Source organism: Nonomuraea sp. SBT364 (assembly GCF_001083785.1).
Taxonomy (GTDB): Bacteria; Actinomycetota; Actinomycetes; order Streptosporangiales; family Streptosporangiaceae; genus Nonomuraea.
In genome coordinates this window covers 231629-289299 of record NZ_LAVL01000001.1, presented here as the reverse complement: position 1 = coordinate 289299, position 57671 = coordinate 231629, and the positions used below count along the sequence as shown (strand labels likewise).

General features: G+C 68.4%; 49 protein-coding genes, 3 tRNA genes and 3 pseudogenes (1 of these 55 cut by a window edge). 19 read left to right on the top strand and 36 right to left on the bottom strand.

Going from position 1 to position 57671, the window contains the following annotated elements:
* The 7 genes in view from ADY59_RS01385 to ADY59_RS01355 are tightly spaced (at most 57 nt apart) and all read right to left on the bottom strand, a layout consistent with a single transcriptional unit that may run on beyond the window.
* Positions 1-260, bottom strand: the beginning of a protein-coding gene (locus ADY59_RS01385) for a carbohydrate ABC transporter permease (protein WP_049556579.1). The gene continues 550 nt to the left of window position 1, outside the view; 260 of the gene's 810 nt are visible here — the first part of the coding sequence; its start codon is at positions 258-260; its stop codon lies beyond the left edge, outside the window.
* Complete coding sequence (locus ADY59_RS01380) at positions 257-1099, bottom strand: carbohydrate ABC transporter permease (RefSeq protein ID WP_049556577.1); 843 nt, start codon at positions 1097-1099, stop codon at positions 257-259. Before ADY59_RS01380 ends, ADY59_RS01385 begins: the two co-directional genes overlap by 4 nt.
* Complete coding sequence (locus ADY59_RS01375; RefSeq protein ID WP_049556689.1) at positions 1096-2346, bottom strand: ABC transporter substrate-binding protein; 1251 nt, start codon at positions 2344-2346, stop codon at positions 1096-1098. The genes ADY59_RS01380 and ADY59_RS01375 overlap by 4 nt, the downstream gene beginning before the upstream one ends.
* Positions 2347-2363: 17 nt before the next feature.
* Positions 2364-3065: a FadR/GntR family transcriptional regulator gene (locus ADY59_RS01370; protein WP_049556575.1), complete on the bottom strand. Its 702-nt coding sequence runs from the start codon at positions 3063-3065 to the stop codon at positions 2364-2366.
* A 57-nt stretch (positions 3066-3122) separates the two neighbouring features.
* A complete protein-coding gene (locus ADY59_RS01365) occupies positions 3123-3647 on the bottom strand; it encodes a DUF305 domain-containing protein (protein ID WP_082309759.1) in 525 nt (174 codons plus the stop codon).
* A 41-nt stretch (positions 3648-3688) separates the two neighbouring features.
* Complete coding sequence (locus tag ADY59_RS01360) at positions 3689-4618, bottom strand: hypothetical protein (protein ID WP_049556572.1); 930 nt, start codon at positions 4616-4618, stop codon at positions 3689-3691.
* Entirely contained in the window at positions 4618-5826 is a 1209-nt protein-coding gene (locus ADY59_RS01355) for a DUF1266 domain-containing protein (RefSeq protein WP_063780515.1), read from the bottom strand. Before ADY59_RS01355 ends, ADY59_RS01360 begins: the two co-directional genes overlap by 1 nt.
* A gap of 126 nt (positions 5827-5952) precedes the next feature.
* On the opposite strand from ADY59_RS01355, the gene ADY59_RS49530 reads away from it, so the two are divergent.
* The 7 genes from ADY59_RS49530 to ADY59_RS51000 all read left to right on the top strand — a co-directional run bounded on the left by ADY59_RS49530 (position 5953) and on the right by ADY59_RS51000 (position 12829).
* Entirely contained in the window at positions 5953-6285 is a 333-nt protein-coding gene (locus ADY59_RS49530) for a hypothetical protein (RefSeq protein WP_156325234.1), read from the top strand.
* Positions 6286-6421: 136 nt separating this feature from the next.
* On the top strand, positions 6422-7150 hold the full coding sequence (locus tag ADY59_RS01350; protein ID WP_049556570.1) for a Crp/Fnr family transcriptional regulator: 729 nt from the start codon (positions 6422-6424) through the stop codon (positions 7148-7150).
* An 87-nt stretch (positions 7151-7237) separates the two neighbouring features.
* On the top strand, positions 7238-7957 hold the full coding sequence (locus ADY59_RS01345) for a hypothetical protein (protein WP_049556568.1): 720 nt from the start codon (positions 7238-7240) through the stop codon (positions 7955-7957).
* 3 nt (positions 7958-7960) lie between these two features.
* Complete coding sequence (locus tag ADY59_RS01340) at positions 7961-9442, top strand: hypothetical protein (protein WP_049556567.1); 1482 nt, start codon at positions 7961-7963, stop codon at positions 9440-9442.
* Positions 9358-10071, top strand: coding sequence for a hypothetical protein (locus tag ADY59_RS01335; RefSeq protein WP_156325233.1), 714 nt, complete (start codon positions 9358-9360; stop codon positions 10069-10071). Before ADY59_RS01340 ends, ADY59_RS01335 begins: the two co-directional genes overlap by 85 nt.
* An 11-nt stretch (positions 10072-10082) precedes the next feature.
* Positions 10083-11477, top strand: coding sequence for an SPFH domain-containing protein (locus ADY59_RS51005; protein ID WP_197093380.1), 1395 nt, complete (start codon positions 10083-10085; stop codon positions 11475-11477).
* The gene (locus ADY59_RS51000; RefSeq protein ID WP_049556562.1) at positions 11477-12829 is read left to right on the top strand and encodes a DUF4407 domain-containing protein; all 1353 of its coding nucleotides are present in this window, start codon (positions 11477-11479) and stop codon (positions 12827-12829) included. Before ADY59_RS51005 ends, ADY59_RS51000 begins: the two co-directional genes overlap by 1 nt.
* Before the next feature lie 20 nt (positions 12830-12849).
* Here ADY59_RS51000 and ADY59_RS01320 read toward each other — a convergent pair whose 3' ends face one another.
* Positions 12850-13620, bottom strand: coding sequence for a calcium-binding protein (locus ADY59_RS01320; protein WP_156325232.1), 771 nt, complete (start codon positions 13618-13620; stop codon positions 12850-12852).
* A gap of 203 nt (positions 13621-13823) precedes the next feature.
* On the opposite strand from ADY59_RS01320, the gene ADY59_RS01315 reads away from it, so the two are divergent.
* Positions 13824-14216: a peptidase inhibitor family I36 protein gene (locus ADY59_RS01315; RefSeq protein WP_049556557.1), complete on the top strand. Its 393-nt coding sequence runs from the start codon at positions 13824-13826 to the stop codon at positions 14214-14216.
* A 16-nt stretch (positions 14217-14232) separates the two neighbouring features.
* Here the strand turns inward: ADY59_RS01315 and ADY59_RS01310 are convergent, their stop codons facing one another.
* The 4 genes from ADY59_RS01310 to ADY59_RS01300 all read right to left on the bottom strand — a co-directional run bounded on the left by ADY59_RS01310 (position 14233) and on the right by ADY59_RS01300 (position 15957).
* On the bottom strand, positions 14233-14841 hold the full coding sequence (locus ADY59_RS01310; RefSeq protein WP_049556555.1) for a class I SAM-dependent methyltransferase: 609 nt from the start codon (positions 14839-14841) through the stop codon (positions 14233-14235).
* 239 nt (positions 14842-15080) lie between these two features.
* Positions 15081-15233: a hypothetical protein gene (locus ADY59_RS49525; RefSeq protein WP_156325231.1), complete on the bottom strand. Its 153-nt coding sequence runs from the start codon at positions 15231-15233 to the stop codon at positions 15081-15083.
* 79 nt (positions 15234-15312) lie between these two features.
* Positions 15313-15642 carry a CPCC family cysteine-rich protein gene (locus ADY59_RS01305; RefSeq protein ID WP_197093378.1) on the bottom strand — a complete coding sequence of 110 codons (330 nt, stop codon included), beginning with the start codon at positions 15640-15642 and terminating at the stop codon, positions 15313-15315.
* Positions 15643-15717: 75 nt separating this feature from the next.
* Positions 15718-15957 (bottom strand): hypothetical protein, encoded by a 240-nt coding sequence (locus ADY59_RS01300; RefSeq protein ID WP_231618484.1) that lies wholly within the window; start codon positions 15955-15957, stop codon positions 15718-15720.
* A gap of 159 nt (positions 15958-16116) precedes the next feature.
* Between ADY59_RS01300 and ADY59_RS01295 the strand changes: the two genes are divergently transcribed.
* From ADY59_RS01295 to ADY59_RS49520, 3 genes are all read left to right on the top strand, one after another.
* Positions 16117-16722 (top strand): DinB family protein, encoded by a 606-nt coding sequence (locus tag ADY59_RS01295; RefSeq protein WP_049556684.1) that lies wholly within the window; start codon positions 16117-16119, stop codon positions 16720-16722.
* A 113-nt stretch (positions 16723-16835) separates the two neighbouring features.
* Entirely contained in the window at positions 16836-17321 is a 486-nt protein-coding gene (locus ADY59_RS01290) for a YxiG-like protein (protein WP_049556551.1), read from the top strand.
* A gap of 314 nt (positions 17322-17635) precedes the next feature.
* Positions 17636-17986: a hypothetical protein gene (locus ADY59_RS49520; protein ID WP_156325230.1), complete on the top strand. Its 351-nt coding sequence runs from the start codon at positions 17636-17638 to the stop codon at positions 17984-17986.
* A 77-nt stretch (positions 17987-18063) separates the two neighbouring features.
* On the opposite strand, the gene ADY59_RS49515 is transcribed toward ADY59_RS49520, so the two are convergent.
* From ADY59_RS49515 to ADY59_RS01280, 3 genes are all read right to left on the bottom strand, one after another.
* A tRNA-OTHER gene (locus ADY59_RS49515) sits at positions 18064-18130 on the bottom strand.
* A gap of 557 nt (positions 18131-18687) precedes the next feature.
* A tRNA-Thr gene (locus ADY59_RS01285) sits at positions 18688-18761 on the bottom strand.
* Positions 18762-18820: 59 nt separating this feature from the next.
* Positions 18821-19507 (bottom strand): maleylpyruvate isomerase family mycothiol-dependent enzyme, encoded by a 687-nt coding sequence (locus ADY59_RS01280; protein WP_049556549.1) that lies wholly within the window; start codon positions 19505-19507, stop codon positions 18821-18823.
* 156 nt (positions 19508-19663) lie between these two features.
* Here ADY59_RS01280 and ADY59_RS01275 point away from each other — a divergent pair, with 156 nt between their 5' ends.
* Positions 19664-21496 (top strand): glycoside hydrolase family 15 protein, encoded by a 1833-nt coding sequence (locus ADY59_RS01275; RefSeq protein WP_049556547.1) that lies wholly within the window; start codon positions 19664-19666, stop codon positions 21494-21496.
* A gap of 30 nt (positions 21497-21526) precedes the next feature.
* Here ADY59_RS01275 and ADY59_RS01270 read toward each other — a convergent pair whose 3' ends face one another.
* The 4 genes from ADY59_RS01270 to ADY59_RS01255 all read right to left on the bottom strand — a co-directional run bounded on the left by ADY59_RS01270 (position 21527) and on the right by ADY59_RS01255 (position 25137).
* On the bottom strand, positions 21527-22942 hold the full coding sequence (locus ADY59_RS01270) for an MFS transporter (RefSeq protein ID WP_082309757.1): 1416 nt from the start codon (positions 22940-22942) through the stop codon (positions 21527-21529).
* 124 nt (positions 22943-23066) lie between these two features.
* Positions 23067-23966, bottom strand: a complete 900-nt coding sequence (locus ADY59_RS01265) for a class II glutamine amidotransferase (protein ID WP_231618482.1) — start codon at positions 23964-23966, stop codon at positions 23067-23069.
* Between the two features lie 23 nt (positions 23967-23989).
* Complete coding sequence (locus ADY59_RS01260) at positions 23990-24508, bottom strand: hypothetical protein (protein ID WP_049556545.1); 519 nt, start codon at positions 24506-24508, stop codon at positions 23990-23992.
* A 134-nt stretch (positions 24509-24642) separates the two neighbouring features.
* A complete protein-coding gene (locus ADY59_RS01255) occupies positions 24643-25137 on the bottom strand; it encodes a DUF1269 domain-containing protein (protein ID WP_049556543.1) in 495 nt (164 codons plus the stop codon).
* 444 nt (positions 25138-25581) lie between these two features.
* On the opposite strand from ADY59_RS01255, the gene ADY59_RS53865 reads away from it, so the two are divergent.
* Both ADY59_RS53865 and ADY59_RS01245 read left to right on the top strand, forming a co-directional pair.
* On the top strand, positions 25582-26145 hold the full coding sequence (locus ADY59_RS53865) for a DUF7144 family membrane protein (protein WP_442937656.1): 564 nt from the start codon (positions 25582-25584) through the stop codon (positions 26143-26145).
* Between the two features lie 90 nt (positions 26146-26235).
* Positions 26236-26421, top strand: coding sequence for a hypothetical protein (locus tag ADY59_RS01245; RefSeq protein ID WP_049556541.1), 186 nt, complete (start codon positions 26236-26238; stop codon positions 26419-26421).
* Here the strand turns inward: ADY59_RS01245 and ADY59_RS01240 are convergent.
* The 7 genes from ADY59_RS01240 to topA all read right to left on the bottom strand — a co-directional run bounded on the left by ADY59_RS01240 (position 26407) and on the right by topA (position 36590).
* Positions 26407-27567 carry an AI-2E family transporter gene (locus ADY59_RS01240; RefSeq protein ID WP_082309756.1) on the bottom strand — a complete coding sequence of 387 codons (1161 nt, stop codon included), beginning with the start codon at positions 27565-27567 and terminating at the stop codon, positions 26407-26409. The two genes, ADY59_RS01245 and ADY59_RS01240, sit on opposite strands and share 15 nt — an antisense overlap.
* Before the next feature lie 267 nt (positions 27568-27834).
* Positions 27835-28656: a PSP1 domain-containing protein gene (locus tag ADY59_RS01235; protein WP_442937658.1), complete on the bottom strand. Its 822-nt coding sequence runs from the start codon at positions 28654-28656 to the stop codon at positions 27835-27837.
* Positions 28657-28741: 85 nt separating this feature from the next.
* The gene (locus tag ADY59_RS01230; RefSeq protein WP_049556539.1) at positions 28742-29914 is read right to left on the bottom strand and encodes a DNA polymerase III subunit delta'; all 1173 of its coding nucleotides are present in this window, start codon (positions 29912-29914) and stop codon (positions 28742-28744) included.
* A gap of 10 nt (positions 29915-29924) precedes the next feature.
* Positions 29925-31967 (bottom strand): dTMP kinase, encoded by a 2043-nt coding sequence (gene tmk / locus ADY59_RS01225; RefSeq protein WP_049556538.1) that lies wholly within the window; start codon positions 31965-31967, stop codon positions 29925-29927.
* A 102-nt stretch (positions 31968-32069) separates the two neighbouring features.
* Positions 32070-32561 carry a helix-turn-helix domain-containing protein gene (locus ADY59_RS01220; protein ID WP_049556535.1) on the bottom strand — a complete coding sequence of 164 codons (492 nt, stop codon included), beginning with the start codon at positions 32559-32561 and terminating at the stop codon, positions 32070-32072.
* 72 nt (positions 32562-32633) lie between these two features.
* Entirely contained in the window at positions 32634-33845 is a 1212-nt protein-coding gene (locus tag ADY59_RS01215) for a metallophosphoesterase (protein ID WP_231618481.1), read from the bottom strand.
* Positions 33846-33899: 54 nt separating this feature from the next.
* The gene (topA, locus tag ADY59_RS01210; protein ID WP_082309755.1) at positions 33900-36590 is read right to left on the bottom strand and encodes a type I DNA topoisomerase; all 2691 of its coding nucleotides are present in this window, start codon (positions 36588-36590) and stop codon (positions 33900-33902) included.
* A 192-nt stretch (positions 36591-36782) separates the two neighbouring features.
* On the opposite strand from topA, the gene ADY59_RS01205 reads away from it, so the two are divergent.
* A complete protein-coding gene (locus ADY59_RS01205) occupies positions 36783-36968 on the top strand; it encodes a DUF5703 family protein (protein WP_049556531.1) in 186 nt (61 codons plus the stop codon).
* A gap of 92 nt (positions 36969-37060) precedes the next feature.
* Here ADY59_RS01205 and ADY59_RS01200 read toward each other — a convergent pair whose 3' ends face one another.
* Together ADY59_RS01200 and ADY59_RS01195 are read right to left on the bottom strand one after the other, a co-directional pair.
* Positions 37061-38974 carry a chaplin family protein gene (locus ADY59_RS01200; RefSeq protein WP_049556529.1) on the bottom strand — a complete coding sequence of 638 codons (1914 nt, stop codon included), beginning with the start codon at positions 38972-38974 and terminating at the stop codon, positions 37061-37063.
* Positions 38975-39238: 264 nt separating this feature from the next.
* Entirely contained in the window at positions 39239-39832 is a 594-nt protein-coding gene (locus ADY59_RS01195) for a hypothetical protein (protein ID WP_231618480.1), read from the bottom strand.
* Between the two features lie 322 nt (positions 39833-40154).
* On the opposite strand from ADY59_RS01195, the gene ADY59_RS01190 reads away from it, so the two are divergent.
* Together ADY59_RS01190 and ADY59_RS50995 are read left to right on the top strand one after the other, a co-directional pair.
* A tRNA-Leu gene (locus ADY59_RS01190) sits at positions 40155-40240 on the top strand.
* Between the two features lie 66 nt (positions 40241-40306).
* Positions 40307-40783, top strand: coding sequence for a hypothetical protein (locus ADY59_RS50995; RefSeq protein ID WP_049556527.1), 477 nt, complete (start codon positions 40307-40309; stop codon positions 40781-40783).
* 39 nt (positions 40784-40822) lie between these two features.
* On the opposite strand, the gene ADY59_RS50990 is transcribed toward ADY59_RS50995, so the two are convergent.
* From ADY59_RS50990 to ADY59_RS01170, 3 genes are all read right to left on the bottom strand, one after another.
* Positions 40823-41839 carry a recombinase family protein gene (locus ADY59_RS50990; protein ID WP_049556525.1) on the bottom strand — a complete coding sequence of 339 codons (1017 nt, stop codon included), beginning with the start codon at positions 41837-41839 and terminating at the stop codon, positions 40823-40825.
* Positions 41840-42055: 216 nt separating this feature from the next.
* Positions 42056-43069, bottom strand: a complete 1014-nt coding sequence (locus tag ADY59_RS01175) for a DNA-methyltransferase (RefSeq protein WP_231618479.1) — start codon at positions 43067-43069, stop codon at positions 42056-42058.
* A complete protein-coding gene (locus tag ADY59_RS01170) occupies positions 43066-43509 on the bottom strand; it encodes an XF1762 family protein (protein WP_049556521.1) in 444 nt (147 codons plus the stop codon). Before ADY59_RS01170 ends, ADY59_RS01175 begins: the two co-directional genes overlap by 4 nt.
* Before the next feature lie 2288 nt (positions 43510-45797).
* Here ADY59_RS01170 and ADY59_RS01165 point away from each other — a divergent pair.
* Both ADY59_RS01165 and ADY59_RS48225 read left to right on the top strand, forming a co-directional pair.
* On the top strand, positions 45798-54053 hold the full coding sequence (locus ADY59_RS01165) for a DNRLRE domain-containing protein (RefSeq protein ID WP_053174347.1): 8256 nt from the start codon (positions 45798-45800) through the stop codon (positions 54051-54053).
* Positions 54054-54137: 84 nt separating this feature from the next.
* Positions 54138-54578: an SMI1/KNR4 family protein gene (locus tag ADY59_RS48225; protein ID WP_082309766.1), complete on the top strand. Its 441-nt coding sequence runs from the start codon at positions 54138-54140 to the stop codon at positions 54576-54578.
* A gap of 326 nt (positions 54579-54904) precedes the next feature.
* Here the strand turns inward: ADY59_RS48225 and ADY59_RS53860 are convergent.
* The 5 genes and pseudogenes from ADY59_RS53860 to ADY59_RS50980 form a co-directional block, all read right to left on the bottom strand.
* Positions 54905-55126, bottom strand: a pseudogene (locus ADY59_RS53860) (carbamoyltransferase C-terminal domain-containing protein); the annotation flags it as partial.
* 25 nt (positions 55127-55151) lie between these two features.
* A pseudogene (locus ADY59_RS53855) lies at positions 55152-55238 on the bottom strand (carbamoyltransferase C-terminal domain-containing protein); the annotation flags it as partial.
* Between the two features lie 431 nt (positions 55239-55669).
* Positions 55670-55846 (bottom strand): HD domain-containing protein, encoded by a 177-nt coding sequence (locus ADY59_RS53665; RefSeq protein ID WP_331459457.1) that lies wholly within the window; start codon positions 55844-55846, stop codon positions 55670-55672.
* Positions 55847-56131: 285 nt separating this feature from the next.
* Complete coding sequence (locus tag ADY59_RS50985) at positions 56132-56755, bottom strand: hypothetical protein (protein WP_049556520.1); 624 nt, start codon at positions 56753-56755, stop codon at positions 56132-56134.
* A 720-nt stretch (positions 56756-57475) separates the two neighbouring features.
* A pseudogene (locus tag ADY59_RS50980) lies at positions 57476-57671 on the bottom strand (OmpA family protein); the annotation flags it as partial.

Below are 57671 nucleotides of genomic sequence, written 5' to 3'. Positions count from 1 at the left end.
GTGTAGCCGGCCAGCGCCCCGATGAGCACGCCGAGCGCGGGCGACACGACGCTGTAGAGCGCGGTGCTGGCCAGGCTCTCGCCCAGACCGGCGCTCTCCCAGGCGCGGGCGAAGTTGTCCAGCAGCGCGAAGTCGGCCGACGGCGCCCAGGCGCGCGCCGGGTCGTACGACTCGGGCGGCCTGGAGGCGTTGACGATCAGCAGATAGGTGGGCCCGAGCCAGATCAGCCCGAGCACGATGAGGACCGCGCGCCGGATCATCGCACCTGCCTCTTCAGGTAGAGGTAGGACGCCAGCCCCGCCACCACGGTGAGCGCCACCGCGACCGTGGAGCCGTAGCCGTAGTCGCTGGCCACGAACGTCTCCTTGTACATGGTCACGGCGAGCGTCTCGGAGTTGCGCCCCGGGCCGCCCTGCGTCAGCACCCAGACGATGTCGAACGTCTTCAGGCTCGCCACCAGCGCCAGCCCCACCACGACCGCGGTGAGCGGGCGCATCAGCGGCCAGATGACGTAGCGGAACAGCCGCCATCCGGACGCCCCGTCGATGCGGGCCGCCTCGATCGGCGCCTTCGGGATGGACTGCAGCCCGACCACGAACAGCAGCGTGTTGACGCCGAGCTGCTGCCACGTCCAGACGAGCAGCATCGCGATCGTGTTGTGCGGCGCCTCCTGGAGGAACGCGGTGTCGACGCCGAGGAGCAGGTTGGCCACCCCGCCGTGCGACAGCACCGGGCTCCACACCATGGCCAGCCCCGCGCCGCTGAGCGCGTACGGCAGCATGAACGGCACCCGGTACCAGGCGCCGCCCTTGAGGTCGTAGGACAGCACCGCCACCAGCAGGCCGAGGCCCACCGGCAGGACCATGGTGCCGGCCACCCAGATCAACGTGTTGCCGGCCGAGGTCAGCAGGACGGGGTCGTCGAAGAGCTTGGCGAAGTTGGCCAGGCCGGCCCACTCCGGCGGCGCCAGCCCGTCGTAGCGGGTCAGGCTCAGGTACGCGGTCCACACGAACGGCGCGTAGAGCAGCCCGGCGACCAGCAGCGCCGCGGGAGCGACGTACCCGTGCCTGAACCGGCCGAGGATCGGGGCACGCGTCACCGGTGCGTGCTCCAGTACTCGTCGGCCTCCTTCTGGATCGTCTCCAGCACCTCCATGTACGTCCCGGGCTCGGTGACGAACTTGCTGAAGCCGTCCAGGGCGGCCGTCAGGATGGGCGGCGGGGTGGCCTCGAAGTAGCGGTTGACCAGGCGGTACTCGCCGCTGCCCGCGTCCTTGGTGACCTGGCCGAGCGCCTCGTCCTCGATGGTGACCTTCGGGTTGGCGCTCACGTCGCCGCGGATGCCCGACCACTTCTTCTGCGCCTCGGCGGTGGTCCACCACTTGAGGTACTTCGTGCTGGCGTCGGGGTCGGGGGCCTTGGCGAGGGAGCAGAGCGGGCCGCTCTCGAAGATCATCGAGGTCTTGGGCAGGCTCGCGTTCACGTTGGGGATGACGAAGAAGCCGTAGTCGGCGCCGGCCTTCATGTCGCGCTGGGTCATGCTGGTGTTGAACCAGGTGCCGAACGAGACCATCGCGGCCTTGCCGGTCTTCAGCACGTCCCCGGGGTCGGTCTTATCGCCCGGATTTATGAAATATCCGGCGTCGATGAGCTCTTTCCACTTCTCCATCACCGCGACCACACCCGGGTCGGTGTACTTGGCCTTGCCCGTGGACAGCCGGTCGTACAGGTCCGGGTCCATCCCGGCCATGATCTGCTCGAACCAGACGAAGGAGAACAGCACGCTGGTGTGGTAGAACGCCTTGACGTCGTTCCGCTTGAGCGTCTCGGCGACCTTGACCAGGTCCTCCCAGGTGGCCGGGGGCTTCAGGCCGTGCTTGTCGAAGATCTTCTTGTTGTAGAACATGCCCCAGTACGCGACGTTCATCGGCACGCAGTACTGCTTGCCGTCGATCGTGTAGTAGGGCGCGAGGTCCTGCGACAGGTCGCCGGCCTTGATGGCCTCCTGCCAGACGGCCGTGGTGTCGGCCACCTGCTTCTGCTTGACGATCTCCTGCAGCATCCCCCCGGTCTGCCAGGTGAAGAGGTCAGGCTTGACGTCGGTGCGGAACGAGGCCTTGATGAACGCCTGATACTGCGCCGAGTCGGTGTAGCCGGTGGGCTTCATCGACAGGCCGATGCTCTGCTTGGACAGAGCGCCCATCTCCTCGAAGTACTTGCTCCACGCGCCCTTGTCGTTGTAGAGAGTCAGCTCCGTCTTCTTCTGCGCCGTCTCGGCGCCGTTCCCGCCGCAGGCGGCGAGAAGGATGGCCGCCACGCCGAGCGTGGCCACTCGTGACCGGACCATGTTCCCGGCCTCCTTGATCATTTCGGGGGGTTGTGCAACCGCTGCTCGATGACCGTCTTCACGTCGGCCAGATGGGCCCGCATGCGTTCCCCGGCCACCGCGGCGTCGCCCGCCTCGATGGCCTCCAGGATCGACAGGTGCTCGTCGTAGTCGCGGCGACGGTCGTCGAAGATCTGCAGGATCTGGCGCTGCTCCGGTCCGTGGATCGTGAGCAGGGAGTCCACGACCTCGTGCAGCACGCTGTTGCCCGCCATCCGGGCGGTCGCCCGGTGGAAGGTCATGTTGGCGTCGTGCAACTCGGCGTCCTGGCCGCGCAGGTGATCGCCGGCGTCGGCGAGCACCCGCTTGAGCGCCGCCAGTTCCTCCGGCGAGCCACGCTCGGCCGCCATCGCGGCCAGTGGCGGCTCGATGACGATCCTGGCGTCCAGCAGTTCGAGCAGCTGGGCGCCGTGCATCTCGCGCATGTTGGGGTTGGGCAGCACGAGCCGCTCGATCGCCGCCCCGACATAGATGCCGGAGCCGTGCCGCAGCTCGATGGCCCCGGTCGCCTCCAGCCTGCGCAGCGCCTCGCGCAGCGTCGGGGTGGTGACGGCGAAGCGCTGGGAGAGCTCCCTGGTGGATGGCAGCCGGTCACCCGGCCGGTGCCCGCCCGCGTGGATGAGCTCCAGCATGCGCTCGGTGAGAGCGTCAGAGAGAGTGGGCCGCGCTACCTCGGACATATCAAGTGATCTAATCACTTATCCGGCAGGACGTCCATGACGAATCGGAATTCGGTTTCAGTCTTCGAGCAGCTCGCGCAACTGCTCGATCTGCGCCCTGCGGGACGCCTGGACCTGCGCGGCCCACTTCGTGACCTCGGGGTTGGCGCCGTCGAGCACCTCGGTCCCGGCCATCCGCACCGCGTCGCCCTGGTGCGCGATCAGCAGGGTCATCAGCTCCGGCTCCAGGTCCTCGGACTTCTTGAGCGCGTCGATCCGCTTCTGCTCGGTCTCCGGCAGGCCGCCGTGATGGTCGTGCGCCCCGTCGGGCGGCGCGAGCGGCTGCCCCCAGGCGTGCAGCCAGCGCAGCATCATCTCGACCTCGCTCTGCTGCGTGCCGGCGATGGCGGCGGTCAGCGTCTTGAGCTCCGGCGTGGTCGCCCGGTCGGCGCCGACCTTGGCGATCTCGATCCCCTGCCTGTGGTGCCGCACCATCATCTGCACGAACATCACGTCATCCGCGTTGACCGGAGGCGTCGCGGCCTCGTCCGGCCCGCAGGCGACGGCCAGCAGGAGTCCCAGAGCCACTAAGACGTACCTCATGTCCCGCCAGCCTGACACGGCGGGCGGCAACCGTCGAGGCGTCAGCCCCGATAGCGGCCGGCCACCTCGTGGAACGCCGCCTTCGGCGTCCACCCCGCCGGATCGCCCGGTGGCGTCCCGACGATCCCGAACCCGGCCATGTCCAGGTCGAGCCTCGGATCCTCGTGACGCGGGAAGTCCGGCGTGGCGAAGGTGTACACGAAACACCCGTGCACGCCCTGCGTCTCGTACACCTCGATCAGCTCGCCCAGGTAACGCGCCTGCGTGGCCTCGTCCCGCACGTGCCCCTTGCGGACCCGAGGGGGATCGGTGAACCAGTTGACGATCAGGAAGGAGCCCGCCCCCCGGCGTTCGGCCCCGGCATGGGCCCCGCACCCGAACTCCGTGATGACCACCGGCTTGCCCGCCTCCCGCACCAGCCGCCCCACCCGCTCCCGGTAGCCCTCGGGATCGGCGCCGGACCGGTAGAGGTTCACCCCCACGACGTCGAACGGCGTCCAGTCGACCTGCTCCCAGTAGCCCGCGCAGTAGCTCAGCGGCCCGCCGAACTCCCGGCGCGCGACGGCCACCGCCTCGCCCAGCATGACGCCGAGCCGCCGGCTGATCCGCCGCCCGAGCAACCGCCCGAACCGGCGCAGCGTCCACAACCGGCCGAAGACCCCCGGCCCCGGGATCATCCCCGGCGTGAACAGCGAGAACTCGTTGCCCACGAGCAGCGTGACCCGCCCCGGATACGCCAGCCGCAACTCCTCGGCCCCGGCCGCCAGCGCGGCCAGCCGTGCCACCGCGTCGCTTCCGGCCGCGGGCCGCACCCACACGTCCAGCCCCGCCTCCAGCGCGTGCCGCGCCGTCCCGGTCTCGGACACCAGCACCGCCGTGCAGTGCAGCTCCTCGCGGATCACCCGCAGGTCACGCCGCACGTCTTCCGGTCGTACGCCCTCCGCCAGGTACGAGATCCCCTTGACCTGCATCACGGCAGGGACACCGAGAGCCAGGGGCTTTCCGGGTGGCTCATGAGGACGCGGTGGGCGGCCAGCACGTCCGTGTACCACTCGCCGAACGTCTCCTCGTCGAAGTGCAGGCACCGGCCCAGGACGTAGCCCGCCGAAAACTCGGCCCACGAGCCGTACACCGTCTGCGCGCTCCTGCCCGCCCGCTCGATGGCGTCACGCATCTCCGCCTCACTCGCGTAGCGGGCGCCCCGGCCCCAGCGGGCCACCATCGTGGCGCGGCCCAGGTCCCAGGCCGCCACGGACCGGACGTACCCGCCGGGCGGCAGCAGGCCGTCGGCGCGGAAGCGCGCCTCGTACCGCATGATCTGGCCCACCAGGTCGCGCAGGCCCTTGACCAGGGCGTCCACGTCCTCGTCCACGTGACGGCGGACGGTCTCCTCGACGGAGTCGCGCCACAGCGCCGGATCGGCCTGCCCGGCCTCCCGCACGAGCCAGTTGCGGCCGTCCAGCGTGAACTGCCAGAGCCACGGGCTGACCTCGCCGGCCAGCAGCCGCTCCTGGGTCCCGCTCCAGTCGTCGCGGTCGTCGATCCCCCACGCCTCGGCCAGCCGCCGTACCTCGCCGCTGTAGCCGGCGCCGTGCCAGTCGAGCGTGTTCCAGGCGTCGCCGTTGGCGTAGCAGAGGTGCGCGCCGCAGGCCAGGCCGCGCAGCATCGCCTCGCCCTCGGGCGCGCCGGTCCGTCGCGTCTCGACCCGGTCGCACAGCTCGCCGGGCCGGAACAGCTCGTCCCGCAGTTCGGCCCAGATCTCCCGCTCCTCCTCGTCCGACAGGAACGACGCCTCGCACGGCGTGGCCGCGTTGACCACCAGCACGTCCACGTCGTCCGGCCAGAGCATGCCCAGGTCGCCGAGCGTGACGAACTCGTAGGCCACCTCGGGGTGCGGCCGGGGCAGCACCCCCGCCGTGTACGCCTGCACGATCCGCCGCCCGTCGGCCGGCGTGGCGACGAACACCGGGGCGTCCTGCCGGGCGCCGGCCAGCGGGACCGGCCGGTAGAGCCCTTCCGCCGAGATGACCCGCAGATACTCGTACGCGGCGCGGTCGTCGCCCGCGTCGTTCCGCCGGGCCAGCTCGTACAGCCGCTCCTCCAGCGCGGCGGGCGCGCGCCACGGCGTCCCGTCGGGCGGATCTGGGATGAAGGGAAAAATCTCCTCGTCGGCAGACATATGGGGAAATATATCCATGATCTCCCCGCCTCCAGGAATGCCGTACCAGTACGGGGTCATGACGGCGCTTCCGTCGGACACTCAGATGGACACTCAGGCCGGAACGGCATCGTTGGAGGGATCTCGATGGAAAGCGCGAACCTGCCGGCCGCGGCGGACATCCTGTGGGCGGCCATCGCGGCCGGCGGACTCGAAAGAATTGGGGCCTACGGAACAGAAAGCGCAATCCTCGCAACAAAGTCGCTACTCTCACGCATAGCCGCATTTCGCACAAAGAAGGGCCAGGCCGCGGATCCGGCGTCACGCAACGAGCTCCTGGACACTCTGCTCGCGATGGCCTCCGACGACGCCTCACTACGATCCGCCGTGCAGCAGTTCAACGCGTCCAGGATCACCGCCAACACCTTCAACGGCCCGGTCGACGCCCGCGAGGCCAATTTCGGATTTTCCGACAAGTAGCCAGCATCCGACCGATATCCCGCTCTGGACCTGATTCATGTCCATTGAGCAGATGAACGGCCGACAAAGCCACCTCCTTCTCCGGGATCGGGAATAGTTGCCTTCGCGCGATGCGACCCGTCGTTGGAGAGGGACGATGCCGGAGAACTCACTGCAAGAAGCGCACGGAAACTGGCCCACCCGGACCTTCCTCGCCCGGCTCGGTGATGATGCGCGGAGGAACCTGCTCGGCCTGGCCCCGCCCCGCGCCTACGGGCCGGGGCGGGTCCTGCTGCATCAGGGTGAGAGCAGCAGCCACGTCTTCATCCTCACCTCCGCCAGGCCCGGCGCCTCGGCCTGCGTCAAGGTGAGCGCGCGCCTGGCGAACGGCACGGAGATCCTGCTCGGCATCCGCGTCTCCGGCGACGCGGTCGGCGAGCTCGGCGTCCTGCGCGGCTCGACGCGCCAGGCCACGGTGACCACCTGCTCCCCCACCAACGCCTACGTCATCCCGCACCGGGAGTTCATGGGCTTCCTGCGCCGCTACCCGGAAGGATGGCCCGCCATCAGCGGCATGATCGCGGACCGTCTCGACTGGGCCAACCAGCGCAGGCTCGACTTCGTCGGCTACTCGGTGCCCGTGCGTCTCGCGCGCGTGCTGACCGCGCTGACCGAACGGCACGGCTCGAAGGTCGAGGGCGGGCACGACCTGGGCGTCCGGCTGTCCCAGGAGGAACTGGGGAGGTTGATCGGCGCCGGCAAGGACGCCATCGGCAAGGCGATCGGCAGCCTCAAGGACGCGGGGCTCATCACGGTCCACTACCGGGGGATCGTCGTCAGATCCGTCGCCCGCCTCCGCTCCTACGCCGACCTCTCCGAACCCTAGGAAGACACCGTATTTATACGGAATCCCATTTCAAGGCCCGTGCCAAGCTACTGATCCCGAACTTCACATCAGGGAAAGGGGCCCGCATTGGCCGCAGGTGATGACTTCCAGCGCCGGCTGATGCTGTCCGTCGACGCCAAGGGATACGGAAGCACGGCCGGCGGGGTTCACGGGGTGATCCAGGAGGGCCTGCTCAAGGTGCTCGGGGAGGCGGGCGAGCGAGCCGGCCTGGACCGGTCGGCCTGGGTCCGGCAGGGGGCCGGCGACGGCGAGTTCGCCATCCTGCCGGCCACCGTGCCGGAGCCCAGGCTGGTCGACGACTTCACCCGGCACCTCGCGGCCGCCATCCGCAGGCACAACAGGACCCTGCGGGAGGACCTGCGGCTCCGGCTCAGGCTCGCGATCCACTTCGGCACCGCGATCCGCGCCGCGAACGGCTTCGCCGGCGACGGCCCCGTGCACGTCTCCAGACTCTGCGACAGCCGGGCGCTCAAGGACGTCCTGGCGGCCTCCGGCGCCGGGCTGGCCGTGGCACTCTCCGACCGGGTCTACGCGGACGTGGTCGTCCAGGGGCACACCACGCTGGAGCCGGAGGACTTCCTCCGGATCCGCGTCCGGGAGAAGGAACTCGACGTGCCCGCCTGGGTCTGGTTGCCGGACGGCGACGTGCACGCGCTCCGGCTGGACGAGGAGACCGGTGAGGCCGTTGGGACCGGCGAACCGCCCGTCGTCGCTCCCAAGGTCACCGTCAACACCTTCAACGGCCAGGTCGACGCGAGCCACGCGGTCTTCGGGTTCCGGGAGTGACGCGTGGCCCAAGACGACCAACCCGCCGAACAGCAGGCGGGCGGCACCCCCGAACCCCCCGCGCCCGACGCCAAGGAGGACAAGGCGCCCGACCCCGGAAGGGCGAGCCGCACGCAGTCGGAACGGAAGGCGGTCTACAACACCTTCCTCGGCTCGGTGAACGCCGGTGGCAGCGTGCTCGGCTTCGGGGAGAACTCCGGCGGTGACGGGGAGAGCGCCAGATCGGCCACCGGCCGCCTCGGCGACAGCGCCATCGACGCGGCGGCCCACTGCTACGTCGCGCCGGGCGACCCGTACGGACAGGCGCACGCCGCGCTGCTGGACGACCACGTCGTGGCCCTGGTCGGCGGGGCCGGCATCGGCAAGCGCACCGCCACCATCGTGCTCCTGAGCAAGGTCCTCGGCGGCGACCGGCCGCCGATCGTCGCGCTCGCCCCGTCCCTGAGCCTGGAGGACCTGCGCAAGCGCGACTACGAACGCGGATACGGCTACGCCGTCTTCGACCGGACCGGCGACCGGCGCCGGTCGCCCGCCTCGAAGACGGGGCTGAGCTGGGCGGACGACGACCACGCCTGGCAGGCGGTGGTCGACAAGGTGTACGAGGCGGGCGCGTACCTGGTGGTCACCGCGGGCCCCACGCCGGGACGCCCGCCCGAGGCGGTCCGGCACGTCGCCTGGCAGCGCCCGGACACGACCGACCTGCTGAGCGCCCGGCTCGGGGACGACGCGGACGAGGCGGTCGTCCGGGACCTGGTGGCCCTGCTTCCCGGCGAGTGCGCCATGGCCGACCTGACCGCGATCGCCGAGCTGGTCGTCGGAGGCAGTGAGCCGGCCGACGCCGTGAACAAGGTCCTGGACCAGTCCGGGCAACGTGAGGTGCGGCTGTGGTTCGCCCGTGAGCCGACCCGCCGGGAGGTGCTGGACGTCACCACCCTGGCATTCGTCACCGGCGTGGGGGACCGGGCCTTCGAGATCTGCCGCGACCTGCTGGAGGAGAGCCTGGCCGAGGCGTGGCCGCCGCCTCCCCCGGACAAGAAGGTCAAGGAATCGCACCTCCGGCAGGACCGGGCCGAGCGGTTCGGCGAAGGCGGGCTGATCAGATACACCCGGGACAACGACTCGGGCCGGCCCCACCGCATGCTCGCCTTCCGGGAAGACAGTTACCGGCGCTACGTGCTGGAGGAGCTGAGCGAACGGTTCAAGTCGGCCTTCTGGGACGCGGTCAAGTCCTGGCTGGACCGGCTCATGGTCTGGCAGGAGTTCTCGGTGGACGTCGGGGCCGGTCTGGCGCTGTTGTCCTACACCAGCTTCGACGAGATCGACTACTCCTATCTGAGCCCTGGTCCAAGGGCGAGAGCGGCTGGGAAGGCCAGGTCACGGCCACGTTCGTGCTGTGGTTCATGTCGCTGGACGAAACGCTGGGACCGGTGGCGCTGCGCACGGTGGAGACGTGGGCCGGGCAGGGCAGCACGGCACAGCGCCTGACCGCGATCCTGGCGTTCCAGGGCGAGCTCGGCATCCGCTATCCGACGTCGGCCGCCAAGCGGCTCTGGCAGCTCCTGGTGCAGCAGAACCAGCTCAGCGAGATCGCTGCCAACGCCTTCGGCGACTTCTTCGCCGCGCTCGTCTCCGCCAGGCAGAAGGCCGGCTACGTCATCGAGCGGCTCCGCTCCCAGCTCGACGGCGCCCAGAAGACGGGCAAGGGCAGGTACAGGTACGAGCTGACGCTGGTCGCGATCATCTCGGTGCTGTGGACCAGGAACCCCAGGACCGGGAACCCCGCGTCCATGGAGTACCTGCGTGACAACCCGGCCCACAGGCAGGTGATCGCCGAGATGTGGGCCGCGGCGCTGCGCTACCGGCCGTACCGGCATGAGGCGTTGAAGGCACTGCACGACGCGCTCAACTCCCTGGAACGGCTCAGCGGCGACGCCGAACGTGACGCGCAGGCCCTGGGCGACGCGCTCGGGGCCGCACTCCCGACGTCCGAGCACGCCCCCTTCAAGAGGGACTTCACATACCTCATCGAAAGCTCCCGCAAGAAGCCGCCACGCGCGGCGATCCTGACGAAAGTCCTGCTGGCCGCGCTCGACCGCGCGGCAAGCGCGTTGTGATGGAGGATGGGATGGCAGAGCCATACCCGATCGTCGACCGTAAGGTCCTTTCCCAGCCGGATCGCGGCGGGTTGCTCCGGCTGGGCCGGCGCACGCGTGACAAGAACGAGGTGCCGAAGGTCAACGGGCAGCAGGTCCGCGTCTTCTCCGTGGACGGCAGCTACCTCGTCGACCACGGCCATCGCGGGCCCGACGACGAGAAGGTCGTCCGCTCGACGCACGTGTCCATCGTCGACCTGAGCCACAACCATGCCGTACAGACCGATTTGACCATCCCGTCGGCCGACGCGAAGGACTTCACCGTGCGAGTGACGTTCCTGTGCACGGTGACCGACGCGGTCACCGTCGTGCGCGAAGGGCAGGGCGACGCCGAACGGTCCCTGAACGGCTACATCCGCAGCCACCACCGGCTGTTCCAGCTGGGACTGCGGCACAAGCTGTCCGAGGTCAACCTCGTCCGGCTGAACGTGCAGACCCAGATCGAGGCGTACGTCCAGCTCAAGCCGCCTCAGGTGCCCGGTCTGACGATGTCGCTGGCCAGTGTCGAGGTGCTGACCCCCCAGGAGCTGGCCGCCTTCCAGGACAAGGTCAGGTCGGAGGAGCTGAATTACGAGCTCAACCGGCTCAAGGCCACCTACGAGGAGGAGTCGGACCGGCAGCGGCGCGAATGGGAGCTGGAGCGAAAGACGTACGAGCTCAAGCTCTCCGAGCAGCGCCAGCACTTCGAGGCCATGGAACAGCTCGGCCGGCAGCGGCTCCAGCAGAACCACAACGAGTTCCTGATCAACGAGGTGGCCAGGAAGCACCAGGCACTCGGCGACGACCCCCTGAAGGCCGCGATGGCGGCGCGCGAGGAGCAGGAGCTGACCGCGACCCAGATCGCCGACCGGATGCAGGCCGCCAAGGAGCACGGAGAGGAGCGGGCGGACCGGCGCGTCGAGCGCGAGTACCTGGTGGCGCAGGAGGAACGCACCCGCAGGTACGCGATGGAGGATGCCGCGCTGGAGCGGGCGAGGATCGACCGCGAACGCGCCTATCAGGCCGAGCTGACCAGGATGACCAGGGAGTACGAGGCCGAGCAGGCCCAGCTCCAGCGCGCGTACGAGACCGAACAGGGCCGCGAGCTGCGGGAGCGGGAGGACCGGCTGGAGATGCTGCGCGTCCGCCTCGACATGCTGAAGGAGATCTCCAAGCACGGCCACCTGAACGAGATCTACGTCGACGCCGGACAGCTCATCAACGGCATCGCCCACGAGACGGGCGCCGCCGCGTCACCGCTGGCGGCGGGCGGCCGGCATGCGCTTCCCGAGCTCGAGGACGGGCCGGAGGACGGGCGGACCGACGCGGACGAAACGGCGGCCCCCCAGGTGGAGGGCGGACGCGAGTTCCGCGAGGAGGACGGCTGATGGCCGTGCACGCCGGGGCCCCGCCCACCCCGTCCGCGGAGGAGCCGCGGCCCTTCATCGGCGAGGTCCGCCGCCCGGCGCCTCCGCAGCACGGGATCCGGCGCCGCCTGCGCGCCCTGGCCGGCGTGGACGAGGAGGTGCTCGACCATTTCCCCGAGGAGCGCCCCCGCTACACGCGGCTCGGGGCCATCGTCCTCAACACCGGCGTCCTCGCGGGGTTGTCCATGCTCGCGGCCCTGACGAAGTTCCTCGACGTGCCGTGGTTGCTGCTGCTGCCCGTCGCCGCGTTCTGGGCCTGGGTCATCGTCTGCATCGACACCTGGATGCTGTCGAGCACCCACGGCACGAGCGGCGGCGCCGCCTTCTGGGTGCGCCTGGCGTTGTCGGTGGTCATCGGCCTGGCCATCGCCGAGCCGCTCCTGCTGAAGGTGTTCGAGCCCGCCATCCACCGCCAGGTCGCGGCCGACAGGATCGAGGAGCGCGCGAACCTGGAATCGGCCCTGCGGGCCTGCAATCCGGTGCCGTACGAGAAGCTGCCCGCCGCCGAGGTGGCGCGCTGCGCGACGGACGGCCTGCTGATCAGCGTCGAGCAGGCGCCCGCCAGCGTGGAGGACGCCCTGCGCAAGGCCGGGGAGCAGCAGGAACTGCTCCAGAGCCGGATCGACGCCGCCAACGGCAAGCTCGCCGCGGCCGAGGACCTGGCCAGGCGCGAGTGCAACGGCCAGACCGGACGCGGACTCAGCGGCCGGGTGGGGGTGGGCCCCAACTGCCGCCGCAACCGCGAGGTCGCGGACCGGCTCCGGCTCACCAACGGCAACGAGCAGCGCCGGCGGGAGGTCACGGAACTGCAGACGATGATCGTCGACCTGCAGAGCCAGCTCAAGACCGAGAACCGCTCTTACGCCACCCGGATCGACGAGGGCATCAAGGCCAAGCTGCCGGCCCCCGAAGGCCGGATCGGCCTCCTGGAGGAGGACAGGGCGCTCGGCAACCTGTCCGCCACGAGCGTGTTCGTGTTCGCCGGTCAATGGCTGCTGCGGATCCTGCTCATCATCGTCGACTGCCTCCCCGTGCTGACGAAGAGGCTGTCGGCCATAACGGCGTACGACGCGGCGGTGGCCAGGCAACTGGCCACCGACGACGTCCTGCATTCCGCCAAGGACGATCTGAACCGGCAGATCGACCTGGCCGACACCGCGGTGGAAAGCGCCCTGGTGCGCAAGAGGGAGAGCGACCGGCTCCGCGCCATCGCCGACCAGGACGAGGCCGAACGCGTCCGGCGCGAGGAGGAGCTCAACCGGCGCATCGACGCCCTCGCCGCCGACCTGCGCAGCCGGGCCTCTCAGTCATGACCGGGAGATCGACTCGTCGGTCATGACCGGGAGATCGACTCGCACCCCGTCGGTGTGTCGGCCGCGTCGGCGATCGCGGTGTCGGAGCCGCTGCCGCAGTCGACCACCGTGTCCTTGGTGCCCTGGAGGTCGTCGGCGTCGAGGAGGTCGGCGCCGCCCCGGCCGTCGAGGGTGTCGGCGCCCTCGCCGCCGATCAGCGTGTCGGCGCCCGAGCTGCCGATGAGCGTGTCGGACCGGATGGTGCCGTCGATGACCTCCACGTCGGAGGCCACGTCGTCACGGTCGACCCCCGGCCGTCCGTCGGGCCGCGCGCTGTCGGCCTTGGTCACGGTCACCGGCCGGCCGCTGGCACCGTAATCGACCGTGTCACGGCCGGCGCCGCCCAGGTAGGTGAGCTGCGTCCCGTCGGAGCTGCGCCCGGCGGCGAACCTGTCGTCGCCGGAACCGCCGTCGACCGTCCCCGCGATCTCGACCAGCGACGAGAACCCGTCGCGCCCCGCCCCCAGGGTCGCGTTGACGGTCGTCACGCCGGTGCCGCAGTTCACCTCGTCGGCGGACACCCTGAGGCAGCCGGTGCCTGCAGTCACCCCGCCGAACACGTGCAGCCGGCCGCTCACCGCCTGCACGGTGAGGTTGTCGTCCCTGGCGATGGCGCCCGCCGTGATGGTCACGGTCGCGCCGCTCCTGGTCACCACCGGCTCCCCGGCGGCGGCATGCCCCGCGCCGGGCGCCGCGGCCAGCACCCCGGCAACCAGCCCACCGAGCACGGTCATGCGCTGAAGGTTGTTCATGGCTTTCACCCCGTGTGTAAACAGGCGGGCTCCGGATGAGCACCGCTCGCGTCCCTCACGATGGACCAGAACATTCTTCTTTTCTGCGCAGAAGTGCATGTATCACGAGATGTGCGGACACAAATCTTTGACTTGACTACTGAAAGTAATCAATGAGTAACTTAGAGTCCTGCAAGGTCATCCCCGGACCGAAGGGACCTCTGATGAAGGCACTTAACGAACGAGCGGCCGCCATGGCGCTGTGCGTCGCCGTCGCCCTGCCCGCCACCGGCCTCGCCGCCCCCGCCAACGCCGCGATCCAGCAGGCCACGGCGCTCCAGCGGGCCGCCGACCAGTGCGCGGCCGGCGAGATCTGCTTCTGGCACGACCGCGACTACCGCGGCACCCCCTGGCGCTGGATGCCCTCCAACGGCTACCGCGACATGCCCCCCAACCTGCACGACCACGTCTACTCCTTCTACGCCAACGTCCGCGGCTGCTTCATCGACTACGACCCCCGCGAGTTCCGCAAGGTCAACATCGGCGACTACGCCGCGGCGTACGACACCAACTTCGGCACCCGCATCGACGCCGTGGCCCTCCACAGCGCCTGCTGAGCCCGGGGCCGGGTCTTCACGCACGCAAGGTCAGCGACTGGAACCGGGTGTTGCCCGAGCCGACGACATGAAAGTCCACGACCTCGAAGACCCGGCCCGCGTACTCCTGGATCTCCTCGTCGCTCCGGAACGAGAAGAACCGCGGCGGCCGCCGCCCGTCATCGTCGAACACCTCCTCCCCGGCCAGGCTGCCCCCTCCGTAGACGCCGAGGAAGAACAGCCCGCCGGGCCTCAGGACCCGGTGGATCGCCTCCAGCACCGCGGGCAGATCGCGGTCGGGCACGTGCAACAGGCAGTTGAGCGCGTAGACCGCGTCGAACGACCCGGGCGCGAAGTTCAGGTTCAGGAAGTCCATGACCCGGGCGTCGAGCCCCTTCTCCCGGCACCGGGCGACCATCTCCGGCGACAGGTCGACCGCCACCACGTCCAGGCCGTGGTCCCGGAAGTACACGCTGTCCTGTCCCGTCCCGGCCCCGACCTCCAGCAGCTTGCCGTGCGGTGGCAGCCGGCCCAGGAACGCCTCCCGCTCCGCCTGCTTCCACGCCGCCTTCCCGCTCGCGTCCCGCTGCCCCGCGTCCCGGTCGTAGGCCGTACGCAGTTGCCTGATGACGTCGTCGTAGCGCATGCTCACCGGCCCAACCTAGCGACCCCGCCCCCGCTCGTACGAGACCCGGCCCAGCGGACGGATCACCCTTGAGCCGGGCGCAGCAGTCGTTCGGCCTCGGCGTGGTGCCCGGTCATCTCGCGCAACGACGCGCCCGTCGTTTTCAGCACGGCCGGACGGGAGCGCGGGTTGCCGCGCAGCGCGCGCAGGCGACCCGCTCCCCCAAGCAGCCGCCCGAACCGCAGGGCGTCGCGGATGCCCTACGCCGTGCCCGGGTCCTTGAAATGTCCGGCGTCGCCGGCCAGCGCCCCGCCGGGTCCCGCCAACCGCCGGAAGCAGAACGGGTGCGCGGCGGAGCTCACGATCCTCGTCGCCCCGGTGCAGCGCTGCAGCCGCTCGGCCAGTCCCGGCACCAGGCCGACCGTCCGGTCGACCTATGCCTGCCGGACGAGTTCGAGTCTCCCAACGACTTCGACAGCCCGGCGCCGCCTGTCAGCTCGCCGGCTCCTCCTCCGGCCGAGGCGCCCGGACGTTACGGCGCATGCTTTCCTCACAGGCGCCGAAGGCGAGAAAGTTGCGCCGCGCCTGGGTCAGGCTCAAGCCGCCGTTGGGCCCGCCCAGCACGACATCGGCATCCGGGTCGTCCTGGCCGTCGTCCTCCCAGAAGCACACCGGGCAGATCTCGGACCCGCCACGCTCGTCCAAGGTCACATACCGACAGCAGGGACACGCGTACGGCCCGCCCTCGGGCCCCCGCAGAACCGGGTAGTTGCTCAGTTCAAGACCCACGACACCCAGTTTGCCTACCCGCACGTCCAGCACGCCAGCCCCCCATCAAGCCGACCGGACGGCTGGAAGGCCCCCCGCGGTCACCGCGAGGGGGCCTTCGGCGGACGATCAGAGGGTGAGGCACCCCACGAGCGGGACTTCGGGCGGAACCGCGACCGCTCCGACGGGATCGGCGACGCTGCCCGTCGCGCAGTTGGCCATCAGTACGGGATCCAGCCTCGTGATCGACTGTACGGACGAGAGCGTCGTGGGATCGACGACCGCATGGGCGGCCGACGCCGGCAGGACGAGACCACCGGCGACGGCGATCACTGCGGCAGCGGCGATCTTACGGGGAGATGTACGCACTGAACCCTCCGTGGTGTGTACGTGAACGACCATCGTTCATCACCGATGGTAGTTATTTCCTAACACTCAGTACACGGCTGGATCATTAGAAACGCCCCATGTACGGAAGGCCGCCGATATTCAGTGGCGCCTGGAAGGCGAATGACCGACGATGCCGAGATGACTACCCCGGATGCGAGTGAACCCGTTCCGACCCGGTGGACGCAGGCGACCGTGTACCGCGACATGTGGGTGGACCCGGCCGACGACCCGCGCGAAACCGAGGACGAGGCCCTCGACGAACGCGGCATCCTGCTCGACTACCTGCGCCACCACCGCCTCACCCTGGAAATGAAGTGCGCGGGCCTGGATGCCGAGCAGCTCGCCCGCCGATCCGTACCACCGTCCACGATGTCCCTGCTCGGGCTGGTCCGGCACCTGACCGAGGCCGAACGGCACCTCCGCCGGGTCATGGCCGGCGACGACGCGCCGAAGCTGTACTGCACCGACGAGGACCGCGACGGCGACTTCAACGGCGCCATCGCCGATCCGGCGGTCGTGGAGGACGCCTGGCGGCAGTGGCGGACCGAGTCAGAGCTCGCCGACCGGTTCGTGGCCGGAGTCCCCGATCTGGGCACCCTGAACGCCGGCGTCTCCGACCTGGGCCCCAACGGTTCGGACCTGTCGCTCCGCGACATGCTGGTCGCGCACATCACCGAGTACGCCCGCCACTGCGGCCACGCCGACCTCCTGCGCGAACGCATCGACGGCCGCGTCGGCCAGTAGCCCCCTCCTACCTGAGGTCGCCCGCACCACCACCGAGCCGATCACCCGCTTCAAAGCGCGCAAGCCCCCAGCACCAGTGGAAGGTCACCTCAGGCGGGTAGAACTGTGTTCTCATGGACGTGATCAAACTGCAGCAAACGTTGGACGACCTCTTCGACCGGTCTCTGCTGCGGCACGGGTTCGTGGACTACTCGCGCGACTACCAGCTCGTGGTCCTGCCGATGCCCGATCCTCGGACCGGGACCACGCCGCCGCCGCTGCGTTACCTGTTCCGGTACTGCGTGCAGGCCACCTGCGCCACCGCGCTCCCGGCCCGCACCTGGCGGGTCTCGCTCGATGACCGGCTCACCACCTACGAAACCGGGGTGGAGTACGACGGACACGTCTGGGGCGTCAACTGGCAGGCGCTCTATCCCGGCGCCACGCTCATCACCGACTCACCCACCGCCCGCAACTGGGCGACAGCCATCGGCATCGATTTCCATGAAGTCCGGATCGAGACCAACGTGCACGACCTCACCCTAATCTTCTCCGACCTGACCATCGAAGAACTCCCGCGCCCGTCACCGGGACACGGCCACCGATCCCCGGTTCAATAGCCGCCAGGAGAAACGACAGATCATTTAGCCGGAGTGTCACCCACGTACCAGCTTCGACGAAACCGACCCGACACGTGGACGCCCGGGGAGTTGCGGCACAGCTTCGTGTCCCTGCTCTCAGACCAGAGCATCCCACTGGAGGAAATCTCCAGGCTGGTCGGCCACAGCAGCACAGCGGTAACCGAACTGGTCTACCGCAAGCAGATCCGCCCCGTCCGTCAAGGAGACGCTATGGCAAGGGACCGGATCTTCGGCTCTGGATACGAACGACCGTCTTCGTCCCGGGCAGGTATTGAGGCAGGGACAATCAAGGTGTGAAACGACTGGCCACCATCGTTGTCCTGGCAGCGTTGACGTCCTGCGGGCCCGGCGAGGAGGAACGCATCACGCGTTCTTTCACCAAGATGGAGCAGGTCGCCCAGGCACTCAAACCAGAAGGCAGCCTGACGAACCGGCCACTGGAGGTCGGGCAGGTTGAGTTTCAAGCTGTCTATCGAGAAGGTGACCGCGTCTATTTCAAGGTGGGCGAGAACGGGCCTAGCGTGGACCCATACGGCTACGTATGGAGCCCCGAGCGCACTCCGGTTGATGACTCCAATCCGGCGGTCGCTTCGTCCTTCGAGCACATCCAGGGTCCTTGGTATCGCTGGAGTGACAGCTATTAGCCTGGCCAATGTCTGAGGCTCAATCACTCACTTAGACACTCAGAAGCCCCTCAAGATCCCTTGAGGGGCTTCTGACGAGCCGCCTTGGGGATTCGAACCCCAGCCCCCTTCATTACGAGTGAGAACACGATCGTCCAAGGCGGCCCAGGTGAGGCCAGAGTGGCTGCTCAGTGCTGTCTCAAGACCGGGGCTACGCCCACTAGCATCCATGACCGTCCAGGCGCGTTGTCAGCACCTCCGTTAGCAGGGCATCGGCCTCAGCCCTCATGTTCCAGTGGCAAGGGCCGGCGGAAGCCGGTCCGCGCCAGCCGATCGCCCCAGCTCCGTGCAGCGAGCACCGAAGTCAGCGATCGTCACGGCCTTCCTGGATGCGCGAGCAGCCACCAAGGCGAGGTCTCAGGAGACCATCGCCGCATAACCGAGTCTCAACGCTTTCAGGGGATGGACACAGCGTGTTCATGACAGCCTGGGGCGGCCCTATCTATCCCACCACCGCCACCGAACCACTACCAGTGATTCGCCTGCACGACCTACGCCACGCCCACGCAATCCTGCTGCTCTTGGCCGGCGTCCCGTCCATGTCATCCGCTCGGCGGAGACTGCCGCCGCCGACGTCTTCGCCCAGACGGTCGACGACTCCTGTTAGCAAGAGTGTTAGCAAAAGGCCCCCCGCGATCATCGCGAGGGGCCTTTGACCTGGGAGCCGCCTTGGGGATTCGAACCCCAGACCCCTTCATTACGAGTGAAGTGCTCTGGCCGACTGAGCTAAGGCGGCGTGCCGTACAGCTTGAAAGAGTCTACAGGAGCCCAAGGGGTCCTCGCTCCCCGGAAAGCTCAGGGCGTCAGCGGCCCGTCGAGCATCGCCAGCCCGGCCGCGGCATCCCCTTCCCACCTCAGCCCGGGGTGGGACCGGGGCAGCCTTCCCCACAGCATCAGCAGCAGTTCCTCCACCCGGCCGGCGATCTCCGCGACCGGCTCCCCGGGCCCATAGGTCCACGTCTGTCCGGTGTCCGAGGCGCGTACCCGGATGGCGTACGCGGGAGGCTGCGCGAGGCCGCGCTTGATCATGCGCGACGCCATCGTGTCGAACACCTCCGCCACTCCCTCCCCGGCCAGCCCCGGATCGATGGACGGCGTCAGGCCGAGGGCGTGTTCGGCGTCCCAGCGGTGGATGACCGTCTCCAGCGGGCGGCGGCGTTGCCAGAAGCCGACCGTGTGGGGCGGGTGGAAGGTCCAGGCCTCGGCCGCCGGGTCCCCGTCGAGGGCTTTCAGCAGCGTCTCGGTGGTCTGGTCGAACCACGCCCCGAGGCCGTCACGCGGCGCCGGCGGAGCCTCGTGGCGGCCGTGGCGCTCGGTCACCGCCGTCGCCGCCCACAGGTTGCCGCCGCCGAGGTGGTCGGCCAGGTCGTACAGCGTCCAGTCGCCGCAGTGCTCGACCGGGGCGGACAGGTCGCCGTCGAGGCAGGCCCGGAAGGCCGCGGACTCGCGACGCAGGTGTTGGAGCAATTCGGCGGTGCGCATGGGCACGACCTTATCGGCCTCGGAGTGGGCGTAGCCGGCACCCCGGATGACTTCGGCTTATGCCGGGAGTTAGCCTGGAAATGCTGCTCCGTCCCCTCGGTGACCGGTAGTCCCGGGGGCAGTCGATCGGTACGTCCGGCGCACGACGGAGGGCTTATGAACGGCTACCCACAGATCGCGGACCACGGCATGATCGGCGACCTGCAAACCGCCGCACTCGTCTCCGGGACGGGGACCGTCGACTGGTGGTGCACGCCCCGGTTCGACTCCCCGAGTCTCTTCGCGTCCATCCTCGACTGCGAGCGCGGCGGGTACTGCCGGTTGGCCGCCGACGTGGACCGCGACGACGAAGCGTCCGTACGGCAGCTCTACCTGCCGGACACCGCCATCCTCGTCACCCGCTTCATGGCTCCCGGCGGCGTCGGCGAGATCGCTGACTTCATGGAACCGAACACCTCCGCCACCCCTTCGGGCCGGCATCGCCTGGTGCGGATCGCCCGGGTGGTTCGCGGGAGCCTGCCTTTCACCTTCGCCTGCCGTCCCCGTTTCGACTACGGGCGGGCAGCGCACACCCTGGACCTCGGCGATGCCGGATCAGCGATCTTCCGGGGCCCCGGCACCGACCTTCACCTGCAGGCCGTCGGCCCCTTCGCCCTGCGTCCCGACGGCGAGGACGTCATCGCCGACTTCACCCTCCAGGCCGGTGAGATCGCCGCGATCGTTCTGACCAGCGACAGCGACGGTCACCTTCCCGTGCCGCCCGTGACCGCCGACGGCGTGCGCGACAGCTTCGAATCCTGCCGCGCTTTCTGGCACGGCTGGCTGCGCACCTGCCGCTACCGCGGTCGCTGGAATGACATGGTCCACCGTTCGGCCATCACCCTCAAGCTCCTCACGTACGCGCCCACCGGTGCCCCGATCGCCGCCGCGACCATGGGACTGCCGGAACAGATCGGCGGCGAACGCAACTGGGACTACCGCTACACCTGGATCCGCGATGCCTCTCTGTCCGTCCGGGCCCTGCTCGATCTCGGCTTCGTCGAGGAGGCACAAGCCTTCCGTACGTGGCTGCGCGAGCGTCTCGACGCCGGCGGCGCCTCGGAGGAGCCGCTGCAGATCATGTACCGGATCGACGGAGACCCGCACCTCACCGAGGAGGTCCTCGACCACCTGGAGGGGTATCGGAAGTCCGGGCCGGTACGGGCCGGCAATGCCGCCGCCGACCAGCTCCAGCTCGACATCTATGGCGAGGCTGCCGACGCCTTGGCCCAGGCACAGGAGATCGGAGGCATCCGCGGCTGGCGGTCCTTCGCCGGCCTGCTGGACTGGCTGGCCGATACCTGGGACCGCCCCGACGAGGGCATCTGGGAGACCCGCGGTGGGCGTCAGGAATTCACCTACAGCCGCCTGATGACCTGGGTCGCCTTCGACCGTGGCATCCGGATGGCCACCGCCTACTCCCGTCCTGCCGACCTTGCGCGCTGGAGGAGCGTTCGCGACACGGTCTTCAACCAGATCGTCGACCGCGGCTGGAGCCCGCAGCGGCAGGCTTTCGTGCAGCATTACGGCACCGACGTGCTGGATGCCTCGCTCCTGCTCATGCCCCGCGTCGGGTTCATCTCCCCCCGCGACCCGGCCTGGCTGAGCACTCTCGACGCCATGGACGGGGAACTGGTCAGCGACAGCCTCGTCTACCGCTACGACCCTGCCGCGTCTCCCGACGGGCTGCGCGGCTCGGAGGGGACCTTCAACCTGTGCAGTTTCCTCTACGTAGAGGCTCTGGCCCGCGCCGGACGGCTGCAGCAGGCCCGCTACGCCTTCGACAAAATGCTCACCTACGCCAACCACGTCGGCTTGTTCGCCGAGGAGATCGGCCCGTCGGGCGAGCAGCTCGGCAACTTCCCGCAGGCGTTCACCCATCTGGCGCTCATCGCCGCCGCCATCGCCCTCGATGAGCAGCTCGACCGCGCCGAACCGGGTGCGCCGTAGACCGTACACCTCGTCACCGGCACGGCGAGACTATCCCCGGCCGGCGGGGAGCCGGATGGCGGCAGCGAGGCCTACCAGGGCGAATATCCCAAGGGCGATCATGGCAAGGGCGTACGAACGGTTTCCTTCAGCCAGCCCGGAGATGAGGATCGTGCCCGCGATCGCCGTGCCGAACGACGAACCCAGGTTGGAGACGCTGCGCGACAATCCGGAGATCTCGCCTTGTTGCACTTCGGGAAAGCTGGACTGCACGACGTTGACCGACGGGGTCAGCATCACCCCCACGCCCAGCCCGATCAGCAGCAGCCCCGGCGCGAAGGCAACGACTCTGGACGACGCCCCCACCAGGGCGAGCAGGACGCCGATCCCCGCCACGGTCATGACGAATCCCGAGGAGATCAGAGCCTTCTGCGAGTGCTTCCTGGAGAGCCGCTCCGCGGCCAGCGACGTGAGCAGGACCCCCACGGTCGCCGAGGTGAAGATGACACCTGTCTCGATCGCGTTGTACCCCCGGACCGTCTGGAGGAAGACCGCGACGACGAAGGACGTCCCCATGAGAACCAGCCACTGCATGTTCTGGGTGACCAGCCCGAGATTGGACGTACGGTTCCGGAACAGTCCCGTCGTGAGCAACGGCTCCTTGCCCGCCCGTTCCCGGGAGCGGATGTGCAGGAAGAACCAGATCAGGAAGCCGGCTCCAGCGATGAGCAGCGCCGCCATCAGCGCGGCGTCGCTGCCGGCCTGCAGGATTCCGAACACCACGAGAAACATGCCGATCGCCGACAGGACCGCCCCGGCGGCGTCGAAGGGACGGGTCGGATCCGGTGCGACCGGGTCGGCGATCCGGCGGCTGAATCGGACGATCACCAAGACGACCAGCGCCTGGAAGACGAACGCGGCCCGCCAGTCGATCGCCGTCGCGATGGATCCACCGATCAGCGGGCCCGCCGCCGCTCCGACCCCGCCCATCCCGCTGATCAGGCCGAACGCCCGGGCCCGCGACTGGATGTTGTCGAACGCCATCGTCGCGAGAATGTAGACGGGTGGGATCAGCAAGGCGGTACCCACCCCCTCGAACACCGAGTTGCCGACGATCAGTACGGCGAGGCTTGGTGAGAGCGCACTGATCAGGGCGCCGATTCCATACAGGATGAGTCCCGCGAGGAAACACCTCTTGCGGCCCCAGCGGTCGGTCAGCTTGCTGCAAGGGATCATGAGCACCGCCATGATCAACAAGAACAGCGTGATCGTGCCCTGCACGCCCTGCACCGTCGTGTCCAGGTCCTCGCCGATGTCGTTGATCATCACGTTCATGTTGGAGCCCGCGAAGCTGCAGATGAACTGGGCGAGAGCCAGGGGGATCAGAGGGCTCTTCGCGGTGGCGTCCGAGCCTCGGGAGGCGGAGGTTCCGGTCACGCTCCACCCCGCCGCCGCGCTTCCGGCCATCGATCATCGGCAGGCGGGCCCGGGGCGCTCGCCGGATCAGCCGCCGGGCCATCGGCCCATCCGGACGGCAGGCGCGTCACGGTGGCTCGGGCGTGCCGTCTCGCGGTGAGCGGCAGGCGGCACCTCACCTCCCCTCCGACGAGGGAGTGAAGGGGTTGATCGTCACCTCTCCGTGGCGAATAACCCCATAAGAGCTGTCGGGAATCTCGTTCCACGTGCCTGCGAGGTCACGAAGCGGCTCGGAGACGACGAAGCGTGTCCCCGCTCCCAACTGCCGCAGAGTCTCCAACTCCGGATGGAGCAGCCGTACCTGGGAGATGTCCGTGGAGTAGAAGAGCGATGCCGGACGTCCCGCGCTGGCATGGCGGAACATCCAGACGGATTCACCGTCCGTCGTGGCCACGGTCATCTGGACGGGAGGAGGGACGCCGTGGAGCCGGGCGACATCTTCCACCAGCCCGACGGCCCGGGCCACCGCGCTCGGCGGGTCGTCGGCCAGCCCGAAGGTGAGCGCCAGGAAGAACAGGAGCTCAGAATCAGTCGACCCCTCGATGGCGGGGTAGAGCGACGGCTCCACCGCCATGGACAGATCACGTCGAAGCTCACGGAATCCTTCCACGACGCCGTTGTGCATCCACAGCCAACGGCCGTACCGGAACGGATGACAGTTGCTGCGCTGCACCGGGGTGCCGGTCGAGGAACGGATGTGCGCGAACAGAAGGGGGGTGCGGATCTGCCGCGCGATCTCCCGCAGGTTCCGATCGTTCCATGCGGGCTCGATGCTCTTGAAAACGGCGGGTTCCGTGCCCTCGCCGTACCATCCGATGCCGAAACCGTCCCCGTTCGTGGTCGTCACCCCGAGCCGGGCGTGCAGGCTCTGGTCGATGAGCGAGTGCACCGGCCGGAACAGCAGGTCCTCGGCGAGGATGGGGTCTCCGCAGTACGTCATCCACCTGCACATGGTCACCTCGGGCTCGAACTGGCTTGGTCGGAAAGGCGAAAGACCGGACACCGTGGCGGTCACAGCGGTTTCCGGCGGACGAACCGTCAATGGTGGAATGCCGCCTTCAGCGCCACGATGACCAGCCCGAGCAGCAGGTTGACCGCGCTCGTGACCAGGACCACCCGCAAGGAGGCGCCGATCCCCACAGCCGCCGCGGCCGCCCAGCCGACCTGCCCGGCCACCGCGACCGCGAGGGCCAGCCACGCGGTGCCCTGCGGTCCCAGACCCACCAGCGGGCCGACAATCACGGCCGCGGCCGGCGGGACGGCGGCCGTGACGATCGGCCATTCCTCCGCGCCAGCCCTGCGCACCTCGGCCACGCGTATGGTCCGGTAGACCGTTCGGGCACCGAACAGGCGAGCGTGCACATGGGCGGCCCAGAACACGACGCTGGTGCCCAGGAGCAGAATGATCATCTCCAGGCGCGGGAACCTGCCGAGCGTCCCGGCACCGGCCACCACGGAGGCGGCGAGCAGTGATCCATAGACGGCACCGGTGTAGTCCCTGTGGGCGCCCTCGGCCGCCGGCCGAGGGCTGTCAGCTGGATCGGGTACCACTCCCATAGCGGCCTCTCATGGTGGTGGCCGGACCGGCCAACGGAGAGTTCTCACATCGCGCACCCGTGGCAGGACGGGCGGCCTGCGCGTCCAGGCGGCGCGCACCATCGGATCCGTGGTCACGTCGACGCGGATGCCTGTCAACGGACGCCGGTGCCCTCCATCATCTCGCGCAGTTGTGCCTCCTCCTCGCGGTTCAGCGAGGTCTGGATGACATGTCCGCCGTACGGCTGGATCTCCGGAATGACCTTGTCCGGAGTGCTCCGCACGACCAGGACGAACAACGCGGCGGTGCCCGGTTCCAGCGTGTCGGCGAGTTCCCTCATGAATTCGTCGTTGACACCGGCGTCGGCCATCGCGCTGCCGGCCGCCCCGGTGGCGGCGCCCAGCGCCATGCCGAACAGCGGCATGAAGAACAGCATCCCGATCAGGCCGCCCCACAGCGCCCCACCGGCTGCCCCCATTCCGGTCGTGCCCTGGGTCTGGTGCAGCTTGATCGTGCCGTTGGCCCGGCGTTCGACGACGGCCATGTCCTCCATCGTGATCAGATTCTGCCGTTGCAGGTCAGACAGGCGATCACGCACGGCGACGGCGGTGGCGACGTCCGGGTAGGAGATCGCGATGAGGTTGCTCACTGGGTCTTTCCTTCTGATCGGATGCGTCGACGAGCGGTGCGGGGCCGTACGCCGACGGCAGGCGATCGGCGGCAACGTACGGTTTCGATGGGATCCTGCGGCAGAACACCCGCAATGGCGCTCCTCCCTGCTCCTGGTGATCCCCCTTCCCCATCGGGCGGGCCCCCACAAAGAGGTAAAAAGATGCAATAGGCAACCTGCGCATCTTTCGAAACCTGAAGCAACGACTTAGTGACATTGCACGATTTTCACGAGCGAGCGGGGACCCTTCCGGCGGTTCCTCCACCCGAGGGCATGTTCACATTATCCGCATTTGGCGATATCTGAGAAGAATGCGAGGTATGTCGGGGTAAGACTGGTAGCTGACAGGAACGGCGACAAGGGGCAAGAACTGCCCGCACCGCCGAGTTCCCGGAAAGCGCGCGGACGAAGGCCGCCACGAACATGGGTGGCCCGGAAGCTCCGCCGCGCGGAGGGGAGTCGAACATGGAACACCCGCGTGACGCGCGAACGCAGGAGGCCTCCCGCGACCAGGCCCCGCCGGTGCCCCAGCAGCGACAGGACCCGCAACTGGCACAGGCCCGACCGGCGGAGACAGGGCCCCGGCCCACAGGCTGGATCGGCTGGGTGATCTTCGCTGGAGTCACGATGATGGTCCTGGGATGCTTCCAGGCCCTGATGGGATTGGTGGGAATCTTCAACACCGACTTCTATCTCGTCACCGCGAACGACCTGGCCATCCCGGTGAACTACACGGCCTGGGGCTGGATGCACCTGATCATGGGTGTGATCGTCGTCCTCGCCGGTGCGGCCGTCATGATGGGGAAGGCTTGGGGGCGTGCGGTCGGCATCTTCCTCGCGGGCCTCCAGGCGCTCGTCAACTTCGCCTGGATCCCCGCATACCCGCTCTGGTCGATGGTCGTCATCGCCGTCGACGTCCTGGTGATCTACGCCCTGGCCGTCCACGGCAGGGAGATGAAGGCGTTCGACCGCGGTGACGCCTGGTAGGCGTCTCGCGGTTCGGCGAGGCGGCACGGCGGGGGCAGCGCCCGCCGGTGTCGCCTTCCGTCGGCGGACGGCGAGATGAAGGAGCATGCGGTGCACAAGGTCGTCCACATCCGGCCACTCGATGACGCGGTCGGACACGAGGAGTCGGCCGACTGCCTGTGCGGCCCCGTCGGAGAAAACGTGTACGCACGGGCTACGACACAGGTCTTCGGCATGATCTACCGGCACCATGCGCTGCGGCCCTGTCATTCCTGGGAGGCCTCAGCCGAGATGTGAGCCCTTCGGTGGCGCCGAGTCCCGTTCGCCCTTCGGCGGCTCCGGTTCCTCAGGCACTGCCTCCTGCAACTCCTGACGAATGGCGAATGTGTCGACCAGGGAGAGCAGCATGGCCACCACGGGGACGGCCAGCAGCGCGCCCATCGCGCCGAACAGCGACGCGCCCAGGATCACGGCGGCGAAGGACACCCCCGGGTGAATGTCCACCGCCCGCGAGCTGATCTTCGGCTCCAACGTCAGGTTCTCCACCTGCTGGTACAGAACGCCCCAGGCCAGTGCCGCCAAGCCGATCCAGGGGCGGGACGACACCAGCCCCACCACCACCGGCAGGGCGATGGAGATGTAGGTGCCGATGGTGGGCACGAGTTGGGCGACCAGGCCCGTCCAGGCTCCGAGCGCGAGCCAGGAGGGCATGTCCAGCGCCAGGAACACCAGAGCCGAGGCGGTGCCGTTGATGGCGGCCAGGATGAGCCGCGAGGAGACATATCCCCCGGTCTTGATCGTGGACACGTCCCAGATGCTGATGAAGACCTGCTGGAACCGGCCGGGCAGCAACTGCGCGACCCACCTGCGCAGCCTCGGTCCGTCGGCCGAGAAGTAGAACGCCAGCAGCATCAGGGTGAACAGGTTGAAGACCGTTCCGGTCACCGTCCCCAGCAGGCCCAGCGCGCCGTCGAGCGCACCCTGCGCGTACCCGGCCGCCTGCTGCGGGGTCAGGTTGATGGATTCGAGGATGTCGGAAATCTCATATCGGGTACCGAAACGGGTGTTGCACCACTCGACAATGCCGCCCACCGCTCCGGGCAACGCCCGCAGCAGTGCCGCCACCTGCTGCACGAACATGTTGCCGAACATGAAGAGGAAGATCACGAGAGCGAGGATGGACAGCGTCATCACCAGCAGTGTGGCTCTGCCTCGGGGCATGTACCGCGACAGCCGGCGCACGGCGGGTTCCATGGCCAGGGAGAGGAACCACGCCATCACCAGCATGGCGATCAGCGAACCCGCGTCGGTGACCACGAACCGGAGGAAGAGCACCACGGCGACGACGGCCGCGACGGCGAGCCCGGATCGCCAGACGTTGGCAGGTGAGAGCAGCACCCGTACTGCGGACACGCCGTCGCTCGGCACCGCCGGCTGCTTCATGGCTCTCCAGGGATCTCGCTCGCACCTCCTGTGACCGCCCGGGGACGACAGTGCCAAGCGGCCCCGGTCCCGGCATGCGGACATCAGCTTCCGCGCGTTCGACACCGGCGCTGGGCCTGTCAGGGATCGGACACGGAAAGTGACGTACCCAACGTACGACGCCCGGCTGGTTCAGCCGGGCATCTACCGGCTGACCGGCTTGTCGGCGAGCTCGCCACGCAGGCGTTCAGAGCGATTCGGCAGTGCGCATGGGCACGACCTCAGCGGTCATGCCTGATCCGGGCCGTAGGTGGAGTCGTACGCCTTCCGGGGGCCGCACACGCTGGCCTTGGAGCAGGCGCAGCGGCGGCCGCCGTCGTTGAGGCGGACGACCACCGAGTCCGACGGGACGTTGTGCCCCACGACCGTGCCCGGCCCCTGCGGCGTGTCCACGCTCACGCCGACCCGGGGTGCCGAGGCGCGGAACTCCTGGTAGAGCGGATGCTCGTACTTGAGGCAGCACATCAGCCGCCCGCAGGCGCCCGCGATGCGCAGCGGGTTGACCGGGAGGTCCTGATCCTTGGCCATGCGGACGGAGACCGGCTCGAAGTCCTTGAGGAACGTCGCGCAGCACAGGTCGCGTCCGCAGGGACCGATGCCGCCCTGCAGGCGGGCCTCGTCGCGGGGACCGATCTGCCGCAGCTCGACGCGGGCTCGGAGGTTGCGCGCCAGGTCTCGGACGAGGGCGCGGAAGTCGACCCGGTGCGGCGCCGAGAAGTAGACCGTGTAGACGTTGTCCTGGTCGAGGTAGTCGACGCCGACCACCTTCATGGGCAGCGTGTGCCGCTTGATCAGGCGTTTGGACACGCTGCGCGCCTCGGCCCGGCGGCGTTTGTTGGTCTCGTCGCGGGACAGGTGCTCCTCGCCCGCGGGCCCCGCGCAGACCGGCAGGCCGTCGATGTCCTCACTGGTGTACTGCGGCGCCCAGACGCACTCGGCCACCTCGGGCCCGGCGTCCGTCGGGACCAGCACCTTGTCGCCCACTTTGGGGGTGTGCGGGCCGGGGTCGAGGTAGTAAAGCCGTCCGTAGCGGGTGAAACTCACGGCCATGATCATCCCCATGGGCTCGTGCTCGCCTCCTGACAGCGTCGGGGACACGTACCTGCCACAGTACGCGCCGCGCCGGGCAGGAGCTTTACGCCCGTAGCGACAGCATCATGGACTCGACGGCGATCTGCGGGTTGACGTTGAGGTCCAGGCGCTCGCGACAGCGCATGATCGCGTCGATGCGGCCCAGCGTCTCCTCCGGGGTGGACACCTTGGCCACCTGGTCCAGCTCGAAGCGGAGGTCGTCGTTGGCCAGCTCGACCCCGGCGCCGAACTGCATGGCCAGCACGTCGCGGTAGAACGACACCAGCTCCAGCAGCGCCGCGTCGAGGGAGTCGCGCTTGATGCGGGTCGCGCGGGACTTCTGCCGGTCTTCCAGGTCCTTCAGCGCCCCGGCGCCGCCCCGGACGAGGCCGCGGTTGAGGCCCTTGCCCGTGGAGCCCTCGCCGTAGATCTTGCGCAGCTCGGTGGTCTCGTTCTCGTTGAGCGCGGTGGTGGCCGCGGCGGCCTCCTCCTCGGCGGTCTTGACCAGCCGCTCGGCGGCGCTCACGCACTCGCCGACGCCGGTCAGCGACCGGGGGATGGACAGCACGGCCTCACGCCGGCGGCGGGCGCCCTCGTCCAGCGCCAGCGCGCGGGCCCGGCTGATGTGCCCCTGGGCGGCGCGGGCGGCGAACTGGGCGGTCTCCCAGGGGACGCTGTCGCGGGTGGCCAGCACGTGCGCGACCGCCTCGGTGCCCGGTGTGGTGAGGGTGACGAGCCGGCAGCGGGACCGAATGGTGATCATCAGGTCGTCGGGGGCGGGCGCGCAGAGCAGCCACACGGTGCGCGGCGGCGGCTCCTCGATGGCCTTGAGCAGGGCGTTGGCGGCGGACTCCGTGGCCCGGTCGGCATCTTCGAACAGGATGACCCGCCACCGGCCCTGGGTCGGCGCGCCCGCGGCCCGCAGGATGAGCTCGCGGGTCTGCTTGACGCTGTAGGACAACCCGGCGGGGCGTACGCACTCCAGGTCGGGGTGGGAGCCGATGAGCACCTGGTGACACTGGTCGCAGTGGCCGCAGCCGCCGTCGGGGCAGAGCAGCGCGGCGGCGAAGGCGCGGGCGGCCTCCTCCCGGCCCGAGCCGGGCGGGCCGGTGAACAGCCAGGCGTGCGTCATGCCGGCGCCGCGGCCGCCGCGCACGGCCTCGGCCGCGGCCGTCGCGGCCCGCGACAGCACGGCCGTCGCCTGCGCCTGGCCTACCAGGTCATCGAAGACACCCACGGGGTCAAGGCTAGTCGCGGATGGCGGGCATCGTGCCCGTGATGTCTTCGGACGCCCGGGGCACCGGGTCGGGCAGGATCTCGCGGACCCGGTCCTGGATGGTGCGGGTGATGTGGTCGGGCGCCAGGGTGCCGTCGACGACCAGGTAGCGCTCGGGCGCGGCGGCGGCCAGTGCGCGGAACTCCTTGCGCACCCGCTCGTGGAACTCCAGCGGCTCCGACTCGATCCGGTCGGCGGCCCCGCCCAGCCGGGTCAGCCCCACCTCGGGCGGGGTGTCGATGAGCACGGTCAGGTGCGGCACCAGCCCGCCCGTCGCCCAGGCGTTGACCTTGGACACGTCACCGGGGTCGAGCGAACGCCCGGCGCCCTGGTAGGCGAGCGAGGAGTCGACGTAGCGGTCGCACACCACCAGCGCCCCACGGTAGAGCGCGGGCCGGATGACCTTCTCCACGTGCTCGGCCCGGTCGGCGGCGTAGAGCAGCGCCTCGGCCCGGGCCGACAGCCCGCGCTCGGCGGCGTCGAGCAGGATGGCGCGCAGCCGCATGCCGACCTTGGTGGCGCCGGGCTCGCGGGTCTGCACCACGTCGTAGCCCTGGTCGCGCAGCCAGATGGCGAGCATCCGGGACTGGGTCGTCTTGCCGGACCCCTCGCCGCCTTCGAACGCCACGAACAGCCCGGGCACGTGCTCGGCGGGCTCGGCCTTGAACCGCTCGCCGCGCAGGGCCGCGATCAGGTCTTCGGTGAGCGGGACGCCCTTGCGGTCGTCCATGTGGCGCAGCCCGAGTATGCCGACGAGCGTGGCCACCACGCCGCCGATGAGCAGCACCAGGTTGGTGCCGCTGAACTCGTAGGTCAGGTCGCCGAAGGTCAGCAGGTGCTCGCCGAACAGCGCGGCCAGCGGCGCGGCCACGGCGACGACCAGCAGCAGCGTCACCCGGGCCGTCGACTGCAGGAACGAGAACGTGCGCCCGCGCAGCCCGTCTTCGACCTCCAGGCCGATGAGCGTGTAGCCGATGATCCAGGCGATGCCCGCGCACGCCCCCAGCGCCGCGGTCAGCATGACCACGATCACCAGGTTGTGGATGAGCGCGATGGCCATCAGCACGAGCCCGGCCACGATGAGCGACAGCCCGAACAGCCGCCGCCGCGACAGCTCGCGCAGCAGCCGCAGCCCGAAGAACATGCCCAGCGCCATGCCGACGAAGACGGCGCCGAACACCACGCCGTAGGCCGCGTCGCCGCCGCCGAGCGCCACCACGTAGATCTTGGCGACGCCCACCACCGCGCCGCCGGCCGCGAACGCGCCCAGCATGCCGATGATCAGGCCGCGCACCAGCCGGTTGCCGCCGACGAACCGCCAGCCCTCGACGACCTGCTTGAGCACCGACGGGGTCGAGATCGCGCCGTCACGCCGGGGGATGTCGCGCAGCGTGAAGATGAGGAACGCCGACACCAGATAGGCGAGGGCGTTGACGACCAGCGCCAGCGCGGTGGCGTCGACCCCGGACAGGAACGGCACGAAGTTGCGCCCCACGTCGCCTGCCACGGACAGGACGGCGAACAGCGCGGCGGCGACCGGCGCGCTGCCGTAGGTCACCATCAGGTTGAGCTGGTTGGCCGACTCGAGCTGCTCCTTGGGCACCAGGTTGGGGACGGTGGCGTCCTTGGCCGGGACCCAGAACAGGTTGACGCACTCGACCAGGACCGTCGCGACGATGACCCACTGGTAGCTGCCGACGATCGGGATCGACAGCACGACGGCGAACCGGGCCAGGTCGGCGGCGAACATCGTCAGCCGCCGGTCGAACCGGTCGGCGAACGCCCCCGCGAGCGGCCCGAGCAGGACGGCGGGCAGCATCTTGGCGACGAACACGCCGCCGATGGCCAGCGACTGCGTGCGGTAGTCGCCCTGGGTGAGGTTTCCGGCCATCGCGGTGAGCGCCAGGATGTTGAGCCAGTCACCCAGGCTGCACACCGACATGGCCGTCCACAGCCGGCGGAACGGCGCGTTTGCCAGCACGTGGGCCTGTCGGCGGCGGCCAAAGACGGTCATGATGTCAGCGTATCCAGGTAAGAGGGAGCGACGAGTCGGATATAACCGGCTGTGCGCCGGTGAGTGCACCGTTCATGAACACCATCTTCGATCCCAGCTCCGTCAGTCACCGCGCCGCGCCCGCTCGACCAGTGGCGCCCAGGCCGTGCGGACGGCCACGGGCAGATCGAGGTCTTCCCACAGCTCGACGAGCAACACCCCATCCACGTGATCGAGCAAATCCTGCGGCCCGCCTTCGCACAGCAGCGCCGTGTAGGCCGCTCGGCGTTGCTCGCGGTCGGCCAGATCGTAGACCCGGCCGCCGTGGGCCACAATGCCCAGGGCCACGGCGATCGGCAGCCGGGGGAGACAACTCGGCACAGAACCGGCGAACTCCACCTTGGGCTCCAGGGCGAGCCGGAATCCGGCGGCGTCGAGGATGCGCCCGGCGGTCTCCAGGGTGGGGGACTTACGCCCGTGCTCATAGGCCGACAGTGTGGTGCGTGAGGTGCCGCTGCCCTCCGCGAGCTGCTGCTGGTGCAGCCGCGCGGTGTGGCGGGCGCTTTTCAGCAGCATCGCGCCGTGCTCGGCCCAGAACTTGACGTCGGGCTTCATCCGCCACCTCCAGTGGTATCCGTTCGGATACTACTCTAGATTAGCCCAGCGTGACCACTGCTATGCGTAAAGTCAGCGCAGCTCCAGCATAGTGATCTCGGGCGGCGCCCCGACGCGCACCGGCGGCCCCCAGAACCCGGCCCCGCGCGTGACGTAGACCGGCATGCCCTTGACCGTGCCGAGCCCCGACACGACCGGCTGCTGCAGGGGGACCACCAGGTTGAACGGCATCATCTGCCCGCCGTGCGTGTGCCCGGAGAGCTGCAGGTCGACGCCGTGTTCGGCGGCCTGCTCAGCCTGCAACGGCTGGTGCGCGAGCAGCACGGCCGCCCGGCCGGGGTCGCGCCCGCCGAGTGCCTTGCCGAAGTCGGGCCCGTCGTCCATGGCGACGCCGTTGAGGTCGTTCACCCCGGCCAGGTCCAGCACGGCGCCCTGGTGACGGATCTCCACCCGCTCGTTGCGCAGCGACCGCACCCCGAGCCCGGCCAGCTCCTCGACCCACTCGCCGGGCCCCTCCTCGGTGAAGTATTCGTGGTTCCCGGTCACGAAATAGGCCCCGTAACGGGACTCCAGGTGCTGGAACGGCTTGGCCAGCCGCCCGAGCGCGGCCACCGAGCCGTCGACCAGGTCGCCGACGATCGCCACGACGTCGGCCTCCATGCCGTTGATCATGCGCACGATCCGCTCGGTGTGCCCGATCCCGGTGAGCGGCCCCAGGTGGATGTCGCTCACCACGGCGAACCGCAGCCCGCGCAACCGCTGGTCGAGCCCCGGCAGCGTCACCCTGACCGGCTCGATCACCGGGTCGCCCAGCGCCACGGTCGCGCCGTACCCGACCGTGCCCAGCGCGCTGACGCCCGCGACGGCGGCGGTGGCCCGCCCCAGGAAGAGCCGCCTGCTCATGGCGTCGGCCGCCGGCTCGGGCGCCTCCTCGGCCACCACCGGGCCGGCTCCCGCGGACACCAGCTCGGCCACCGGCGCCCGGCGCGCCGCGCGCCGGCGCGTCACCAGCGCCACCACCGCCCGCGGCACCTCCAGCACCACGAGGAACACGAACAGGTAGAACATCAGCGCGATCCACAGGAAGCCCGGCCAGGCCAGCCAGTGGAACGCCTCGACCCGCGACCCGACGAACGTCGCCACCACGAGCACGAACAGCCCGGCCACCGCGAAGCTCAGGCTCCTGCGCAGCCTTCCCGGCCGGGTGGTGGAGCGCACGAGCCTGTGCCACAGGTAATAGTGGACGGCCGTGACCACAGCCACCATGAAGAAGACGAAGACCACGCCGTCATGCTACGAGCGCCCGTTCGGGCCCGCGTACGGCCGCTGAGAGGGCTCTCAGGACTTGGCGGCGGGCTTCTTCGCGGGCGCCTTCTTGGCCGGCGCCTTCTTGGTCGTCTTCTTCGGCGCGGGCGCCCTGTCACGCCGCTCGGCCAGCAGCTCCGCCGCCCGCTCGATGGTGATCTCCTCCACCGTGTCGCCCTTGCGGAGCGAGGCGTTGGTCTCGCCGTCGGTCACGTACGGCCCGAAACGGCCCTCCTTGACCACGACCGGCTTCTTGGAGTTGGGGTCGTCACCCAGCTCGCGCAGCGGCGGCGCCGCCGCCGCCCGGCCCCTGCCCCGCTGCTTCGGCTGCGCGAACAGCTGCTTGGCCTGCTCGATCGTGACCGTCAGCAGGTCCTCCTCGGACCCGAGCGAGCGCGAGTCGGTGCCCTTCTTCAGGTACGGGCCGAACTTCCCGTTGTGCGCGACCACCGGCTCACCGTCGAGCTCGCCCACCTCACGCGGGATCGTCAGCAGCCGCAGCGCGTCGTCGAGCGTGATCGTGTCGAGCGACATCGTCTTGAACAGCGAGCTGGTGCGCGGCTTGGGGGCGTCCGCCTTCTTCGTCCGCTTCTTCGGCGCGCCCTCGGCGGGCGGCGCCTCCTCCGGCAGGATCTCGGTCACGTACGGACCGAACCGGCCGTCCTTGGCCACGATCTGGTGCCCCGTCACCGGGTCACGGCCCAGCTCGCGGGCGCCGGTCGGGCGCGAGAACAGCTCCTCGGCCTTCTCGGCGGTCAGCTCGTCGGGGGTCATGTCCTCGGGCACGTTGACCCGGGCGCCGTCGCGATCCAGGTACGGGCCGTAGCGGCCGACGCGGATGACGATGTCGGTGCCCCGGATCGGGAACGAGCTGATCTCCTTGGCGTCGATGTCGCCCAGGTCGGTGACCATCTCCTTCAGGCCCTCGTCGCCGTCGGCGCCGAAGTAGAAGCGCTGCAGCTCCGGCACCCGCTCCGCCCGGTCGTTGGCGATGTCGTCGAGCACCTTCTCCATGTCGGCGGTGAAGTCGTAGTCGACCAGGTTGCCGAAATGCTGCTCCAGCAGGTTGACCACGGCGAACGCGAGGAAGGAGGGCACCAGCGCGGTGCCCTTCTTGAACACGTAGCCGCGGTCCAGGATCGTGCCGATGATCGACGCGTACGTCGACGGGCGGCCGATCTCGCGATCCTCCAGCTCCTTGACCAGCGACGCCTCGGTGTAGCGGGCCGGCGGCTTGGTCGAGTGACCCGCCACGTCCAGCCGGGTCGCGCTCAGCGCGTCGCCCTCGGCCAGGTTGGGCAGCCGCTTCTCGGAGTCGTCGCGGTCGGTCGACGGGTCGTCGTGGCCCTCCACGTACGCCTTGAGGAAGCCGTAGAACGTGATCGTCCGGCCGGAGGCGCTGAACTCGACGTCCTCGCCGGCCGACGACCGGCCGGCCACCTTGACCGTGACCGACTCGCCGACGGCGTCCTTCATCTGCGACGACACCGTGCGCTGCCAGATGAGCTCGTACAGCCGGAACTTGTCGCCGCTCAGCCCGGTCTCGCCGGGCGTGCGGAACTGCTCGCCGGACGGCCGGATCGCCTCGTGCGCCTCCTGCGCGTTCTTCACCTTGCCGGTGTAAACGCGTGGCTTGTCCGGGACGTACGCCTCGCCGTACAGCTTGATGGCCTGCGAACGGGCGGCGGCGACGGCGGTCTCCGACAGCGTGGTGCTGTCGGTACGCATGTAGGTGATGTAGCCCTCTTCGTAGAGGCGCTGCGCCACCTGCATCGTGTACTTGGTGGAGAAGCCCAGCTTGCGGCTGGCCTCCTGCTGCAAAGTGGTCGTCCGGAACGGCGCGTACGGCTTGCGGGTGTAGGGCTTGCGCTCGACGGACTTGACGGCGAACGACGAATCGCGCAGCCGGCCCGCCAGCTCGCCCGCGGCGGCCTCGGTCAGGTGCAGCACGTCGTTGTTCTTGAGCAGGCCGGTGCTGGCGAAGTCGCGGCCCTGGGCGACCCGCTTGCCGTCGACGCCGCTCAGCGTGGCGGTGAAGTCGCGCGGCCGCTCCTCGGCCCTGCCGGTGTCGAACAGCGCCTGCAGGTCCCAGTAGTGGGCGGCGGTGAACGCCATCCGGTCACGCTCGCGCTCCACCACCAGCCTCGTCGCCACCGACTGGACGCGGCCCGCGGACAGCCGGGGCTTGACCTTCTTCCACAGGACCGGGCTGACCTCGTAGCCGTAGAGGCGGTCGAGGATGCGGCGGGTCTCCTGGGCGTCGACCAGGCGCAGGTTGAGGTCGCGCGGGTTGGCCACGGCGTTGCGGATGGCCTGCATGGTGATCTCGTGGAAGACCATGCGGTGCACCGGCACCCGCGGCTTGAGCACCTCCTGGAGGTGCCAGGCGATGGCCTCGCCCTCGCGGTCCTCGTCAGTGGCCAGGTAAAGTTCGTCGGCGTCCTTGAGCAGCTGCTTGAGCTTGCTGACCTGCGAACGCTTGTCCGCGTTGACCACGTACAGCGGCTCGAAGTCGTGCTCCACGTTGACGCCCAGGCGTGCCCACGCCTCCCCCTTGAACTTCTCGGGGATGTCGTCGGCCCGCTCCGGCAGATCGCGGATATGACCGATGCTGGACTCGACGATGTAGCCGGCGCCGAGGAATTCGCCGATCTTCTTCGCCTTGGCGGGCGACTCCACGATCACCAGGCGTGTTCCGCCGGCGCTGCCGTTGTTGGCTGGCACGCTGCTTCCTACCTCGCTGTTCGCTCGCAATTCCCCCTGCCGGGAGCCGGCACAGATCTGAAAGGTAACCCGACTCGCGGATTTTTCCTTCCCCCGGGGCTACCCACTAGCTTCCGGGTCCACCCACAAGCACGCAGAATAAGGGCCCATCGAGACGCATGGCGCCCTGACTCACCCTGGAGACTAATCGTTGTGCTCGACTACTCCTACATGGATATCTTCATTCCGCGCGACCTGTCCCGCGAAGCCGCACGTCAGCTGCTGACCGAACACGCGGAGTACGGCCAGTGGGAGCTCGCGCGGGTGCGGTTGTATCCCGACGGGAGCCGCCGCGTACGGCTGCGCCGGAAGATCGTGCGTGTCCGCAGCACACTATGACAAAGGCTTTGCCCGCCCCGGGCCGCGCCCCCGGAACGGGCAAAGCGTCTATCGCGCACTACCCGCCGGCTGCGGGCAGTGGCCGTGTGCGGCTACTTCCGGCCGAGGCGGAAGCGGCGGGTGGTGGCGAACAGGGTCGCCGAGGCGGCGCACATGGCGCCCAGCACCAGCGCGAACAGCGAGCCGGTGGACATCCCGGTGACGCCGGCCGGCTGCGCGGCGCTCATCAGGCCCAGGTCACCGGTGGGCAGGCCGCCGGTCGCGGAGCTCACGGCGCCGCCGACCGGGGTGGAGGCGACCAGCGCGGTCGCCGGCTCCAGCGCCGACACGGGGCCGGTCGCGGCGGAGGTGCGCTGCTTGCCCTGCACCGCCGGCTTCTTGCCGTGCTGCGCCGGGGTGGCGGGCTGGGCGGGCACGCCGGGCAGGCCCGGGACCTCGGGCAGGCCGAGCTGGCCGGTGACGTCGCCGACGACGGGCAGCGGAGGCAGGCCGGAGCCGCTCATCTGCTGGGCGACGCTGCCGACGTCCTGCAGACCGCTCAGCGCGGGCACCGCCGGGAGCGCGGGCAGCAGGCCGCTCGCCTGCGCGTTGCGGACCTTGCCGCTGTGGCGCATGTAGTGGCCGTAGCCGCCGTCGTGCGGCGGCGTGCCGACGTTGGCCCCGCCGAGGCACCCGGCGGCGGCGTCACCCAGGACGGCCACGGCGTTGCCGCAGACGTTGACCGGGGCGGTGATCGGCGCGATCACCTGGTTGCCGGCCAGCACGCCGGACCTGCCGGAGGTGACGTTGCCGCCGCCGCCCACGCCGTTGTGGGGATAGACGTGCGCGCCGCCCTTGCAGTGGGCCTCCGCCAGGCCGAGCGCCGCGACCGCGTTGCCGCAGGCGTTGATCGGGGCCGTGATGGGAGCCACGACCTGGTTGCCCGAGCCGACCCCGGAACGCCCGGAGGTGACGTTGCCGCCGGCGCCCTTGCCGCCGTTCTTCACCGAGACGCCGCCCTTGCACCCGGCGAACGCCTCACCGAACACCGCCACCGCGTTGCCGCAGACGTTGACCGGTGCCGTGACCGGGGCGACCACCTGGTTGCCGCTGAGCACGCCGGACCTGCCGGACGTCCGGTTGCCGCCCGCCCCTGAGCCGGCCGCGGTGTTGCGCACCGACGAGCCGCCCTCGCACCCAGCCGGCGCGTTGCCGACCGCGTTGCCGCAGGCGGTGACGGGCAGGCTGATCGGGGCGATGACCTGGTTGCCGCTGCCCGCGCCGTAGCGCCCGTCGGTGTCGTTGCCGGTCGAGCCCGGGTGCCGCGAGCTGTGGTAGTGGTGCCCGTGCCCGCCGCCGTTGGTGACGGACGAGCCGCCCTTGCAGCCCGCGAACGCCTCGCCGAACGCGGCCACCGAGTTGCCGCAGATGTTGATCGGGCCGCTGATCGGCGCGATCACCTGGTTGCCGCCGAGCGCCGAGGCGCGACCCGACGTGGTGTTGCCCCCGACGCCCGTGCCGGTGTTGTGCACCGAGGCGCCACCCTTGCAGCCCGCCGTGGCGTCACCGAAGATGGCCAGCGCGTTGCCGCACGCGTTGATCGGGGCCGAGATCGGCGCGGTGACCTGGTTGCCGCCGATCAGGCTGTGGTCGCCCGAGGTGCGGTTGCCGCCGGCACCGCCCTTGCCCGAGGTCTTGACCGTCGAGCCGCCGGTGCACCCGGCGTCGGAGCTGCCGAACAGCGAGACCGCGTTGCCGCAGGCGTTGATCGGGGCGCTGATCGGCGCGTTGACCTGGTTGCCGCCCAGGACGCTGGATTCGCCGGAGGTCTTGTTGGGGATGCCGCCCTTGCCGGTGTTGACCACCGACGCGCCCCCCTTGGAGTTGGCGCTGGACTCGCCGGCCGCCGCGACCGAGTTGCCGCTGATGTCGATCGGCAGCGAGATGGGCAGGTTGACCTGGTTGCCGCCGCCGAGGGAGGAGTCGCCGTCGGTGTCGGCGAGCGCGGTGCCGCCGCCGAATGACATGACCGCTACCGCGAGCAGAGCCGCTGGAGCCGAAGCCTTCGCCCACGTACGCATAATGGATGCTCCTACTGATTTCTTGGGGGATTACCTGACAGCTCGCGCCCAGCCGAGACCCGTGCGGGGCCTGCGGAAGCGCAGGGCGCCGCGCACAGCGGAGACCTCGGGGAATTCGCGAACCAGAGACTGACGTGTCACCCGACGGCGGAGGGATTTGAGCCGCGCTCCGCCACCGGCATCGGGGAGCCGGAACCCTGTGGCGGGGACTCAGTCAGGAGAGAAAGAAGGGTCGTCCGCCGCTGTGCGGACGACAGGGGGCAGCACGTACGGAAGAGCGACGTGCATGACCTCGAGCCGCGGGTCGAAGACGGACCTCGCGACGTCCCCCATGTTGGACCCGAAGGGGCCGTTGCCACTGCCGTTGGGCACCAAGCCATCGGTGTCCAGGATGTTGTCGGCGGTGGAGGATGGCGGGAGGCCGGGATCCGACTGGCTGGTGAGCCCGTCGACCTTCAGCCCGGCCATCGCCCCGGCGTTGTCGAACACCGGGGCCGCGCCTACCGGGGGGAAACCGTCCGTGATGGACCCGGTGGCATGTGGGGGTGTGCCGGCTCCTGTCGCCGCGGTGGAATCCGCGGCAGCCGGAGCGGAGAAGAGCATCCCGAACAGAAGTGCGAGCAGCCAACCCGCGGCCAGCACACTGCCGACCGCGACCGCTCGCACGACTACCCGACGGGCGCCGGCCGCGAACCGCGCCATCCGGTCAGCCCTGCGGGTGATCGGATCCTCTGTTGAGACCATCACGGGCACGCGCCGCGCATCGAGGGACATCGCCCTCGCCTGCCGCGCCGTGCGTGCCACGTGACCTCCTCGGTTTCCAGGACCGGCCCCACCGTCAGGTGAAGCCGGTCCACGGACTCACCCCTCAACGGTCCGTAACCGTAGCAGCACCCACGGTTGCCGCAAGGGCTTTTCACAAGAGACCCAGCAACTGGTCAAGCTCGTGGCGCCCAAACCCTCCCGAACCGCCTCACACCTGCCGCGACGCGCCACGACATGCGCTTGCCAAGGCCAAGAAATGGAGGTCGCCACGCCCGCCCGGTTAAGCGGTATGACGCACTCCCCAGAGTTTGCTAACCTTACGGAGCCGACGCGAGATGACGGTCTCACGTGCAGGCACCAAGTCCGGGTGGCGGAATAGGCAGACGCGCTAGCTTGAGGTGCTAGTGCCCTTTGCGGGGCATGGGGGTTCAAGTCCCCCCTCGGACACGTACTCCGGTACATGCTGGGCCTGGCTTCACCTACGACGACTCTCTCCGAGGGTTCGTAGATGAGGTGCAGGCCCATCTGCGTGTAGAGATCGTTCCGGTCGGCGGGATCCGCTGCCTTGAGGACGTCGGTCATCTCGGCCAGTCTCGGGATCAGCTCCATGATCTCCTGCTCGGTCGTCTCTTTCTTGCGGTTGACGGCGCGCAGACTAGCTTCCGCCTTGAGCCGCTCGGCCCGTGTCCCGGCCATCCACCTGCCGATTTCCTCGGGGTCTCCGCCCACGTCCAGCGTCGTCCGGTACCGGGCCATCCGACGGTCGCAGTCGTCGACGGCCCGCTGGGCCGTCTCGATCGCGACCCGCTCGGCCTCGCTCTCTCGTGCCGCCAGCAGGGTCTCGACCGTCCGCCGGAGGTTGTCGGGCGCGAAGACCTGGAACAGCCAGGTGTCCAGCTCACCGAGGATGCGGTCCTCGCGGACGCAGACCGTACGCGGATGCTCGATCTTGTTGGCCAGGGCGTACTCGGCGGGAATGAGCACCGGTAGTGCGTGCGGCCGTTGTTTCAGGAGCCTTCCATCCGGCGGTTACTGGCACCGCAGTGCAGCAGGCCGCGCAGGACGTATGGTCTCGGACTGCGACAGGGCTTGCGCTCGGCGGCCGGGCGGCCCTTCCCCGACAGGAGCTTCTGGACACGCTCGAACGTCTCGGTGTCCGCGAGCGGCTCGTGCGCGGTCTTCTCCGAGCTTGGTGATGTGGCCCTGGGTGACGTCCTGGACATCCAGGAGCTCCTCCTGCTTGCGCTGCTTGTTCCACACCTGGCGGCCGGTGTAGCGAGGGTTGAGCAGGATGGCCTGGATAGCCGACTTCGACCAGGCGAGCCCGCTGCGGTGACGGTTTCTCGCCCGGTCATAGGCGGAGGGGCAGGGGACGTTCTCCCGGGTGAGTCCTTCGGCGATCAGGTAGAGCCCCTGGCCGTGGAGGAACTCCCAGAAGATTCGGGCCACGATGGGAGCGGTGACCGGGTCGGGTTCCAGTTTTCGAAGCCGCTTGCCGTCGGCGGCCTTGCTCGGGTTGGGATGTGGTCCGACGTCGGCGAGGCGATAACCGTACGGCGGACGGCCGCCGAGGAAACGCCCTTCGATCTTGGCCTGCGCCTCCATGGTCGTGCGGACGCGCATCTTGATCCTGTTGCGCTCACCCTTACTGATCCCGCCGAACATCAGCATGATCAGCTCGTGTGCCTCGTTGGCCGGGTCGATCGGCCCGCCGACCTCGGGCGCCCACAGGGGCACTCCATTGTGGTTGAACAGCTCGAAGGTGTTGCCGAACTGGTTGCCGTAGAAGGCTCGCTGGGGCTCACCGACCACGACGGCGTCGAACCCCCGATTCGGGTTACGCAGCTCGTCGAGCAGAATCGCGGCCTGTGGCCTGCGCTGCGGTGGGATCGACCGCGACTTGTCGATGTCGAAGAACTCCGCGACGATGACACCGCCGCGTGGCTCGATCAGCGCTCGTGAGCGCGATATCTGCCAGTTTCGCGATGAGGCGGGATCCTGGTTGTCCTCGGTGGTCACCCGGCCCCAGAAGGCGAACGGAATCATTCAGCATTCCTCTCTTCCCGCTGACTCTTGGCCAGCTCGGCATGGCTCTTGAGGAGGATCCGGAGAAGCACACGTGCTGCCGCAGGGGACAGCGGTGGATCTTCGGCAGGCAGCCTCACCTGTATTCCGGTCGGCCGCCTTTCCCGATCCAGCGGTCCTGCAGGGTACGCCGGTGAACCTGGTTCGGGAGGCCCTGAGCAGGCCCTTTGTGGCTGTTCAGTCACCCTCGCCTCCGGCTTCCGCGAGCAGCCGGGTACGGGCGAGCTCGCAGTAGTCGGGGTTGAGGTCGATGCCGGCGAACTTCCGGCCCAGCTGCCGGGCGGCAATGCCGACCGTGCCGCTCCCGGCGAACGGATCCAGGACGGTGCCACCCGGGCGGCAACCGGCCGCGATCGCCCGGAGCGGGATGTCGATCGGGAAAGCTGCGAAGTGCGCTGCCCGAAGCGGCCGCGCGGAGATCTGCCAGACGTCCCCGAGGTTCTTGCGGTTGGGGTGGGTCGTGGCGTGCCGCTGTCCGGTGGGGCGCATTGCCGTTCCGTGCCGCTCACCGGCACAGTCCTCGCTGGCTCTGCTGTATTTGCCGGGTGGCGGCCATGGCGTCTTGATGCTGTTCTGCTTGTTGCCACCGGATCGGGCGCGCCGGGTGATCGAACGGTCGCCGGTGTAGGGCTGGCGGATCGGGTCCAGGTCAAACCAGTAGGTCCGTTGCTTGACCAGCAGGAAGATCAGCTCGTACCGGTTGGACAACCGATCACGGACCGACTGCGGCATCGCGTTGGGCTTGTGCCACACGACGGCGTTGCGCAGGATCCAGCCGTCCTCTTGCAAGGAGAAGGCCACCCGCCACGGCATCCCCAGCACATTCTTGGGCGGGACGGCCAGCCGGGCCTTGGGCCGTACTTCCGGTTGCCGGGCGTTGTACGCCCTGCCGCGTGCCCACCCATCGGAGTTGGCGGCGTAGCAGTCGCCCAGGTTCAGCCAGCACGTGCCGTCGTCGGCGAGTACCCGGCGGGCCTCGGCAAAGGTGGCCCGGAGGGTGTCCACGTACTCCTCCGGCGTGGGCTCTTGGCCGTATTGGCCCTCGCAGTAGTGCCGCAGACCCCAGTAGGGCGGACTGGTGACGATGCAGTTCACCGAGCCGTCGCCCATCTCGGCCAACACCTCGCGGGCGTCTCCCTGGTAGATCGCCGCATGTCCGTCGCTCCAGTACGGCTCCCGCATGGTGCTCATGCGCACCCCCGTCGGGCCGTGATCTGCCACAGGCCGTAGGAGGTGACGCGCTGGTACCCGGCGGCGCTGAAACTCGTTCCCGGCTCGTCCGCAAGGGTGCAGGCGATCAACCGCTGGTAGCCCCTCGACCGGCTGGCCCGCCAGGCGGCGCCGTGCAAGGCCGAGCAGGCGTTGGGCGTGCCGTCGGTGGACAAGCAGGTGATCTCTGCGGTGCGGTCGTCGTGGGACTGGTCGACGAACACGACTCCGACGAGGGCTCCCCGGCCGGACTGCACGCCGATGACGAACTCGGCCTCAGCCGGCGGAGCGAGATAGCGGTGGGTCCAGGCGACGAACGCCCGCGCGGTCTGGATGGTGACCGGCGAAATCGCCAACCGCCGTTCCGGGTTGTTCAGGCTGCCGTCGTGGACGGTCTTCTGGATCTCATTGCAGTTCTCCATGGTTGCGTCGGGACACGTCTCCGGATGTACGCCACAGGAGCCGCGGATGCGGCGCTGATGGCGTGTGACCAGGCAAGCAGCAGGCTCAGAGTCCACTCAGAAGCCGCCGCTCAGATGCCACTGATCTGAGGCCCTGACAAACTCCCGAACGGTCACCTCATGGGCTTCTGAGCCGTTTCTGAGGCGGTGCGTAGACCGGTTCCGAGACCACCACGGACCTTCTCGACCGGAGTACGACATGGCCGCGCATCGCCTTCCCGAATCGCCTTTGGACACTGCGGAGACCTCGTTCCGGCTGCTGACCACAAGCCCCGGCGGGCTGTCCCGGACTGCGCCAGGATCAGCCCGGAACTGCCCCGAGGCTCGGTCGGCCTGCGCGAGCTGAGGGCGCTGCTCAGCAGCCGGCACGTCAGTGACGAGGCCCGCGACGCCGTCTGGCGGGAGCTGGTGGCCCGCGCTCGCCAGTCCAGGTCCGCCTGGACAGTCGCGGCCGTCGGGATGGCGATCCCCGCGCTCCGCACGATCGCCCTATCGCTGACCCGCAACCTGTCCTGCGGCGACCCCATCGACGTGGACATCGCGATCATGGCGGGCTACCTCCGCGCCATCCACCGTGTGGACGCCGGGCTGCCGAGCGTCCGCCCCCGCCTGTGTGAAGCGGCCCGATGCGCGGGTGAGCAGGCCGTCCGGTACATGGTCGCCAGGGCCGATTCACCCCGCGTAAAGCACGCACACCCGCGCGGAGATCAGCTGGCCACCCCTGGTCGGATGAGCAGCGCGTTGGAGGCGTCGAGGAAAAGGCTCGGTTCTCGTCCTGGTTGCCAAGGGAATGGGCCGTGGCGCCGCATAAGCGCAAGAACGCACAAGGCGTCCGGGCCAGGACGAAGCCCTGTCGCGGTGACTGCTCGGACCGCCTTCTGAACCGCCGCCTTCAGGAGCCGACGTCACTTGATTGCGTCGGTTCGCTGGCGTTGGCGTGCTTGCCTGCGTTCGGATTGCCGTTTTGCTGGCTTGGATGGTCCGGGTCGGTTGCCGGTGGTTCGCGCTTGGGTTCGTGCGTCTTTTCGGCAGCTTGGCCGTGTGGCTCTTTTGCCTGGCCGGGAGGGGTTTTGCCGGAGCGTTCCCGGGTTTGACCGGGGGGCGTGTTCTTGGTGCTGGGCTGCGGGACAGTTTCAGGGGCGGCAGGCGATTGGGTGTGGCGTGGCGTTGCGGCGGGGGTCTTCGCCGGTTGTTGGGAGTCCGCTTTGGCCGGTTGGGTGTATGTGGGGGGCGACGTGTGCGCGGGTTGCGGCGTTCGTGTTGGAGATGGGGCGTGTGTGCGTCGGGATGTCTTGGGCGTGGTGGGTTTGATGGTCGGCTGGACGGTCCTTGGTGTGTGCGGGAGTGTCGTGTTGGCGACGGGAGCGGCTCCGATCGTGGGTGTGGCTTTGAGGCGATCCCGCGCCATGGCTACCGGTGGCGCGGTGACGGTGTTGTCGTGGGGTAAGTCGAGCGAGTCCAGGGTGGTGCTGCTGCCTGGGATGCCGAGCAGGGTGGCCGCGAGGGCCAGATGGATGAGAGCGGCCAGGATCGCGGCAGTGTTGAGGGTCCGGGATTTGCGTCTGGAGTGGTTGTCAGGTGGCGGCGGAGTGGTCACGAGGGCATGTGCTGGGTCGGCGCCAAGTTCGACCTCCAGGGATCTGCAGAGAAGCCGAATTGATCTAGACATGCGATGTGGGGTGACGTCAAGACGGTTGACGTGGTTTGTCGGGCGGCGCGGTCACATGGTGTTGTCGGCGCGGGGGCCGGATAGGGAGGAGCGCGGGAACCGCCCTTGAGGATGTGCTCGCGTTCCGCTAACGGCGCCAACGGCGGTTTTCACAGGTCGTACGAGGTATTCAAGGTCTTCCTGCGGACTGTCGGTTCGCTGTGAGTTTGCTGGGAGTCCGCCTTCGATGCGATGAAGGCCAGTCGATCGCGACCAGGCTTGTTTACACACAGTCACCTTGCCCATGGGTCGGCTGCAGCACGTCCGGTCAAGAGGATCTCCGCACTTGAGAGCGCTCCAGCGAAGGTTATCGGTCGGGTGTTCGCATAAATCGGTTTGTCACCTTGAGTGATCATTGACCAGTTGTGTCATTTTGTGGCGTGATTCGGGTGCTTTTGCTCTACGGATCTTTTAGATCCTCTTTATGCACGGCCTCCTCGGGGTGGTCGTGCGGGAGTGGAGTGCGCTCATGTCGCAATCGTCCGATCAGAGTCCCGATTCCCTATGGCCGCGCCGGCGGCGTCGTGGCCGGTTACGGCGCGTGGTCGCCGCGGCGGTCGCGTTCGTCCTGCTGGCGTCGCTGGCGCCGCCGCCTCCGGCCGCGGCTCAGACGTACGCGTCGTCGTCGGCGGAGCCGGGGGCGGTCAGCCGGTTCGCCTCCTGGCTGGGTGGCACGGTGGCGGGTTGGTTCGCCGAGGAGCCGAAGGGTGACATGCGCCCGGCCACCGGCAAGGTCGTCCTGCCGGGCCGCGACGGCGCGGCGGTTCCGCGGCAGGCGGCGCCGAAGCCGCCGGGCAAGCGGGTCAAGGAGCTGACCGGTAAGCGGTCGCGTTTCGCCAAGGTCTACGAGCTGGAGGACGGGCGGCTGCAGGCCGAGGTGTCGGCCGCTCCGGCGCACTACCGCGACGGCGACGGCGGCTGGCATCCGGTCGACACCCGGGTGGAGCAGGTTTCGCAGGACGGGTTCACGCACGGCAACGACAGGACCGGGTTCTCCACCCGGTTCGGCGCCGGCTCGGACCGGCTGATGCGGCTGAGGCTGGGCGAACGGCAGCTCACGCTCGGCGTGGCCGGTCCCGCGCGCGAGGTGGCGCCGGAGGTGGACGGCTCCACGGTCACCTACCGGGGTGCGCTGGGTGAGGGCGCGGACCTGGTCTACGAGGTCACCGAGACGGGGGTGAAGGAGAACATCGTCCTGGCTCGGGCCCCGGCGGGCAGCCCGTCGTACGGCTTCACCCTTGCCGTGTCCGGCGGGTTGCGGGCCGAGGCCCAGGCTGACGGGTCGATCGACTTCCTTCCGCCGTCGGGCAAGAAGCCGGTGTTCACGATTCCCAAGCCGTTCATGATCGATGCGGCGGACGATCCGGCGTCGCCGTACGGCAAGCGCTTCTCGGCCGCGGTCACGCAGAGCGTGACCCAGCAGGGCGACCAGGTGAGCGTCACCGTCACACCGGACGCGGCCTGGCTGGCGGCGCCCGAGCGGGCCTGGCCGGTGACCATCGACCCGACCGTGGTGGTGGCTCCGGACGCGCAGACGTCCAGCGACGCGATGATCGTGTCCACGTCGGCGGGCGTGAACTTCGACTACGACCTGCGGCTCGGCGCCGGCCGGTCCGGCACCGCCGTGCACCGGGGGCTGATCCAGTTCCCGCAGGTGGCGACCGCGATCCCGCCGGGAGCGGTGCTGGACAAGGCCGAGCTGGGGCTCTACTACGACCAGGCGCTGGTCGGCAACAACACGCCGGTGGCGCTGGAGGCCCGGGCGGTCACCCAGGCGTGGGACGCCTCCACGGTCACGTGGAGCTCGATCAACACCGCGATGGGCGCGGTGGCGGCCACCGCCACCTACCAGCCGGCACAGGTCAACGTCTGGCATGCCTACACGATCACCGACCTTGCACGTGGCTGGATCAGCGGCACCGTGCCGAACCACGGCGTCATGGTCAAGGCCGTCAACGAGACGGTCGCGGCCGGTGGCCCCGTTTATGCGGCCGGGGACTGGGGCTCGGGCTTCCCGGAGAACCCGATGCCCAAGCTGACGCTCACGTACGGGATGCCGTCGGTGGAGCTGGGGCGGCCGCTGGTGGTGCACGCCACCGGCGCGGAGCTGGTCTGGAAGCCGTACGACGGGCCGGGTGAGGTGGCCGAGTACCAGGTGCACCGCAGCACGGACGCGGCCTTCACCCCCACGCCGGCCACGCTGGTAGCGCCGCTGCCGGGTGACGCGACCAGCTACACCGACACCTCCGCCACCCCGCGGACCCGGCCGACCTACCGGGTGGTCGCCGTCCGCGCCGACGGGCAGACATCGGCGTCCGGCCCGATCACCGTAGGGCTGCCGAACGCGGGCATCTCCTCGGCGACGATCCCGGCGACCATCGACACCACGCTGAGCAGCTGCCGGCCGAGCACAGGGCACGACAAGCTGGGCGAGCGGGCGAACCTGTCGGCGGGCTTCGGCGGCACCGCGTTCGGCAACACCCGGTCGCTGCTGAAGTTCGACACCTCCGTCATCCCGGCAGGGGTCAGGGACCTGTCGGCGGACGTGCGTGTCTTCCAGGTGGCGCACCGCGGCGGCGAGCCGACCATCCGCTTCCACCGGCTCACCCGCGGCTTCGACGAAGCGACCGCGTCGTGGACGAACGCCGCTCCCGGCGTCCCGTGGAGCACAGCGGGCGGCGACTATGAGACCGCGCCGGTCGGCGAAGGCTTCATCCCTGCCCCGTGGGACTACGAGTACTCCAGCTGGTGGACGCTGGACGGGTTCAGCGACCTGGTCAAGCAGTGGATCAGCGACCCGGCCAGTAACCACGGCCTGCTGATGCGGGCCGAGCGCGAGGGCAGCAAGGCCTGTGCGACCAGCGGCGACGGCGCCTCGTTCACCTCCTCGGAGGCGGCCGAGCCGGAGGTGCGGCCGTGGCTGACGGTGGTCTACTCCGACCCGACGCTCACTTATCACGCCCCGGCCACCCCGGCCCGGATGGCCGGCGGTGAGCAGCAGAACGTCGAGGTGACCATCACCAACACCACGACTGAGACCTGGCCGGCGGCCACCACCCGGCTGGGCTACTTCTGGAAACTGCCTGACGGCACCGATGTCACCGGCGACACCCAGCAGTTCGCCGCGCTGCCGATCGACTTGGAGCCGCGCGACACGGTCACCGTGACGGCGCCGCTCAAGGCGCCGGTGCTCACCTCGGGCAACCTGGCCGACGCCGCCACGGTCGTGTGGGACCTTCAGGACACTGTCACCAACAACTGGAAGTCGGCCAGTCACCATCTGCCGCAGTTGCCGCAGCAGATCCGGGTGGACTCCCCCACCAGCGATCTGCTGGGGCTGGAGAAGTTCTACTCCTACACCGGCAAGAACACCGGCGCCGGGACGACCGCGCTGGTCAACCCGTACGCGGGCAATGTGGTGTGGGGTTACAACGCCTTCTCCAACCCGTCGCGGGGCGCGCAGACCTTCGCGAGGATGACGTACAACTCGCTGGACACCTCCGCCTCCTCCATGGGCTACGGGTGGAGCCTGCAGACCTCCACCCTGCAACGCCTCGGCTCACAACTGCACCGGCACCCGCCCGGCCAGCCCTGGCCGTCGCAGGTGCGGCTGACCGACGGCGACGGCACCACGCACGTGTGGACGCTCGACACGCACGGCGCCGACGTCAAGGACTGCACCCCGGCCACCTGCGACTACCGGCACCCGCGCGGCGTGCACCTGTATCTGCAGAAGACCGGCTCGGCCGATCCGCTGCGGCAGTGGGTGTTCACCAAGCCGGATCGCACCCAGTTCTTCTTCGACGACGAGGGCTTCCAGTCGGCGATCGTCGACAAGAACGGCAACACCATGTCGTTCACCTACGAGCGGCGTAAGTCCAACAACAAGCCGACCAAGTTCCTGCAGTACATTACCGACGCGGCCGGCCGAAGGACGCTGACGCTGACGTACTTCAAGAAGGGCCAGGACTACACCTACATCGCCGACGACGGCGCCGAGGTCGACGACACCAAGCTGACCAATCCGCACATCATCGACAACGTCGAGTCGATCACCGACATCGCCGGCCGGACGGTGACCTTCGCCTACACCGACAAGGGCCTGATGGCCAAGATGGTCGACGGCGCGGGCGACGACGGCGCGAAGACGTTCCGGTTCACCTACGACGCCACCCAGGGCAACAAGAACGTCAAGCTCGTCAAGGTCACCGACCCGCGCGGCAACGCCACCGATCTGCAGTACTACGAGGCGCCGGTCGACCCCAAGGACAAGTGGAAGATCGAGACCCTCACCGACCGGCTCGACGGCGTCACCCGCTTCGACTACGTCGACCCGGACGGGCCGCAGGGCGGCGTCATCCACGCCACCGTCACCGACCCGCTGCAGAACCCCACCACGTACGTGCTCGACGCGTACGGCAGACCGCAGTCGATCACCAACGCGAAGAACGAGACCACCGCGCTGGAGTGGGACCCGGACCACAACGTGGTCAAGCTGACCGAGGCCAACGGCGCGTACGCGACCTGGACGTTCGACCAGAAGACCGGCTACCCGCTGGAGTTGAAGGACGCCGAGGCCAACCACAACGACACGCCGCCCACCGTGCTCACCTATGAGACCGGCCTCAACGGCTACGTCGCCGACCTGACCGCGAAGACATCGCCCGAAGGCCGCAGGTGGCAGTTCGGCTACGACGCCAACGGCAACCTGAAGTCGGTCACCGACCCGCTCGGCGTCAAGTCGGCCGCCGAAGGCGACTACACCACCTCTTATGAGTACGACCCGCTCGGCCAGCTGATCAAGGCGACCGACGCCAACGAGAACCCGACCACATTCGGCGACTACCACGCCTCCGGCTACCCCGAGACGATCACCGACGCCTACCTCAAGACCACCAAGACCGTCTACGACGTGCGCGGCAACGTGCTGTCGGTCACCGACGCCCTCGGCAAGACCACTACGCAGACCTACGACGTCTTCAAACGCCCCCTCGAGTCGAAGGTCCCCAAGGACCAGGACGCCTCCCCGCCGGTGTTCATCGTCACCCCGGCCCCGGTCTACGACCCCAACGACAACATCACCGAGGCGACCGCCCCGAACGGCGCCGTCTCCATCGCCGTCTACGACGCCGCCGACCAGCTCGTCGAGTCGGTCCTGCCCAAGGACACCACCGACGGCCCGGACCGCAAGGCCACCTTCGCCTGGGACCTGGCCGGCAACCTCAAGACGCAGACCGAGCCCAAGGGCAACCTGACCGGCGCGAACGCGGCCGAGTTCACCACGACCTACGTCTACGACCCGATCTATCAGCTGACCGACGTCATCAACGCCGACCAGCACAAGATCACGTACACGTACGACAACGTCGGCAACACCGTCAAGGTCGTCGACCCGCGCAAGAACACCACGCCCGAAGACGACCACACGGCGATCTACAGCCCCGACCGCAACCACCGCGTCACCCAGGTCACCGACGCGGCCGGCCACACCACCAGCGTCGAATTCGACCTCGACGGGCTCGTCGTCGGCCAGACCGACCAGGAAAACAACAAGACGATCACCGTCTACGACGAGCGCGGCGCCGTCATCGAGACCCGCGTCCCGCACGCCGAGACCGACGGCGTCATCAAGTACGTCACCACCAGGTTCACCTACGACGAGGTCGGCAACCAGACCAAGACCATCACCCCGCGCGGCGTGGAGACCGTCGACGACCCCGCCGACTTCGTCAACGAGACCACCTACGACAAGCTCAACCGGCCCGTCGAGCAGATCTACCCGTACGACCCCGACGACCCGGTCTACAACACCCCCGACAAGGTCCTCTACACCTACGACGCGGTGTCGCGGCTGACGGAGATCTCTCACCCTCCCTCGCACGGGCAGAGCGTCCGCAACGTCTCCACCATGTCCTACTGGGACAACGGCTGGTCCAGGACCACCACCGACCCGTGGGACATCAAGACCACCTACGACTACAACCAGCTCGGCCTGCAGACCAACCGCACCGTCACCAGTGCGGGCGGCTCGTCGCAGCGGGCGCTGGACTGGACGTACTACCCCGACGGCAAACTCAAGACCCACTCCGACGACGGCGTCCCCCTCGGCCTCGACGTGGTGATGGGCGACAACTCCGACACCGGCCAGGTCACCACGGTCGGCTCCTGGACCACCACCACCGGCGGCAGCTCGTCCTCCAACATCGCCGGCCCGCAGGCGAGCGCGGCCACCGGATTCGTCGGCTACGACTACGCCAGCGCCCGCGCCGGCACCGGAGCCTCCAGCTTCACCTGGAACCTGACCACCCCCGCCGAGGGCAGCTACCAGGTCCAGGCCGCCTACCCGGCCGGCGCGACCGCCACCAACGCCACCTACACCGTCAAGCACGCGGGCGGCCAGGCACAGGTCACCGTCGACCAGACGCAGAACCCGGGCACCTGGGTCGACCTCGGCACCTACACCTTCACCGCCGGCCTGGCCCACAGCGTCACCCTCACCGACGACGCCAACGGCACCGTCGTGGCCGACGCCGTCAAGCTCGTACGCGACAACAGCGGCGACACCGACACCGAAACCAAGGACTTCGCCTACACCTACGACGCCAACGCCAACCTCACCCGGATCACCGACGACTCCCCCACCGCCAAGATCGACCTGTGGGACATCGCCTACACCAACCTCAACCAGATCGACCGCATCGTCGAAAAGCTCGACGGCACCGTCAAGAACACCACCACCTACGCCTACAACGAGAACAGCGCCGTCACCCGGCGCACCCACGACAAGACGCTGGCCGCCTACGGCTACGACGTCCGTGACCTGGTCGACGAGGTCGTCAACAAGAAGTCCGCCACCGACGCCAACCCCAAGACCACCCGCTACACCTACACCCCTCGTGCCGAACGCCTGACGGAGGCCAAGGCCAACGGCAACACCGTCACCTACGACTACTTCCTGTCCGGCCTGCTCCGGCACAGCCTGGAGAAGAAGCCCAACGCCACCGTCGTCGCCGAACACACCCTCGGCTACCAGGGCAACCTGCACCGCAACCGCGACCACGCCAAGATCCAGAACGCCGACTCCCCCGGCGCCTACCTGGAACACGTCTACGCCTACACCTACGACCCCCGCGACCGCATCGCCAAAACCGTCAAGACCCCCGTCGCCGGCGGCACCGCGGAAACCGAGACCTACTCCCACGACGCCAACAGCAACGTCTGGGAAGAAGAAGTCCTCGGCAAGAAGACCACCTTCACCTACGACCGCAACCGCCTCATGACCTCCGTCACCGGCGGCCAGACCTCCACCTACACCTACGACCCCTACGGCCGGCTGCGCACCGTCCAGGGCGGCGGCAAGGTCTGGGAGAAATACACCTACGACGGCTTCGACCACGTCGTCGAACACGAGAAGCTCGGCGGCGACGGCGCCACCTCGAGGGTGACCAAATACACCTACGACCCGCTCGACCGCACCACCACCAAGACCGAGAAGGAAGGCACCGCAGAAGCCAAGACCACCACCTACTCCTACCTCGGCCTGTCCGCTGAGGTCCTGGACGAAGAGGTGGCCGGCCAACTCACCAAGTCCTTCCAATACTCCCCCTGGGGCGAACGCCTCTCCCAGGTGAAGGTCGCAGACGAAGGCCGCGAAGAGTCGTCCTACTACGGCTACAACCCGCACACCGACGTCGAACAGATCACCAGCGAAACCGGCGACACCCGCGCCACCTACGGCTACACCGCCTACGGCAAGAACGACGACAAACTCTTCACCGGCGTCGACAAGCCGGATCCGATTGATCCCACCGCCAAAGAGGAGTACAACCCCTACCGCTTCAACGCCAAGCGCTGGGACAACTCCACCGGCATGTACGACATGGGGTTCCGCGACTACAACCCCGGCCTCAACCGCTTCCTCCTCCGCGACACCTACAACGGCGCCCTCAACGACCTCTCCCTCGGCACCGACCCATGGACTTCCAACCGCTACGCCTTCACCGGCGGCAACCCCATCAGTGGAGTAGAACTCGACGGACATGCACCTGACCATTGCCTGTACGGAGTCTGTTCCGAAGAGGTAGCGAAGAACGGCCCGCTCAGCAAGCAGACGCAGAATGTCACCCTGCCTCAAGGGAATCCGTGTAGGACCGGCTGCAAAAAGCAGCCAGAAGGGACCACTGGGGACAAGATAGCTGGTTGGCTGTCAGGATTTACGTACGCCACTAATCCTTTCTCTGGACTCTTCAATGATCCGTGTGCGCACGACATCTCACAGTGTGAGCCTGGCGGCCCATGGGATCGCACATCGAAGAAATATCGCGATGGATGGAGCTCATGGGACTGGGCCTGGGAAATCTGTCCTGAAGGCTACAACTGCGGAGTCGTTTTCCCGACCTTTAGACCGGGCAGTTGCTGCCTGAATCCCGGACCAATGGGCAGCGGAATTCCCAAGCGAGGGCCCGCGAAGGTGGGAAACGCGACCAGCGTCAACTACAACAATACGTTCTTCGCCGCCAATCCAGGAACCAAGGGGAAGGTCTGGGTACACCACGCTATCGAGCAGCAAGTACTGAAGGAATACCCTGGGCTGTTTACGACGAACGAGATCCACTCGCTTGAAAATCTTCGCGGTATACCCAAAGGGGTCAATTCCGAGGTTCACCTCAGCGCCATTCGAAAGCTCTGGAACGGGTTCTACAAAACTCATTCGAACCCTTCACGGCAAGAAGTACTTGACTTCGCAACAGAAGTAGATGATAAGCTGGGCCACTGGTTTACGCCCAGAATCAGATAAAAGTAAGCGTCGGCGCCCATTCGCAACGCAAGGATCGCGAATGGGCGCCTCTCGGATTCAGCCCAGAACGCAAGGAGTATGCACATGTGGCGTGAGTTGCTTAGTCGCCTTGGAGCGGACGTGCGACTGTTCGACGGGGCAAGCGAGGAAGATTTCGCACGTGCCGGGCAGATCCTGGGCTCGCCGATACCTGAAGAGCTCAAGGAGTTGCTCCGCGAGAGTAACGGCGTACTAAATAGGGACGAAGTCGCAATAATTTGGCCCATTGACAGAATTCTTCAAGACAATCTCCATTTTCGCACGAATTCAGATTTTTCTGATCTTTATATGAACTTCGAGCCGCTATTGTTCTTTGCCGACAACGGAGGTGGGGACCAGTTCGCCTATGTTGTACAGCCAAAGCGCTTCGATATTTTTGTTTGGGATCATGAAAATGATAGCAGGCAATGGGTGGCCCGCCGCATGTCCCAGTATCTCACTCGCCGTTTGTCTACAGAAGGCGACGATTGGTACAGGAACGACTAAAGGGGCTCTTCGATGTGGAGGGGAAGTGCGTCGGCGTGGCCTGAAGCGCGAGAGCTCGTGACCTCATGACACTGGCTGTTAATCTAGACGGTCTGTGACGGGGGCCACAAGCTTGCGAACGACAGTACTTCAGAAAGGGAAGTCTCGCAGCCTCCCGTATTAGGTCCAGTCGGGGTCTGGCACGTTATTAGGTTCCGCTGTTTTCGTATTAGTGTGCCGAGCTCCAGGATCTACGCTCGTTTGTGACCACCCTAGCGATCCATCCCATTACATCAGTCGATATTCTCGCCAGAGGAAGCATTTGGACAGCAATCTGTACGGCGATCTCATACAAGCCGGCGGCTTGGCGTCAGCTGTAGCGAGTACCGCATCAAAGCTCGCGGTGCACCACCGCGGGGATCTGTCCGATCTTTCCCACACGTACGGCTGGGGCCCAGTATGTACGGCGAAGGCCCGGCCAGTTCGAAGCAGTCCATCGCGTGCTCGGCGAGTACGGCGGGGGCGAATGGCCGGAATGGCTCCCGCTTCTTGAACCTTTCGTTGAACGCTTCCTTCGCTGGTGGGGATGCGAGGGTCGGCCATGATGGAGCAGTGCCCGAGGGCGCCTGGTCCCAGTTCGCTGGCGCGGGTGAACCACCCGATGATGCGGCCGTCGGCCAGCAGTTGGGCGGCGATGTCGCTCTCTTTACGCCATGCGAACCGGGGGTGTGGCGGTGCTCGTGCAGGCCGGAGCGGGAGTCGCGGCGTAGTGCCAGTTCAATGTCCGCTTCGTCGTACGTACGGCTGAAGGCGTTGGCGCCGAGCGGCTGGCGATCCCGCCAGCTTTGCTTTTCGCTAGCGACTGACCGCTGGGAGTCATGGAGCATCCCAGCCCGCCAGTCCCGCCAATTCCGCCAGTTCCGCCAGTTCCGCCACCAGGCTTAGCTGTACTTGCGTCGTACGGCGTTTCCCAACTTGTTCACAGGATGTTCCATACCAGCGCATGATCTCCATCCCGCATGCCTGCGATACGGTTCAAGACTTCAGCGGCTTTCTGGGGAGCATAAGAGGACTTCCGCGCATTAGTAGCGATCATCCTCAGCTCCCGGAGATCACGTAGCACCATATATCCGCCCCGGCATCTGACATGCCATCGCACCGCTATCAGCCATGTGACGCCATAACGGCAGCCATCCATCACTATCGCGATCGTGCTTGGCCCAGACAGTTGATGCCTCAGCCGACAACCCCCTAACGAAGCTGTCACGAGGTGTTCCCTCAGCGAGCATGGAGTCATTAAAGGGCATCGACTGTGGGAAGCTCTGGCAAACGCGTAACAAGAGCAACACGCTTCGCGCACGGCCGTGTCAACGACCGACCCGACGAGCCGAAGCAACTTGCTCGCAACAGTTGCGTCCTGCAACCTATGCAGGCCAACGTCTACTTGATAACTCAAAAATGACCGATATGTCCAATTCTTCAATAGTGCTCAAATACGCCCGTCACCGACGACATCACCCAGATCCCTACGTGGTCAACAAGCCTGCGGTTGTCGAGGGACGATAGGTCGAGGTTTAGCACGTCAGGCGACGGGAATGTGGTGTTTGGGAATGGGGATACTGAAGGGACATGTGCGTCCGGTGTGACTCAGTCCTCGGACACGTACTCCGGTACATGCTGGGCCTGGCTTCAACTACGACGACTCTCTCCGAGGGTTCGTAGATGAGGTGCAGGCCCATCTGCGTGTAGAGATCGTTCCGGTCGGCGGGATCCGCTGCCTTGAGGACGTCGGTCATCTCGGCCAGTCTCGGGATCAGCTCCATGATCTCCTGCTCGGTCGTCTCTTTCTTGCGGTTGACGGCGCGCAGACTGGCTTCCGCCTTGAGCCGCTCGGCCCGTGTCCCGGCCATCCACCTGCCGATTTCCTCGGGGTCTCCGCCCACGTCCAGCGTCGTCCGGTACCGGGCCATCCGACGGTCGCAGTCGTCGACGGTCCGCTTGGCCGTCTCGATCGCGACCCGCTCGGCCTCGCTGTCACGCGCCGCCAGCAGGGTCTCGACCGTCCGCCGGAGGTTGTCGGGCGCGGAGACCTGGAACAGCCAGGTGTCCGGCTCGCCGAGGATGCGGTCCTCGCGGACGCAGACCGTACGCGGATGCTCGATCTTGTTGGCCAGGGCGTACTCGGCGGGAATGAGCACCGGTAGTGCGTGCGGCCGTTGTTTCAGGAGCCTTCCATCCGGCGGTTACTGGCACCGCAGTGCAGCAGGCCGCGCAGGACGTATGGTCTCGGACTGCGACAGGGCTTGCGCTCGACGGCCGGGTCACCCTGCCGCCCAGGTTCTTGTAGTAGCCGAAGAACTGGGCGAGGTGGCCGGTGGTGCGGGCCACCTCCGGCAGCGCCCGCTTGGCGGCCCGGCGGGTAAGCGCGTAACCGCTGGCGTAGGCCGCGGCGAGCGCGAACAGGGCGGGGCGCTGCTTGGGGGCGCGGGGCGGCCGCGCGGTGGAGATCGCCGTGACGAGCTCGACGACGCGCACACCGTGCTCGGCGGTCAGCTTGTCCTGGCCGACGTAGTAGGTGCCGCCCGTGGTCCCTGATTCGGGATTTCACCCGGTCGAGCTAGGCGGCGTGGTGGTACTCCCTGATCGCTCGTCCGAGTACCCCGCGGCATTCGATCCGTCCTTCCATCGGCGTCACGACAGGCTCGTCGTGATCGGGCGGCAGTTGCCCACGGGCCTGGTGCGGCCGATGACCGTTCCGCCGCCCGCGTGTCCATTGGGCGTCGGCCGAGGACGACGTCGCCCTGCTCATGGCCCGTATCCGGACGTAACCCGCGCCTCGCACCCCTCGGCGAGCCGGTCAAGAGTCGTGGTCGTGTACCTCAGGTCAAGTCGCGGCCGTAGCTGGCCGGGCCACCCGGTCATCGGCTCGCATCGTAGACGATCTCGACGCGTCGGTTGAGCGCCCGATTCTTGGCGCTGGGGCGGTTGCCGACCATGTTGGGCACCCGCGGTCGGGCCTCGCCGTGCCCGGTGGCCTGCAACGGCACGGACTGCCCTGCGAGCAACTCGGTGAGGACGCCGCGCACTGCTTCGGCGCGGCGCTCGGACAGCCGG

What these genes read in the sequence shown, in the direction of transcription:
- ADY59_RS51000 (WP_049556562.1), top strand. Translation starts at nt 11,477, where the DNA reads ATGGCCGTGCACGCCGGGGCCCCGCCCACCCCGTCCGCGGAGGAGCCG.
- ADY59_RS01275 (WP_049556547.1), top strand. Translation starts at nt 19,664, where the DNA reads ATGAACGGCTACCCACAGATCGCGGACCACGGCATGATCGGCGACCTG.
- ADY59_RS01220 (WP_049556535.1), bottom strand. Translation starts at nt 32,561, where the DNA reads ATGAAGCCCGACGTCAAGTTCTGGGCCGAGCACGGCGCGATGCTGCTG.
- ADY59_RS01355 (WP_063780515.1), bottom strand. Translation starts at nt 5,826, where the DNA reads ATGTCTGCCGACGAGGAGATTTTTCCCTTCATCCCAGATCCGCCCGAC.
- ADY59_RS01310 (WP_049556555.1), bottom strand. Translation starts at nt 14,841, where the DNA reads ATGCGCTACGACGACGTCATCAGGCAACTGCGTACGGCCTACGACCGG.
- ADY59_RS53865 (WP_442937656.1), top strand. Translation starts at nt 25,582, where the DNA reads ATGGGTGGCCCGGAAGCTCCGCCGCGCGGAGGGGAGTCGAACATGGAA.
- ADY59_RS01335 (WP_156325233.1), top strand. Translation starts at nt 9,358, where the DNA reads ATGTCGCTGGACGAAACGCTGGGACCGGTGGCGCTGCGCACGGTGGAG.
- ADY59_RS49530 (WP_156325234.1), top strand. Translation starts at nt 5,953, where the DNA reads ATGGAAAGCGCGAACCTGCCGGCCGCGGCGGACATCCTGTGGGCGGCC.
- ADY59_RS01170 (WP_049556521.1), bottom strand. Translation starts at nt 43,509, where the DNA reads ATGGAGAACTGCAATGAGATCCAGAAGACCGTCCACGACGGCAGCCTG.
- ADY59_RS01320 (WP_156325232.1), bottom strand. Translation starts at nt 13,620, where the DNA reads ATGAACAACCTTCAGCGCATGACCGTGCTCGGTGGGCTGGTTGCCGGG.
- tmk (WP_049556538.1), bottom strand. Translation starts at nt 31,967, where the DNA reads ATGACCGTCTTTGGCCGCCGCCGACAGGCCCACGTGCTGGCAAACGCG.
- ADY59_RS01260 (WP_049556545.1), bottom strand. Translation starts at nt 24,508, where the DNA reads ATGGGAGTGGTACCCGATCCAGCTGACAGCCCTCGGCCGGCGGCCGAG.
- ADY59_RS01175 (WP_231618479.1), bottom strand. Translation starts at nt 43,069, where the DNA reads ATGAGCACCATGCGGGAGCCGTACTGGAGCGACGGACATGCGGCGATC.
- ADY59_RS01270 (WP_082309757.1), bottom strand. Translation starts at nt 22,942, where the DNA reads ATGGCCGGAAGCGCGGCGGCGGGGTGGAGCGTGACCGGAACCTCCGCC.
- ADY59_RS01360 (WP_049556572.1), bottom strand. Translation starts at nt 4,618, where the DNA reads ATGCAGGTCAAGGGGATCTCGTACCTGGCGGAGGGCGTACGACCGGAA.
- ADY59_RS01365 (WP_082309759.1), bottom strand. Translation starts at nt 3,647, where the DNA reads ATGAGGTACGTCTTAGTGGCTCTGGGACTCCTGCTGGCCGTCGCCTGC.
- ADY59_RS01280 (WP_049556549.1), bottom strand. Translation starts at nt 19,507, where the DNA reads ATGCGCACCGCCGAATTGCTCCAACACCTGCGTCGCGAGTCCGCGGCC.
- ADY59_RS48225 (WP_082309766.1), top strand. Translation starts at nt 54,138, where the DNA reads ATGTGGCGTGAGTTGCTTAGTCGCCTTGGAGCGGACGTGCGACTGTTC.
- ADY59_RS01295 (WP_049556684.1), top strand. Translation starts at nt 16,117, where the DNA reads ATGACTACCCCGGATGCGAGTGAACCCGTTCCGACCCGGTGGACGCAG.
- ADY59_RS01370 (WP_049556575.1), bottom strand. Translation starts at nt 3,065, where the DNA reads ATGTCCGAGGTAGCGCGGCCCACTCTCTCTGACGCTCTCACCGAGCGC.
- ADY59_RS01315 (WP_049556557.1), top strand. Translation starts at nt 13,824, where the DNA reads ATGAAGGCACTTAACGAACGAGCGGCCGCCATGGCGCTGTGCGTCGCC.
- ADY59_RS01350 (WP_049556570.1), top strand. Translation starts at nt 6,422, where the DNA reads ATGCCGGAGAACTCACTGCAAGAAGCGCACGGAAACTGGCCCACCCGG.
- ADY59_RS01235 (WP_442937658.1), bottom strand. Translation starts at nt 28,656, where the DNA reads ATGGCCGTGAGTTTCACCCGCTACGGACGGCTTTACTACCTCGACCCC.
- ADY59_RS01290 (WP_049556551.1), top strand. Translation starts at nt 16,836, where the DNA reads ATGGACGTGATCAAACTGCAGCAAACGTTGGACGACCTCTTCGACCGG.
- ADY59_RS01200 (WP_049556529.1), bottom strand. Translation starts at nt 38,974, where the DNA reads ATGTCATTCGGCGGCGGCACCGCGCTCGCCGACACCGACGGCGACTCC.
- ADY59_RS53665 (WP_331459457.1), bottom strand. Translation starts at nt 55,846, where the DNA reads ATGCTCGCTGAGGGAACACCTCGTGACAGCTTCGTTAGGGGGTTGTCG.
- ADY59_RS51005 (WP_197093380.1), top strand. Translation starts at nt 10,083, where the DNA reads ATGGCAGAGCCATACCCGATCGTCGACCGTAAGGTCCTTTCCCAGCCG.
- ADY59_RS01375 (WP_049556689.1), bottom strand. Translation starts at nt 2,346, where the DNA reads ATGGTCCGGTCACGAGTGGCCACGCTCGGCGTGGCGGCCATCCTTCTC.
- ADY59_RS01240 (WP_082309756.1), bottom strand. Translation starts at nt 27,567, where the DNA reads ATGAAGCAGCCGGCGGTGCCGAGCGACGGCGTGTCCGCAGTACGGGTG.
- ADY59_RS50990 (WP_049556525.1), bottom strand. Translation starts at nt 41,839, where the DNA reads ATGATTCCGTTCGCCTTCTGGGGCCGGGTGACCACCGAGGACAACCAG.